Origin of the sequence: Enterobacter quasimori (assembly GCF_018597345.1) — a bacterium.
In the GTDB taxonomy this organism is placed as follows: Bacteria; Pseudomonadota; Gammaproteobacteria; order Enterobacterales; family Enterobacteriaceae; genus Enterobacter; species Enterobacter mori.
Genome location: NZ_JAHEVU010000004.1, coordinates 230,687 through 286,476, shown reverse-complemented (window position 1 = coordinate 286,476; position 55,790 = coordinate 230,687). Strand labels below are relative to the sequence as shown.

Genomic DNA, 55,790 nt, shown 5'->3' with positions numbered 1-55,790 from the left:
ATCGTCCCGCCCACCAGCGTGCCGTTGACGCGGATGAACTGCAGATCTTTACCGATGTTCAGCTCTATCTGGCGGGACATGTCTTTGGCGTCCCAGCTTTTGACCGTGTCGCTGATGTGGCGAGTCAGGAACGCGGCGAAATCCGGTGCGACGCGGTGCGCGGCCTGCTCAAGATGCTCGTTCAGCGAAGCCTGTAGGTTAACGTCGTTAGTCAACGTTTCACCGAACCACTGACCGGCATTAGCGACGCGCTGCTTCATGCGGGAATCCTCGCTCTGCATATCCGCCCTCAGCCACTGGCGCAGATCGGCCCACATCTCGCCCAGATAGCGGTTAAACGCCTCATCGTTTTTCAGGTAGTGCTTGATGTTGTCGGCCTTCGCCGCCATCTCCGGATCGTTTTTCAGGTTGTCGATAAGCTTCAGCGTGGCGCGGTCGAACGCCTGACGGATCTGGTGCGTGCGGTCATGGCTGATATCGTCCAGAAGCGTATTCACCGCGTTCGACACCATCTCCGCGCTTTGATCGCCCAGCCATTCGGTAGGCAGCACCATCGCTTTGCGCGGATGTTCGGTCTTCAGCCAGTGGACGATCTGGTCAGAGATAAACTCCCGCGTGCTCTCCCGCTGAATCAGGGTAATCAGACGATGGATGATGGCGTCCAGCAGCACCTGATGGCGGTTATTTTTGGTCATGCTCTCCAGCATCACGGCGCTGGTTTCGGTGAGATCGACCTTATCGATGGCCTTATGCACCGCCCGTTTGAGCAGGCGCTGAATGCGCCCGTCGTCGGTGAGTTCCAGAAAACCGCTCATCACCTGAATCAGGTGCTGCCCAACCCGCTGCGCGTTATCGGGCTTGCTGAACCAGGCACCAATCATCTTTGCGGGTTCATATCGGCGGATCAACGCGACCAGCGATTGCGTATCGAGAAATTTCTCCTGCACAAACTGGCCGAGATTGTCGCCAATCCGGTCTTTATTGCGCGGGATAATCGCCGTATGACGTGAAATAAACGGAATGGGCACCCGGCGGAACAGCGCAACCACGGCAAACCAGTCTGCCAGCGCGCCGACCATCGCCGCCTCGGCAATGGCCTTCACGCCGCGCACCCAGAAGGTCTGCGGCAGGAACAGGGTGGTGATGAACGCTGCGGCAGCAACCAGCAGCAGCGACAGCGCGAGAAGCTTGGCGCGTTTGAGTTCAGCTATTTTTTCCATGGGTTAAGGATAGAGGGAAGCGGGGGGAAAGTGCAAAAACCGCCACAGCACCCACCCGCCAAACCCCATCAGCACCACACCCGCCGTGCGCTCAATCCACCACAGCGAACGGCTGAGCCTCTGCTGGACCGCGGGCAGCCCCATCAGCGACACCAGCGCCAGATCCCACACCAGCACCACCAGCACCATCCATAGACCGCAGGTCGACTGCTGAAGCAGCGTGACGTCCGGCCCCAGCAGCGCCGTCATCAGCGCCAGATAGAACAGCGCATTCTTTGGATTAAGGAGCGCCGAGCCGAGCCCCAGCAGGATCTGCTTGCGCAGCGAGGGAAAGCGCTGCTGGGTCTCATTCAGCGTCAGCGCCTGAGGCCGGCTGCGCACCAGATGCGAGCCGATCCACAGCAGGTACAGCGCCCCGCAGAGTTCGATAAGCGTAAACAGCCACGTAAACTGGCGCAGCGCGCTCCAGCCGACAATCACCAGAAGAATATAAAGCGCGTTACCCGCGGCGATGCCGACGCACAATCCAGCGCTGCCGCGCAGCCGATAGCGCGCAGCGTAGCCTACCAGCAGGAAGAAATCCGGACCCGGGCTTAGCAGGGCAACAAAATGCGCCAGCGCCAGGGCGAGAAAAGCGGAAGGGAATAACAGTTCCATAGCAACCTCAGTTAACAATCTGAGGTCAGAGTACGGCGCGGCAGAACCTATTTATTGTCTGATATTGATCGGCCCGTGGCGTACTGGCGCGGCGTGGCGGCGGTATAGCTCACGAAGGTCTTATGAAAATGGCTCTGGTCGGCAAAACCGCTCTGGTAGCCAACGTCGGCAATATCATCCCCGGCGCGCAGCCGCGCCTTGGCGTATTCCACGCGGGAGATGTTGAGGAAGCTGCCCGGCGTCAGGCCGGTGTCCTGCTTGAAGGTACGAATCAGCGTCTCCTTGCGCAGCGAGAAGCGTTGGGCAAGCTCGTCGAGGGAAGGCGGGCTGGTGAGATCGGAAAGAAATGCCTGCTGAACCTGCTGGCTGGTTGAGCGAAGCGCGTCTGCGTTATCCGCGCACCGGGGAAGGGCAGAGAGCAACCTCTCCACGGACGCTGGCGACATTGTCTCGACGGCGTCCAGGTAATGGGCAAACAGGTCAGGGCTGTGAATCACCTGTAGCGCGAACGGAAGCTCGGTGTCGATATAGAGCATATGGTAGCTGCGCGGTTGCCCGGCGACGGGGTTGCAGCTGTGCGGCGCACAGGCCGGGATCACGATGAGATCCCCGGGATGTAGGATGTACTCTCTGTCGTGACATACGCAGCAGGTCTGGCCCTCCACAATCGCGCCGATGGAAAGCTGAGGATGACTATGGCGTTTGTACGCCTGGGTGCTCTGCCAGGTGCTGCGCAGCTCAAGGCCTGAGGCGCGGTGAAAAGTCTGACGGACGTGTCGGGTATCGGTCATGGGCGCTCCTTCTGAAGGTTTTTTATACCACGTCAGCGAACCCTCTGGCAGCGCTTCATTAAGAACCTTCCGGATATACCGAACTTTACGCCCACAGCCAGTCATGTTGACTACCCTTAATACCCTAAGCGGTAAAACAAGGAGATTCGACATGGCTTATCAGACAGTAAATCCTGCCACTAACCAGCTCATCAAAGAATACCCCTCACATACCGACGCGGATATCGAAGCGGCGCTCAAGGCGGCCGATGCGCTTTACCATTCAGACTGGGCGAAAGGCGACATCAGCCAGCGTCTGCCGGTGCTGCATAAGCTTGCTGACCTGATCGACGAGCGCGTGGAGGATCTGGCGAAAATCGCCAGCCAGGAGATGGGCAAGCTCATCGAGCAGAGCCGCGGCGAGGTGAAGCTGTGCGCGCAGATCGCCCGCTATTATGCCGACAACGCGAAGCAGTTCCTGGCGCCGGTGAAATATGATTCAGAACTCGGTGAAGCCTGGGTGGAGCACCACCCCATCGGCGTGCTGATGGCCGTCGAGCCGTGGAACTTCCCGTACTACCAGCTGATGCGCGTCCTGGCACCAAACCTGGCGGCGGGCAACCCGGTGATCGCCAAGCATGCCAGCATCGTGCCGCACTGCGCCGAAACCTTTGCGCACCTGGTGCGCGAGGCGGGTGCGCCGGAAGGGGCGTGGACTAACCTGTTTATCTCTTCGGATCAGGTGGCGAAAATCATTGCCGACGATCGCGTGCAGGGTGCCGCATTAACCGGCTCCGAAAAAGCCGGCAGCGTGGTGGCCGCGCAGGCGGCGAAGCACATCAAGAAATCTACGCTCGAACTGGGCGGTAACGACGTGTTCGTGGTGCTGGACGATGCGGACCTTGATAAAGCCGTGAAGATCGGCGTTAACGCGCGGCTCAACAATGCCGGACAGGTGTGCACCGCGGCGAAGCGCTTTATCCTGCACGAGAAGATTGCTGATACGTTCCTGAGCAAATTTACCGAGGCGTTTAAGCAGGTGAAGATTGGCGATCCGCTGGACGAAAGCACCACGCTGGGGCCGCTGTCGTCTAAAGATGCGCTCGAAACGCTGACCAAACAGGTTAACGAGGCGGTGAAGAACGGCGCGACGCTGCACCATGGCGGCAAGCCGGTGCAGCGGGACGGGAGCTTCTTCGAACCGACGATCCTGACGAACATTTCCCGCGATAACCCGGCGTACTTCGAAGAGTTCTTCGGCCCGGTGGCGCAGATGTACGTGGTGAAAAACGACGACGAGGCGGTCGCGCTGGCGAACGACTCCCACTACGGCCTGGGCGGCGCGGTGTTCAGCCAGGATATCGAGCGTGCGAAGAAAATGGCGTCGCGGATTGAGACCGGGATGGTGTATATCAACTGGCTCACCGATACCGCGGCAGAACTGCCGTTTGGCGGCGTGAAGCGGTCCGGCTACGGGCGCGAGCTGTCGGATCTGGGGATCAAAGAGTTTGTGAACCAGAAGCTGGTGGTGGTGCGTAAGTAATTTCAATCATAAAAAAACCTGCCGGATGGCAGGTTTTTTTTGCACTTTGCGGAGCCTTAGAAGCTCACGCCGCCGCCCACGTACGCACCGTCAATCAGGGTGTGGTTTGGACGACCATCTTTGCCGTCAACGCTCACGTGGCGGTAACCCACCTTCAGCGTAACCGGTTTGATTGGGGTCCAGCTTACGCCACCGTTAGCTTCAACATAGTTTTTCACGCTGTTGTTCAGCCCGTCTGGCGCAACGTAACCTTCGCCGAATACCTTGATGCTGTCGGTCAGAGCAACGTTCACGCCGCCGCCGATTGGGAACGCTACGCCGTTATCGCCTTTTTTCGGGCCAACGTAGAGAGCCTTAGCGCCTGCGTTCAACATCACCGGGCCGACTTCAACGTTGTAGCCTGCACCTACGCCACCGGTCGTGGTGCCGTCATCGGTATTTTTCAGCCAGTTGCCTTCGGTATACAGGCCGGAGGTAGATTTACCCATTTCCACATTCAGGTTGGTAAAGTTTTTACCCTGCTCAATGCTGCCGCCCATTGCCAGTGCGGAGCCAGATACCGCGGTCAGTGCGGACAGGATAAGTACGTTAAGCTTTTTCATGAGTGTTCCTCGTTATCAAATTAATCTGAGGGCACCTTAACAACGGATGTTTATGACTGCAAATGTGATATCTATCGCGGTTTTATGCTGTTTTTGTTGGGTATTTAATCTTTATCTGTTGCAAAATTGTTTGTTTAGAAGACCGTCAATGGCAAATAAATTCGTGTTTAGGAACAGTTTAGATTTTTGGCTAAACGACAGCTGAACGAGGCAAAAAAAGCCATTTGAGATGAATTAATTGAGTTTCTAATAATTTCCAAAAGTGTTTCAGCTGTCACAGATAAAGACAGAGGTTTACATTTCTGGTGGTTGCTATACGTAATTTTGTGCAGATCCGTCGTCCTTTCATGTCATTTTTCTGACACGTTTCTTCATTAGGGTGTTGGCTTCACTCACTGGATGCTAACAACATGAAAAGAAAAATCATTCCTGTACTCGTGGGCTGTGCGCTCTCATTCTCTGCCCTGGCGGCACAGCCTACCGCAGAGCGCTATATCGTCAGCTTCCCTGACGGCTCTCATGTGAAATACAGCGGCGCGTTTGCCGATGCGTTCCCGAACGGGCTCCCGGTGGGGATTGGCTCTGGCCTGCTGTTTACGGGCAAGCAGGGCGATGCCCTGACGTTTGCGACCGTGACCGATCGCGGCCCCAACGCCGATGCGCCCAAAATGGGTAAAAACGAAGCCAAAATATTTGTCACGCCAGATTTCGCGCCGCTGCTGATGACCATTCGCGTCCAGAACGGCAAGGCGGAGGCGGTTGATGCCCGCCCGCTGCATGACGATAAAGGCGAGATTAACGGTCTGCCGCTGCAAAGCGGTGTGATTGGCTCCACCAATGAAGTGGCGTTTAGCGACACCTTAAAGACGCTGAAGGGTGACAACCGCGGGCTGGACACGGAAGGCATCACGCCGGACGGCAAAGGCGGCTACTGGCTGTGCGACGAGTATGGCCCGTTCCTGATTAACGTTGACAGTAAAGGCAAAATCCTCGCGATCCACGGCCCGCAGGCGGCGGAAGGGGAGAAATCCATCGCGGGCGGTCTGCCAAACATTATCAAATGGCGCCAGCCCAACCGGGGCTTTGAAGGCCTGACCCGCATGCCGGACGGGCGAATTATCGCCGCCGTGCAAAGTACGCTGGATATCGACGGTAAGAGCAAAAAGCAGGCGCTGTTTACGCGTCTGGTGAGCTTCGACCCGGCGACCGGCAAAACCGCGATGTACGGTTACCCCATCGACAGCGCGGCCTACGACAAAAACAGCGATGCCAAAATCGGCGACATCGTGGCGCTCGATGACCAGCACATTCTGCTGATTGAGCAGGGAAGCGATAAAAACGACGGCATGCGTAACCTGATTTACAAGGTGGATCTCAGCAAGGCGAGCGATCTTTCCGCCTTTGACAAGCCGGGCGAATATCCGGAGTTTGATGATGAGAAAACCCTGGCGCAGCGCGGGATTACGCTTGCAGAAAAAACGCAGGTCGTCGATTTGCGCGCGCTGGGCTGGCAGCAGGAGAAGGCCGAAGGGCTGGCGCTGATCGACAGCAAAACGCTTGCGGTGGCGAACGATAACGACTTTGGCGTGAAGGTGGCGATGCAAAACCCGGTCGAGGGCAAGAAGCTCAAGGATTATCGGGTAAACGCGGAAGGTAAGCTGACGCTGGATGATAAACCGGTGGAAACCACGCTCAGCGTGAAGCCGCTGAAGAAGCCGGAGTCTGACAGCGAGCTGTGGATTGTGACGCTGCCGGAGGCGGTGAAATAATACCAGGGCTTACCCCTCACCCTAGCCCTCTCCCCATAGGGGAGAGGGGATGTTCGGTGCGGTTATTTCTTCAGCCCTGCAAACGCCGCCCGAATCTCCTCTTCCGGCAGCTGGATGCCAATAAACACCATCACGCTGTGCGGCGGTTCATCGCCCCACGGCCTGTCCCAGTCGGCGCTGTACAGGCGCTGTACGCCCTGAAACAGCAGGCGGTTCGGCTCGCCGTCAATCCACAGCATCCCTTTGTAGCGCAGCAGCTTGTCGGCAAACGACAGCAGCAGGTTCTCCATCACGCGCGAAACTGCACCGATGTCCACCGGATAGTCCAGCTCCACCACAATCGACGCCACGTCGTTTTGCTTGTCTCCCATAAAGTGGAAGCGCGGTTTCGCGGTGACGTTCTCTTCCAGCATAAAGCCGTTGGTGTTGAACAGCTGAGACAGGTCGATATCGCCGTGCGTCACCGTGTAAATTGGCGCGCGGGAGTTGATGCGCGTCAGGCGCTCGCGAAGCTTAACGCTTTCGCCCGCTACGTCGGTTTTGGTCAGCAGGATGCGGTCGGCGTAGCCCACCTGAGACTGGGCGATGGTGAACTGGTTCATCTGTTCGTCAGCGTGGACCGCATCAACCAGGGCAATAACGCCGTCCAGCAGGTAGCGCTGGCAAAGGATCTCATGGGAGAAAAAGGTCTGAATAATCGGGCCGGGGTCGGCCATGCCGGTGCACTCGATCACCAGACGGTCAAAGTCGATTTCACCGCGGTCGCGGCTGTCGAGCAGGTCCAGCAGGGCGTCTTCTAATTCGTTAGAGCGGGTACAGCAGATGCAGCCGTTGGTGAGGGTTTTGATCTGGGTGGCGCGATCGCCAATCAGCTGGTCGTCTACGGAGACTTCGCCGAACTCGTTTTCGATGACGGCGATTTTGAAGCCGTGCTGTTCATTCAGGATATGGCGCAGCAGGGTGGTTTTACCGGCGCCGAGAAAACCGGTCAGCAGGGTAACGGCAATCGGTGTCATGGTCTCTCCTTTAGCAGCAGCGGACGCCGCCTTCTCCACTTCCGCCGTAGCGCGCTTCCTGACGCTCGCGGAAGAATTCGGTGTAGGTCATGTACGGCTTATCCGGATGGTTGGTCTTCATATGCTCAACGTAGTTGTCATAGTCCGGAATGCCAATCAGCATTTTCGCCGCCTGACCGAGGTATTTTTTTGCTTCGCCTAAGTTACCAAACATTGTAGGTTCCAGACAGAAAAAGCCCGGTGACGCTACGCTTACCGGGCCTACAGTTTCTGTGTAGGGCGGGTCAGCGTAGCGCCACCCGCCATTTTTTTAATGGTGTGAAGAGGTCTTCACGCCGCCTTCCGGCACCGGCACGTACGGGGTTTCTTTATCCGTACGACCGTCGGCGTTACGCACCTTCAGCCAGGTTTTGATGCCGTAGAAGATAATGCTGTACACCACCACCAGGAACAGAATGCTCAGACCCGCGTTGGTGTAGTTGTTCACCACGATATGGTTCATGTTGGCAATCTGCTGCGCGGTCAGATCCGCGCCGCCTGCGGCAATCTTCTCTTTGTACTGGTTAGCCATGAAGAAGAAGCCTTCCAGCTGCGGGTTAGCGCTGAACAGCTTCAGGCCAAGCGCCCAGGTGGTGCAGAGCAGCAGCCACAGCGCAGGAACCACGGTGACCCAGATGTATTTGGTGCGCTTCATCTTCACGAGGACCACGGTGCCGAGCACCAGCGCCACGGCAGCCAGCATCTGGTTAGAGATACCGAACAGCGGCCACAGGCTCTTCACGCCGCCCAGTGGGTCGACAACGCCCTGATACAGCAGGTAGCCCCACAGGCCGACGCAGCCCGCCGTACCCAGGATGCCCGCTACCAGAGAGTCGGTTTTCTTCAGGAACGGCACGAAGTTACCGAGCAAATCCTGCAGCATGAAGCGGCCTGCACGGGTACCGGCGTCCAGCGCGGTCAGGATGAACAGCGCTTCGAACAGAATACCGAAGTGGTACCAGAAGCCCATGTCCGCCCACGGCAGCACTTTGTGGAACACGTGTGCGATACCGACAGCCAGTGTAGGAGCGCCACCTGCGCGGTTCAGCACGGACGGTTCGCCGATGTCCTTCGCGGTCTGCATGATCTGCTCAGGCGAAATCACGAAGCCCCAGGAGCTGACGGTCGCCGCCGCGTGTGCGCTGGCGTCTTTCAGCTGCGCCATAATCAGCGCCGCGTTGTCGCCGCCCATCTCGTGCAGGTTTGGCATGGTGATGCCGAGGCCCGCAGGCGGGGTGTTCATCGCGAAGTACAGACCCGGTTCGATGATGGACGCGGCAACCAGCGCCATGATCGCCACGAAGGACTCCATCAGCATCGCGCCGTAGCCGATCAGACGCGCGTCTTTCTCGTTCGCCAGCAGCTTAGGCGTAGTACCGGAGGAGATCAGGGCGTGGAAGCCGGAGACCGCACCGCAGGCAATGGTGATGAACAGGAACGGGAACAGGGCGCCTTTCCACAGCGGGCCGGTACCGTCGATGTACTGGGTCACTGCCGGCATTTTCAGATCCGGGTTGATCAGCAGGATGCCGATAGCCAGACCGACGATAACGCCGATTTTAAGGAAGGTCGCCAGGTAGTCGCGCGGAGCCAGAATCAGCCAGACCGGCAGCAGCGCGGAGATAAACGCATAGCCAATCAGCGCGAAGGTAATGGTGGTGTCCTTGAAGGTCAGCGCCGGGCCCCAGTACGGGTCATGCGCAATCACGCCGCCGAAGTAGATGGAGGCCACCAGCAGCACGATACCAATCACCGACACTTCACCCACGCGTCCCGGACGCAGGAATCGCATGTAGATCCCCATGAACAGCGCAATCGGCACGGTTGAGCAGACGGTGAAGACGCCCCACGGGCTTTCGGCCAGCGCTTTCACCACGATCAGGGCCAGCACCGCGAGGATGATGATCATAATCAGGAAGCAGCCGAACAGGGCGATAGTCCCCGGCACGCGGCCCATCTCTTCTTTGACCATCTCACCCAGAGAGGCGCCGTTACGGCGAGAAGAGATAAACAGCACCATAAAGTCCTGCACCGCACCCGCCAGCACCACGCCGGCGAGCAGCCACAGGGTACCCGGCAGGTAGCCCATCTGCGCGGCCAGCACCGGGCCGACCAGCGGGCCTGCGCCGGCGATAGCGGCAAAGTGGTGGCCAAACAGCACGTAGCGGTTGGTTGGCACGTAGTTCAGGCCGTCATTGTTAATGACCGCCGGCGTGGCGCGCGTCGGGTCGAGCTTCATGACCTTCTGCGCGATGTACAAGCTGTAGTAGCGATAAGCCACAAGATAGACGGAAACCGACGCGACCACGATCCACAGGGCGCTTACGTGTTCGCCCCGGCGTAATGCGACAACCGCCAGACAAAAAGCGCCGAGGATCCCGAGTAAGGCCCAGGGCACGTGCTTCAGTAGTTTTTTAGTATCCATAGTAAGACCTGGTTTTTTATGTAAAGAAAAAAGGGTCAGGGTTCGTTGTGAGGAGGTATTGATTAATGCTGGAGCGATCGTGCCAGATCCTCGCGCGTGTAAAGGACGGTAAATGAGTGAGTGGTTGAAAGTGATGGGTGAGCGGTCAAAGGTGAGGGCGAGTGGTTCAGGCTCGCCGCCGGTGGGAGAAAATATGTGATTGCGATCACGCAGTTAGCTATGCCGTGCACTCAGCCAGATAGGTTGTCAGGGTCGTCACCAGCTTTTCCCTCAGCCAGGCAGGTTCTAAAATGTGAATATTTGGCAGCCAGTACAAAAGCAGCGGCAAAATTTGGTTCTCATGTGCTGCCTGACAGCGGAGCGTGACGCCATCGTGATGGTCTTCCAGCAGCTCTTGTTCCGGCAGGAGATCGCGTCGCATAAAGTAATGGGAAATATTATCGTTGATAAATATTTTCACTTCGAAAGTATCTTCAGAAACCCAGGGATCTAGGCTTTTTTCCAGCAGTTCAATCACGCTCTCTTCAGGAATAAATGTCGTGCCCTGAATATCCATCCAGCGAATCTGGCTCAGCGAAAAGGATTTTAACCTGCTATTTTCGGTGGCTTGTAAATACCATATATTTTTTTTGTTAATGAGTTTGTAAGGATTAATCAGACGGGTTTTACCTTTATAAACGATCTGACAAACATTATGGTTTTTAATCGATTTCTCAATTTTCGGTAAATAACGACCAATATCACGGTGTACGGTGTGCTCAGCGTCGTTGCCAAGAATAAGAATATGATTTTCATCAACGCGGTTTTCGAGTTTCTGCCAAAACTCGGTATTACGATCGGGGAAAAAGTTATCAGCATTCAGGAAGTTAGCAAGGGTGTGGTGCAGCCCTTGCGAGCCGGGAGATTGCGCTGAATGAATGAGCCGATATAGCCCATTTCCGGTATGTTCAACAATCGGAGAGAGTGCATTTAAATCGCGGTAGACGGTGCGCTCGGTAATTTTAAATTTATCCATGAGCGCACTGCGGTTTACCACACCGTGTAAATGTAGCTCAACCAGAATATCGACCAGACGTTCAGCCGAGCGGCTCCGCGTCGATTTAGCCATAAGGTCTTCCTGTATATTGGGGCTGGCGCTGAATGATGCGGGTAGCACTGACACGGGGTGTCAGTATTCAGGCGCAGAAAATTTCTCTTATGGTTATATAACGGCGTGCTTTAGCGGAAACCTTAGGGGTTTTTTGTAGAAAGCCGCGCTGACCGAAGAAAGGTCAGCGCGGGAAGGGATTAAACGGCTGCTTCAAGCTCCATCCTCACGGGGTGGAAGCGGCGTTTGAAATAGATCAGGCCGTGGCCCTCTTCACTGAGGATGATGTTTTTAATTTCAACGAGATAAACAAGATGCGTGCCGATGGTTTGCACCTGGCTTATCTCCCCTTCCAGGCTGGCGAGCGCGCCCTTGAGCACCGGCTGCGCCAGCGGGCCTTTCTGCCAGCAGGAGAGGGCAAAGCGCTCCTCCATGGCCATGCCGGTCATCCCGGCGAAATGACGGGCCATGATCTCCTGCTCGTGGTTCAGCACGTTGACGCACAGCCTGCCGTTGCCCTGAAAGACCGGGTTCATGGCGCTGTTGGCGTTGATGCATACCATCACTGACGGCGGCGTGTCCGTGACCGAGCAGACGGCGGTGGCGGTAATGCCGCAGCGGCCCGCCTCGCCCTCGGTGGTGACTACATTAACCGCAGCCGACAGGCTGCTCATCGCGTCGCGAAAACGCAGGCGTTGTTCATCTGAATGCATTGCAACCTCCCGCTGCGCTATTTCAGCAGCTTGTCGAGCATGTTGATATCGGTGTTGTTGTGCAGGTGCGGCACCGTCCAGCCGTGCTGGTCGTATTCGGACATGCAGCGGTCGACCATCGCCATCATCTTGTCCATGTTGCCGGAGCTTTGCGCCTGGCGCAGACACTGCAGGCGGATCTCATCCTGACTGCCGGAGTAGTTGATTTCGTACAGCTCGTGACGACCGCCAAACTCGCTGCCGATGGCATCCCACATCAGTTTCAAAATCTTGATGCGTTCAACGTGATCCATACCGTTGGAGCCGCGTACGTACTTCGCCAGATACTGGTCGATCTGCGGGTTGTTCAGGTCGCGGGCGCTGGAGGGCAGGTAGATCAGCCCGGAGGTGACGTTACGTTCGATGATGTTCTTGATCTTGGCGTAGGCCATCGGGGCCATCACGCGGTAGGTTTGCAGCGCGGCGTGATCCGGCAGGTAAGCGCCGTTGACCCACGGGGTGGCTTCGGAACACATGGAGTCGCTCAGCGCCCAGAACATGTTGCGCCAGGCCACCACTTCGCCGAGATCCGCCTGCACGCCGCGGAACTCCAGGGTGCCGGTGCACTCCAGGGATTTCTTCAGCAGGGCGGTGATAAAGTCGAGCTTCACCGCCAGACGCACGCAGGCCTGCAGCGGGTACATGCGGGCGAAACCGCCCTCCATCGTCCAGCGACGGCAGCGGTCGAAATCGCGGTAGATCAGCACGTTTTCCCATGGGATCAGCACGTGATCCATCACCAGGATGGCATCGTTCTCATCAAAGCGGCTGGAGAGCGGGTAGTCGTACGGGGATCCGGTTGCGCCTGCCACCATCTCGTAAGAGGCGCGGGAGATCAGCTTCACGCCCTCGGCATCCATCGGCGCGACGAACATCAGCGCGAAGTCCGGGTTTTCGCCCATCACCTGCGCGGAGCCGAAGCCGATCATGTTGTAGTGGGTCAGCGCCGAGTTGGTTGCCACTACCTTCGCACCGCTAACGATAATCCCGGCGTCGGTCTCTTTCTCCAGCTTGATGTAGACGTCTTTTACCTCGTCCGCCGGCTTGTGGCGGTCGATCGGCGGGTTAACGATGGCGTGGTTGAAGTACAGGCCGGTTTCCTGAATGCGGGTGTACCAGTTCCGGGCGTTCTGTTCGAACTGGCCGTAGAAGGCCGGGTTGGCGCCCAGCGCGCAGCCGAACGCGGCTTTGTAGTCCGGCGTGCGGCCCATCCAGCCGTAGCTCAGGCGCGACCACTCGGCGATGGCGTCGCGCTGCTGGCGCAGGTCGTCGGCGCTTTTCGCCACGCGGAAGAACTTGTGGGTATAGCCGCCGCTGCCGGTGTCGGTGCCCCAGCAGAGCGTGTCCTGCATGTCCGGCTTGTGCAGCGCGTCGTACATCTGCGCGATGGAGGCCGCCGCATTGCGAAACGCCGGATGGGTGGTGACGTCTTTGACGCGCTCGCCGTAGATATAAATCTCACGACCATCCTGCAGGCTTTTTAAATACTCTTCGCCGGTTAACGGGCGTTTGGCATCAGCGCGGAACTCTTCAGGCTTCATAGGGGACCTCGTATCGGAATCGGTTTGTTAAATTTATGTTTTGTTTTTGTTGTTTAATTGAAGCCTGAGAGGGACGTAACGTGAAGGGACGATTGGGACAACGACGGGTACTTTTCGCGAGAGATCGCAGAGTGTGATTTCCCTCACCCTAACCCTCTCCCAAAGGGAGAGGGGACGGTTACTCCCTCTCCCTTTGGGAGAGGGCCGGGGTGAGGGGAACAGGCGACACCGGTACTTTCTGCGCCCGATACGCGCTCGGCGAGCACCCTACTAAGCGGTTAAAAAATCGGGCGAAATAGGCCGGATCTTTGAACCCCAGCTGCCAGGCAATTTCGCTGACGGTGCTGTCGGAGAAGAGCAGCAGGCGCCTGGCCTCCCGCAGCTGGCGGTCGAAGATCAGGCGTTTTGGCGGACGGTTGGCGAAGCGGCGGCAGATATCGGTCAGGCGAGATTCGGTCAGGTGCAGCTTGCTGGCGTATTCCGGCACCGTCCAGTGCTGGTGGTAGTGGGTGTCGATCAGCTGGGTAAAGCGCTGGAACAGCTTCAGCTCGCCGCGCATGCCGCCTGAGGCGTGGTCGTCGAGCTTCGCGTTGCGCAGCAGCAGGGTAAACACCGCCTGCGCCAGCAGGACCAGGGTATGCTCGCGCCCGGGCAGCTGCTCCGTGGATTCCCGGGCAATCAGCTGCCAGTAGTGCTTCAGCGCCGCCAGCTCGTCCGGCCTGTCGGAAAGCGAAAGGCAGATCCCCGGCAGGCCGAACGCCTCCCGCGTGCCGGGGTAAAGCACCTCCAGCAGCGGCCAGATCAGATCCTCGCGCACCGTCAGCACGTGACCGTCGCTGTCGGATTCGGTGATAAACGCGTGCGGCACCGACGGTGGTGTGAGGACGAACAGCGGGGCCTGCACCGAGTAGCGGTGATCGTCGAGCTGGAGCTCAATCTGCCCGGTATCGAGAAAGTGCATCTGAAAGTACTGGTCGTGACGATGCGCCTGCATGTCGCGGCCAAAAAAGGCCGCCATGCGGGCGAACGACTGGTAGTGCACATCGTCGGTGCCCAGACTTTCGTCGTACTCCTTGCTGATATCAATGTTGGCGATAGGGCTCTGGCACATGAGCGTTCCTCTGTTGATCCCGCTGCGTCATCGGAATGCGCGTCAGCACCAGCGCGCCGACCACCAGCAGCCCGGCCACGAACCACAGCCCGGAGCTGAAGCTGCCGGTCGCGTCGCGCAGGATCCCAATCAGCAATGGGCTGACGGCGGATCCGACGTTGCCGATGGCGTTGATCACCGCCAGCGCCACCGCGCGGGACTGCAGGCTAATCACCCGATCCGGCGTGGTCCAGAATATCGCCATGGCGGTAAAGGATCCGGTTGAGGCCATAATGATGCCAAGCAGCTGGATCAGGCTGTGATCGGTGGCCGAGGCCAGCATCCATCCCGCCGCGGCGAACAGGTACGGCAGGATGGTGTGCTTTTTTCGCTCTTTCAACCTGTCTGAGCGGCGGCTCCACCAGATCATCCCGAGGATGGTGCAGAACTGCGGGATCGCCGCCAGCAGGCCGATGACGATGTTGCTGCTTCCCGTGTTGAAGCTTTGCAGGATCTGCGGCGTCCAGATGTTGATCGCGCTCAGCGTGTTGGTCAGGCAGAAGTAGGCCAGCGTGTAGAGCAGCACCGCCGGGGTCAGCACTTCGCGCAGGGTAGAGCGTGCCGAGGCAGGCTGCGTTACGGCCAGCTCCTGCTCGCGGGCGATCATCGTTTTGAGCGCCTGTTTTTCGTCGTCATCCAGCCAGGTGGCCTGGTCCGGCGTGTCGTTGAGGTAAAACCAGGTCACCACGCCGAGCACCACCGACGGCAGCCCCTCCAGCAGGAACAGCCACTGCCAGCCCTTGAGGTTCCATAGCCCGTCCATCGCCAGAATGTACCCGGAGAGGATCGAGCCGAGCATCATGGTGACCGGCATAGCAATCATAAACAGCGCGTTGGCGCGGGCGCGGTGATAGGCCGGGAACCACCAGGTGAGATAGACCAGAATACCCGGCAGGAAACCGGCTTCGGCAATGCCCACCAGCATGCGCAGGACGTAAAGGGTTTCGGGGCTGGTGGCGAACATGGTGCAGGTAGAGGCAATACCCCATACCACCATGATCCCGGCGATCCAGCGTCGCGCGCCGATCTTCGCCAGCATGATGTTGCTCGGGATGCCGCACAGCACGTAGGTGACGTAAAACAGCGTCGCGGCCAGGCCAAACATGGTTGACGTGAGGCCCAGATCTTTACCCATTGTCAGCCCGGCGAAGCCGATGTTGATGCGATCGAGGAACGAGAAGACAAACAGGATAAAGAGAAAGACGATCAGGCGTCGGAACAGCTTGTGAATGACGCGGTGTTCAACAGCTTTATTATCATGCGTTTGCAGGGTAGAGGTCGTCATGGTGCGCTCCAGATCTTACGTTTAGTAGACGGATTTATTGTTATGAACTGACGTAACCGGTGTTTCGATAAAGCGTGCCGCCAGCGCTTCCGCGCCGCGGGCAAGCAGGGTGGTGTCGACGCCGACGGCGACAAACAGCGCGCCGAGTTCGAGGTAGCGTTTAGCCAGCTGCTCGTTCGCCATCAGGATGCCGGGAGCTTTACCGGCGGCGCGTATCTGCGCGATCGCCTGCTCGATGGCGGCCTGCACCTCCGGGTGCTGCGGATTGCCGGCAAAACCCATGTCGGCGCTCAGATCCGCCGGGCCGATAAACACGCCGTCGACGCCTTCCACGTCCAGGATCTGCGGCAGGTTTTTTAGCGCCTCGCGGGTTTCAATCTGCACCAGCACGCACATGGCGTCGTTGGCCTGCTGCAGATAGTCCGGGATGCGGTTCCAGCGCGACGCCCGCGCCAGGGCGCTGCCCACCCCGCGAATGCCCGCAGGCGGGTAGCGGGTGGCACGTACCGCCAGCCGCGCTTCGTCGGCGTTTTGCACCATCGGCACCAGCAGGGTTTGCGCACCCACGTCCAGCAACTGTTTGATTTGCACCGGGTCGTTCCACGACGGGCGGACCACCGGCTGGCTGGGATAAGGGGCGATAGCCTGCAGCTGGGTTAAGACGGTCTGCACGCTGTTCGGCGCGTGCTCGCCGTCGATCAGCAGCCAGTCGAAGCCTGCTCCGGCCAGCAGCTCGGCGCTGTAGCTGCTGGTCAGCCCCAGCCATAACCCAATTTGCGGACGGCCTGCTTTCAGCGCCGCTTTAAATGCGTTTTGCATCGTGCTCTCCTAGACAAAGCGGCAGCTGATGGAGCCCATGTTGCCGTAATCGACGTGGAAGGTGTCGCCTCTGCTGGCGGGCACCGGGCGGGTAAACGAGCCGCCGAGAATGATTTGGCCAGGCTCAAGCTGCACGTCGTACGGCGCAAGCTTGTTGGCCAGCCACGCCACGCCGTTGGCCGGGTGGTTCAGGACGCCTGCGGCCACGCCGGTCTCTTCGATCACGCCGTTGCGGTAGAGCAGGGCGGAGATCCAGCGCAGGTCTAGCTCGTCGGGCTTAATCGGACGGCCGCCGAGGATCACGCCCGCGTTAGCGGCGTTATCGGAGATGGTGTCGAAGACCTTGCGCGGACGCTGGGTCTCCGGGTCGATGTTGTGGCAGCGGGCGTCGATCAGCTCCAGCGCGGGGATGACGTAATCCGTGGCGTTATAGACGTCGAAGATCGTGCAGTTCGGGCCGCGCAGCGGTTTTGCCAGTACGAAGGCCAGCTCCACTTCGATGCGTGGGACGATGAAGCGATCGACGGGAATGTCGCTGCCGTCATGGAAGAACATGTCGTCCAGCAGCGCACCGTAGTCCGGCTCGCTGATTTGCGAGCTGGCCTGCATCGCTTTGGAGGTCAGGCCGATCTTGTGGCCCTTCAGCACGCGGCCTTCGGCGATCTTCAGGCTCACCCATTCGCGCTGGACGGCGTAGGCGTCTTCAATCGTGATCTCCGGGTAGTCCAGCGAGATCGCGCGGATCTGCTCCCGGGACTGTTCCGCCTGATGCAGACGGTGGGCGATCAGGGTATGGGTATGTTTGTCGAGCATGGCGATATCCTGTTTTATGTTTTTTTCTCCCTCTCCCCGTGGGAGAGGGACGGGGTGAGGGCATCAGGCCGCAGAGGTATCCCCTCACCCTAACCCTCTCCCAAAGGGAGAGGTGACGGTATTACGTAAACAACGCGTGCACGTTGTTTTGCTTGTAATTGAGTGTCGGGTGCAGCTCGTCGAGCTCAAACGACAGCGCCAGATAGCGGCTCGCCATCAGCTCTGCGAAGTGTGTTTTGATCAGCGCAAACAGCATTTCACCGACCTCTTCACGGCTCTCCAGGCTGCGCCCGGTACCAATCTTCAGCGTCATATGCACAAAGGCGTAATCGTGCCTGCCGTCGGCCATCTGCCAGGTGTCCAGCCAGTGGGCGCGGCTGCGGATACCGCCGAGCGGGAAGATGCCCGTGGCGGCGAGCGCCTCGTTCACTTTGGCGAACAGCGCCGGCAGGTCGGCCTGCTCGCGGATGTTTTCGGTACATTCAGCAATAAAGTGCGGCATGGTGGCTCCTTACGCGGGCAGAGGGAAAACGGCGTTGACCTGGCCGGTGCCGGAGCTGGCGAACAGCTCGGTGAGAAACTCCACCTTGCCGTCGTATTTGTCCCAGCCGAGCATGCCCAGCAGCATCACCGTGTCGTGCATGTTGCCCTCGCCGTAGCAGTAGTCGGCGTACTCCGGCAGCATGCTGCAGAATTCTTTGAACTGACCCTCGCGCCACAGCTTCACCACGCGCTCGTCCATCTGGCGGTCGAACTCGCGGGTGTAGCTGTTCATCCCTTCTTCCGCGCGCTGGTCGTCGATAAAGCGGTGCGACAGCGAGCCGCTGGCGAGCACCGCCACGGTGCCGTCGTATTTTTCAATGGCGCTGACGATGGCCTCGCCCAGCCTACGGCTGTCGGCGAAGTCGTGAACCGTGCAGAACGCCGAGATGGAGACCACCTTGAAGTGCTTATCCGCGTTCATGTAGCGCATCGGCACCAGCGTGCCGTACTCGAGCTTCAGGCTCGGAATGTTGTGCGCTTTGGCGCGCACACCAAGCTTCACCGCCTCGTCGGCAATCAGCTGGCCGAGTTCCGGGTTGCCGTCGTAGTCGTAAGTCATGTCGCGGATAAAGTGCGGCAGCTCGTTGCTGGTGTAGACGCCCGAAAAATGGTCCGCACAGTTGATGTGGTAGGCGCTGTTCACCAGCCAGTGGGTGTCGAAGACGATAATGGTATCGACGCCCAGCTCCCGGCAGCGCTTGCTGATCTCTTTGTGTCCGTCGATAGCGCCCTGGCGGCAGCCGTGGTTTTTACCCGGCAGCTCGGAGAGATACATCGACGGCACGTGGGTGATTTTTGCCGCTAACGCTAATTTACCCATTTTCAGATCCCCCACTTTGGAATCGGATGGTCGCCCATGGAGATGCAGACGTTCTTCATCTCCGCGAATACCTCGAAGCTGTACTCGCCCCCCTCGCGGCCGGTGCCGGAGGCCTTCACGCCGCCAAACGGCTGGCGCAGGTCGCGCACGTTCTGGGTGTTGACGAACACCATGCCCGCTTCGATATTGCGCGCCAGGCGCAGCACCTTGCTGACGTCCTGCGTCCAGATGTATGACGCCAGGCCGTACTCTACGTCGTTGGCCAGGCGCAGCCCTTCCGCTTCATCCTTGAACGGCAGCAGGCAGGCCACCGGCCCGAAGATCTCCTCCTGCGCCACGCGCATGCGGTTATCAACATCCGCCAGCACGGTCGGGCGCAGGAAGTTGCCGCCCTTCAGGTGCGCAGGCAGGTCGGTCGGTTTGTCTGGGCCGCCCGCCAGCAGGGTTGCGCCTTCCTCGATGCCGAGGCGGATATAGCCGGAGACTTTTTCCCAGTGCTGCTGGCTAATCAGCGCGCCAATCTGGGTATTTGGATCGGTCGGGTCGCCCACGCGCAGGCGGTTGGCGCGCTCGGCAAAGCGCTTGACGAATTCCGGGTAGATGCTCTGCTGGATAAAGATGCGCGAGCCCGCGGTGCAGCGCTCGCCGTTGATGGAGAAGATGGTGAACAGGGCGGCGTCCAGCGCGCGCTCGATATCCGCGTCTTCAAAAATCAGTACCGGGGATTTGCCGCCCAGCTCCATGGAGTACTTCTTCAGCCCGGCGTTTTTCATGATGTTGCGCCCGGTGGCGGTGCCGCCGGTGAAAGAGACGGCGCGCACGTCGTGATGACGCACCAGCGCGTCGCCTGCCGTCGCGCCGTAGCCCTGCACCACGTTCAGCACGCCCGCCGGAATACCCGCTTCGAGGGCCAGTTCGCCCAGACGGTCGGCGGTCAGCGGAGAGAGTTCAGACATCTTCAGCACCGCGGTATTACCTAAGGCCAGGCAGGGGGCGACCTTCCAGGTGGCGGTCATAAACGGCACGTTCCACGGCGACACCAGCGCGCAGACGCCCACCGGCTGCACCAGGGTGTAGTTGAGCATCTTGTCGTCTACCGGGTAGGTCTTGCCGTTCATCTGCTGGCACACCTCGGCGAAGAACTCGAAGTTGTGCGAGGCGCGCGGAATGAGCACGTTTTTGGTCTGGTGGATCGGCAGGCCGGTGTCGGCGGTTTCCATGGCGGCGATCTCCGGCACGTTCTGGTCGATCAGATCGCCCAGACGACGCATCAGGCGCGCGCGCTCCTTCATCGGCAGGTTGGCCCACTTCGGAAACGCCTCTTTGGCGGCGGCAACGGCCTGATGGATTTCGGCTTCACCGCCGGCGGCCACTTCTGCCAGGACCTCGCCGGAGGCCGGGTTAGTGGTGTGGAAGTAGTCGCTGCCCGCGACGTTTTTACCGTTGATCCAGTGGTTAATCTTTTTCATTTTGCCGTCTCCTCAGTCACAATTCGGTTCACCAGGCGTCCAACGCCTTCCACTTCCACCACCACCTCATCGCCCGGCACTACGTCGGAGAGCCCCTTCGGCGTGCCGGTGGCAATCATGTCGCCCGGCTGCAGGGTCATAAAGTCGCTCAGGTACGCAATCAGGTACGGGATGCTGAAGATCAGATCCGCCGTGGTGCCTTCCTGACGCAGCTCGCCGTTAACGAAGGTGCGCAGGGCGAGGTTGTGCGGGTCGGGAATGGCTTCTTTTGGCACGATGTTGGGGGAAATGGGGGTCAGCCCGTCGCGGCTTTTCACCCGCAGGTTCGGGCGGTAGTAGTTTTCCAGGTAGTCGCGAATGGCGTAGTCGTTGCAGACCGTGTAGCCCGCAACATAGTCCATCGCCTCGTCTTCGCTGACCTTACGCGCGGTTTTACCGATGACCACCACCAGCTCCGCTTCGTAATGCATGTATTCGATATTGTTCGGACGCACCGACGTCTGGTTGTCGCCGTTGAAGGTGTTTGGCGCTTTGATAAAGACCAGCGGCTCGGTGGGCGGCTTGAAGTCCAGCTCGCTGGCGTGATCGGCATAGTTCAGACCGAGGGCAAACAGCGTGGCGTGCGGCGGCGTGCGGTGTGTGTTAGCAACGTCGCGTTCATCCACCATCGGGTTTTCCAGCGGCGGAAAGCCCTCCGCCAGAATACGCACGCGATCGCCCGGGCGGATCTCAACGCGGCTGTGAGGGGTACCGAGCAGGATCGCATCGCCGGGATTGAGGGTGGCGAACTCGCTCAGGGCGCTCAGCAGTTCGGCAGCGTTACGCTGAAGATCGGCGGTGTTCCAGTGGTCCGCTTCGCGGCCGTTGATCTCGGTGATGATGGTCAGGTTGTCTACGTTATCAACGGCGACAAGTTCGCCGAGCGGGCAGAATCCGTCCCGGCATTTGGCCTTGATGGCCGGGCGATAGAAGCTCTCTTCCGGCAGGCTCACCTCGTTGGCGAGCGCGTATCCCGCAATATATTCCGCAGCGTCCTCCACGCGTACCTTGCTGGCGGTTTTACCGATCACCAGCGCCACCGTCGCGCCGCTGAGCACCTTTTCCCCCTGCGGGAACGGAATGGGTTCGCCCGCGCGAATCACGGTGTTATGCGGTTTGATAAACCACACGGCTGTTTTCGGCGGCGTGTTGTAGGGGGCTTTTTCAAATGCCTCACGCCAGGCTTCACGCTGGCTTTGATGGTTGAGGGCGACGGCAAAAACGGTACCTTTCATTCACATACTCCTCAGGCCGGATGTCCTGTTTGGATTTCATTAATATGTTAATGATCTGTTTTTATGCTTTTGCTGCTCATTTCGCAATCAGAAGTGAAAAATTTGTGATATGAATAACAATAAATTTACATATTGATTTTTATCTGTATTAAAATCATATATTTAATAAAATTAACAGGTTTCTGTTAGACTTTTTAATGGAAAACGTGTTGTTTATAAAAACATCTTTTTGTGATTGTTTACTTGTTAATGATGTGAAGGGAAGAGGCTATGCATGATTCATTAACCATCGCGCTGCTGCAGGCGCGGGAAGCGGCGATGTCCTACTTCCGTCCGATCGTGAAGCGCCATAATCTGACCGAGCAGCAGTGGCGCATTGTGCGCGTGCTGGCTGAACATCCGTCGATGGATTTTCACGATCTGGCGTTTCGCACCTGCATTTTGCGCCCGAGCCTGACCGGCATTCTGACTCGGATGGAGCGCGACGGCCTGGTGCTGCGCCTAAAGCCGGTGAACGACCAGCGCAAGCTGTACGTCTCGCTGACCAAAGAGGGCAATGCGCTGTATGAACACGCTCAGGCGCAGGTCGAAGAGGCGTATCAGCAGATTGAGGCGGAGTATACGCCGGAGAAGATGAAGCAGCTGACGGCGCTGCTGGAAGAGTTTATTGCACTCGGCAATAGCCACATCATAGAGCGTGGGGAAGAGGGGTGATTTATCCTTTAAGCGCGGTCAGCAGTCTGCTGAACAGTTCGGGCAACGGAGCGTCATACCAGAGCGCATAGAGATCCGCCGGAATAGTTTCCTCAAGCGGTAAAAATTTGACCCCTGGCCAATGGATCAGGGCGCTGGTTTCTGGCAAAAGGGTGACGCCGTTCCCGGCGCTGACGAGGGCCAGCGCGGTTTGCGGTTCATACACCTGCTGAGCAATAGGCGGCGTGTAGCCATGTTCAACACAAGCCTCATAAATCTGGCGAGCATAATCGCTTTGGCTAAATGCCAGGGAGATAAACGGGCGTTGATTGAGCTCAGTGATCGAGATGCACTGGCGATGGCTGAGGGGATCGTTTTCATGCAGCGCAACCCGCATCGCTTCCCGTGATATAAGCTGGCAACGGATATCAGATTCAATACGGGGGATGACGTTGCGGTTAATCGCAATATCAATCGTACGGGCGCGCAACGCCTCAATTTGCTGCTGCTGCGACAGTTCACTCAGGCTCCAGTGAACGTCGGGGTTTTCCTCCCTGAAGGATTTCAGACGGGTCAGCAATGTTCCCCAGAGCGCGCTCCCCACCACACCGAGGTGAATATGTTGCTTTTCGCTACGACCAATTTGCCGGACGTAGTTGAGGGATTGCTCGGTGGCACTCAGCAGCCTGTCGACTTCGGCTTTCAGCACTTTACCTGCATGCGTTAATACGACTTTGCGACTGGAACGTTCAAAAAGGTCGACCTCCAGCATCTCTTCCAGCTCTTTAATTTGCATGCTCAGCGGTGGCTGAGAGATGTTAAGGCGCACCGCCGCACGGCCAAAGTGCAGTTCATCGGCAAGGACCTGAAAGTAACGCAGCATTCGCATACGTATACGACTGAGAGTCTGGGGATCGTTCATGAAGGGCATTATGCAGGGAGAGGATGTTTTCATTGTGCTCATCCTCTCCCAGACCTGTCAAACGGATGCGACAGCAGTGTGATGTAAACGCTCAGCGTTACTGCGTAGCACTGCGACAATCAGCGTCAGCAGCAGAAGAGCATAGGCGATAGTGGCGGTATTCACTGCACCGTGGAGACCGAAGCGGCTATTCACCAGCGAAGAGACGGTGGCGAAAAGGAGTGTTCCAACGGTTCCGCAGGTCAGCAGCGCGGAGATAAGCGTGGGTGAGCTGCGGCTAACCTGAAGTGAACCGTAGCTCATCAGGCCCGAGAACAGCCCCGAGTTGAAGAAGCCAAAAAAGCCGCAGGCGATCAAAATAAGGGTACTGTTTGAACTGTTGGCAATCAGCGCGATGGATATCATCCCAATGAGGGTGCAAATCATCAGGAATGTACGCAATTTCATCCACTTCACCGTGAACTGATTGAGGAACAGTCCCGTTGCCTTGGTGACCCAGTAAACGGTAGTGAAAAGCGCGGCCTGTTCAGGAAGAAGCCCAAAGCGAGATTGCAGGTATCCCGGCGTCCACATGGTAAAAATAGGTTCTGCGAGCAAAAACAGGAATAGCGCCAGGCAGATAAGCCAGACGGACATCCCCCAGGGCTCTGCACAAGGTTGAGAGGCTTGAGCGGCTGGCGCCGGGGATTCTGCAGCAGGAAAGCGTGCCCGCAGGACCATAACCAACATCAGCGCACCAAGAGCACCCATAATGGCGTACATGGCAATCCAGCTTGCGCCCAGCTTAAAGACCCAGGCCAGGACGAAGGAGAGTGTCGCCCCCGCCAGGCTGAAAAAGAAGTCGGTAAAGATAAGGCTGGAAGAGCGGCTTTTTTCGTCCGGATTAATACGTACCACCAGATAACTGCCGATGGTCATAAAGATGCCGCCGCATGCCCCGATGAGCGCAACGGCCAGACTAAACATGGAGAGGGTTGGGACGAAGAAGAGCAGGCAACTGGTGAGAACTGTCAGAGAGGCCGCTATCGCCAGCGGTTTTTGCAACCCCCATTTTTTCATCAACAGGCCGCCAAACATAATGGGCACAAACATGCCGATATTCATCAGGGTAAAAACCTGACCAATAAAGCTGGGATCTTTATTGAAGGCGGCGCAAAGGGGGCCGAGCACTATACCAAGCGTGGAGACCAGCGCTCCGACAAAATAGTAACTCAACCATGAAACGGCATTTAAACTGCCGCGCGAGTAGTTTTTCTCTGCCATAAATGTTTCTCCGGCAGGATCTGCATCCTGCCTGTGGACCAAAATTAGTGCCAGTTCTTCACAAACTGGCTCATAAGACGAATGAAGTCCTCTGTCACCATCGCGGCGCATTTCAGCGTCTGCTCGTGGGAGAGTTCGACATCACTAAGTCCTTCAGCCATGTTGGTGATGGCGGATACTGCCAGGACCTTCAGCCCACAGTGGCGGGCAACAATCACCTCCGGGACAACAGACATACCCACTACATCCCCGCCGATTTTTTGCATCATGCGGATTTCTGCTGCAGTTTCGAAATTGGGTCCTGGATAAGAGACGAATACGCCTTCGTGCAATGGCAGCTCCAGATTTTTGGCGGTTTCGTGTAATTTTTGACGGAGATCGCTGTCGTAGGCATTTGCCAGACTGAAGAAACGTGGGCCGAAACGGTCATCATTTGGCCCGACCAGAGGGGTGGAGGGCATGGTATTAATGTGATCGTTAAGCGCGACCAGTGAACCGGCGGGAATAGCGGGATTAAGCGAGCCCGCCGCATTCGTGCATAACATAAATTCGCAGCCGAGCAGCTTAAACGTCCGAACCGCGTGCGTCATGATGCCCATCCCGACGCCTTCGTAAAAATGACCGCGGCCTTTCATGCAGATCACGTCCACGCCATGCAGTTTGCCCATGACCACTTCGCCAGCGTGGCCAATAACGGTACTAACCGGAAAACCAGGCAGTTTTTCATAAGAGATCGCGATTTTATCGTCAAGCTTATCCGCGAGCGCACCCAGACCAGAGCCCAGGATCATCGCAATGCGTGGGGTAAAATCGGGTTTTGCAGCGCGCAGCATAGCCGCGGCTTCATAAGGGGTATCATTAACTATGGAACGGGACATAAGCACTCCTGAATAACGTGGTATTGCGTCATTGTCAGCAGGCTTTGATTGCCGTTCCAATATGATAAACGCGCTTATTGATTCAAAATTCGAATTGATGATGCACTGTCGTCAATTATTTCAATAAGTTAGTTTTTCTGGCGTGATGAGCATGGGGAAAAGGGGGGAAATGAACTGTGACAATGTTCACTTGTACTTTTATGCGGGACAAACAGTTAAGGAGGTAATAAACCCTACGCTCACTATGATTTTCGTAAAGTTTTCCTTTTTCTGGCCGAAAATTCTGTATCTGTCTGAGGAAGAGAAAACATGTTAAACCGTATCAAGATTGTCACCAGCTTACTGCTGGTTTTAGCGATATTTGGCCTTTTACAACTCACATCCGGTGGTCTTTTCTTTAATGCCCTGAAGAATGACAAAGAGAATTTCATCGTCCTGCAAACCATTCGTCAGCAACAATCTACCCTCAACGGGAGCTGGGTTGCCCTGCTGCAAACCCGTAACACCCTGAACCGCGCGGGTATCCGCTACATGATGGATCAGAGCAACATCGGCAGCGGCGCGACCGTTTCCGATCTGATGCAGATTGCGTCTGCCTCGCTGAAGCAGGCGGAAAAAAACTGGGCGGATTACGAAGCCCTGCCGCGCGATCCCCGTCAGAGCGACGCCGCTGCGCTGGAAATCAAACGTAATTACGAGATCTATCACGGCGCGCTGGCTGAGCTGATTCAGCTGCTGGGCGCGGGTAAAATCAACGCCTTCTTCGACCAGCCGACCCAGAGCTATCAGGACGGTTTTGAGAAGCAGTACGTGAGCTACCTGCAGCAGAATGACAAGCTGTATGAGACGGCGGTGAAAGACAGCAACAGCTCCTACAGCCAGGCCATCTGGGTGCTGATCGGCGTGCTGATTGCCGTGGTGGTGGTGATTGTCGCCGTCTGGCTGGGCATCAAGCAGGCGCTGATTTCTCCGCTGAATCGCCTGATCGACAGCATTCGCCATATCGCCAGCGGCGACCTGGTGAAGCGCATCGATGTTGAAGGCTCCAATGAGATGGGTGAACTGGCCGACTCGCTGCGCCACATGCAGGGCGAGCTGGTGCGTACCGTTGGCGACGTGCGTAACGGTGCGAATGCCATCTACAGCGGCGCGAGCGAAATCTCGATGGGTAACAACGATCTCTCGTCCCGCACCGAGCAGCAGGCCGCTTCCCTGGAAGAGACCGCGGCCAGCATGGAAGAGCTGACCGCCACCGTGAAGCAGAATGCCGAAAACGCCCGTCAGGCGAGCAACCTTGCGCTGAGCGCCTCTGAAACCGCGCAGAAAGGCGGTAAAGTGGTGGATAACGTGGTGCAAACCATGCGTGATATCGCGGGCAGTTCGCAGAAAATTGCCGATATTATCAGCGTGATCGACGGCATTGCCTTCCAGACCAACATTCTGGCGCTGAACGCGGCGGTAGAAGCGGCGCGTGCCGGTGAGCAGGGCCGTGGCTTTGCCGTTGTTGCAGGCGAAGTCCGTAACCTGGCGCAGCGCAGCGCCCAGGCTGCCCGTGAAATCAAGAGCCTGATTGAAGACTCCGTCAGCCGCGTGGAAGTGGGCTCTACTCTGGTAGAGAGCGCGGGGGAAACCATGGGTGAAATCGTGAATGCGGTAACCCGCGTGACGGACATCATGGGTGAAATTGCGTCTGCGTCTGACGAGCAGAGCCGCGGTATCGACCAGGTCGGCCTGGCGGTCGCGGAGATGGATCGCGTGACCCAGCAGAACGCCTCGCTGGTTGAGGAGTCTGCCGCAGCCGCAGCCGCGCTGGAAGAGCAGGCGAGCCGCCTGACGCAGGCCGTGGCGGTGTTCCGCATTCAGCAGGAGCAGATGAAAGCGCGCGAGTTTGCCTCCGCGAAAACCGTTGTGACCCCGGTTATGTCGCGTAAAGCCGCGACGGTCGATTCAGGCGATAACTGGGAAACGTTCTAACTCTGCGCGTTGTGCCGGGTGGCGGCTGCGCCTTACCCGGCCTACGGTTCAGGGTTGTGTAGGCCCGGTAAGCGCAGCGCCACCGGGCGATATTACAGAGGCAGGCGCATGGCGCAGCGCGTTTCGTACGCGAAACCGTGCGCGGCCTCTTCTTCCCTTTTCTGACGCAGTTCAGGCGTAAGTGCCGTTACGCGTTCAAACCCCAGCCGCGCATAGAATGGCGCATTCCACGGCACGTCCCGGAACGTCGTTAACGTCAGCGACGCCAGCCCCTTTTTGCGGGCATGCTCAGCCGCACAGGCGATGAGCTGCCGACCTATACCTTTTCCCTGCCAGTCCAGATCAACTGAAAGTTCCACAATAAACAGCGACGAAGCGTGCGCTTCTGCAAGGAGAAAACCCACGGGACGACCCGCTGCCAGCGCCAGCCAGCTCAGGCCCTGTTCGGCATAGTCACGATGCTGTTCAACGGAAATGACGTCGCCGTCAGCAAGCCAGGCCAGTTCAGGCAAGGCTCGAAAACGCTGGCCTGCCGCGCGCTCAATGGCGGGCAGGCAGGCAACGTCATGCGCAGTGGTGGGGCGGAAGATGATTTTCATGGCGGCAAGTATAGCCTGATCCGTTTATTCCGAGCAGATCAGCAGCGGCGAGTAGAAATTGCCGATCACCATTGCCTCTTCCGGCGTGCGTTCGATGGTCAGTAGCCTTTTCTGTCCCGGTGTTAAGCCCGCAACGTATTTTTCGAAGACTCCATCGGGTAATTCATCGTGGCTAAATCGCTCGACGTTGATAATGGCGATTTCAAAAAGCGTGTCGTGCATGTGCCGCCAGTTAAACGTTTCCTGACGGGAGACTTCCCAGCCCTGCCGGATATTTCGCACATTCCCGTTGAGCGTGAAGTAACCCGTGCCGTCGGGATGAAAGCGCATCAGGATCTCGCCGTCGAACGTGAAGCTGTTGTCGTCACGCTGCTGTGTGAAGGTCAGGTTACCTTCGCACACGACGGGCATGGATGGCGTATGGCGGTACCAGAGTACGGTGATGATGATTAACAGCAGGTTGAAGGCGATAACCAGCCCTATTTTTTTACGCGTCATGATTCACCATTCGTAGGCATAAAGCGTGCGGCAGGCGCTGGCGGTGTTCTCTTTCGACAGGGAGCATTGCGAAAGCACCATCCTTCCTTCATGGCCGTAGAAAAGCGTGTTCTGAATGTGCAGATAAAAGAGGGAGTTTTTCAGGCACGGTAGGTTGCCGTCGCGCTGTATCGCTTGTGCCAGCGCTATTGCCTTGTTGCGAAACACATCTGCCAGCGGTGAGAAGGTGTAGACCGGACATTCACCAAAATGTGTCAGAAGATGCATTTCTGCATGCTGCTGATTTTGCTTGATAGCGACTATCCAGATGCACAGCGCCAGCACCACAAGCGTCAGCCCGCTACTGAGCAGCCATTGAGGCTGAAAATGATACGGCCTACTGGCTGAGGCTGGGCAATCAGATTTTTCAGCCAGGGAATGGACCGTGATGTCCGCGCTCAGCATAAAGCCCATTTTGGGCACGGTGACAATAAACAACATCTCGGGCACGAGGCTTGCCAGCAGTTTCCGCAGGATACTGATGTACTGATTAAGTGAATTGTTGGAGCCCTGCAGGCCGCGCTCATCCCACACGTCATGCAGGAACGCCTCGCGTTCGATGACGTTACCGTGATGGAGCACCAGCATTTTCATAATGCTGTTGGCGGTTGCCGTCATCACCTGAGGTTCGACATCTGGCGTATCAACAAGTGAAACGGAACCGTCTTCGTCGTTATAGACGAGGGTATCAGCGAGCAGGTATTTCATAGAGTATTGTCAAAGGAGCAGTTGGAAAAATACAAACGGTGAATAGTACGCGTGCTATTCATCTAAGAAGCTCGGTATTCTAACTGCTTTGTTACCGATAACATTGATCCAGTCGGGCATTCTCGCTGTTTAATAAATGAGCATCGTCAGAGGTAAAGCGAGTGCTGTTCCAGCAGGCAGATTTTTCGGTGAAACTCCGCCAGGTTCTGGCAGCGGAATTTGGTCATCGCGTTACGCTTGTGGGTATAGATGGTTTTGGGGGATTTATTCAGCAGTTGCGCAATGCGAACCAGGCTGATCCCTTTACTGAGCAGGGTACACACCCGCAGTTCAGAGCGGGTGAGGTTAGCATCAGGACGGTAGCGCTGGGTGAAATCGGCGTTTCTCAAATGCTGGCTGAGCTGAATAATCGAGATGTTTCCAGCCAGCACCCTGACGCGCCCGGCAGGCAGATAGACGTTGATGTCGTTCACGCGGCATTCGTCCGTAAATATCAGCCAGCCGTTATCGGTGGTCCCTTTCATGATTTGCTCGCGCATGCGCAAGATGGTTTCCGGGCTGACGCTGTTGATCCAGAAAATATCAGGACGCGGCGTCATCATCATCGAAATAAGCGTTTTCAGGCCAAGCCACAGGAAATAGTTATCGCTCAGAACGATGACGTGAAAGTCGACGTGGGTGCTGCGTGAGAGAGTCATGTCAGGTGTCGCCCGTTAACGTGAGGGAGCCAGAGGGTCCTCATGAAAATTAAAGTAGGGCAATACTCTACATCCTGAGCCTAAACTAATATGTATATAGATTAGATTGCATTAAATATAGTGATTTTCTCTGTTTTATAATAGGCATATAGCTTTTTATAATTTTGAAATTGCCCGGCGGAACGCCGGGCAGAGAGGATATTAACTGTCGCGACTGATAATTTTAATTTCCACCATCCCGATCCCAAGCTGTCTCGGGGAGTGGCCGAGGATATTGCCTTCGTTAGTGGACTGCGGGTCTGGCGGAACGATGACGAGCGTGCTGCTGCGCGACGGATTGTCGAAATGCAGCGTGGTGGTGCTTACGTCATTGCCAAGCGTCAGGATCTGTTCTTTATCACCCACGCGCACCGGGATAGGGCGGTTAGCATTTGGCCCGAATGCTCTGGCCGTGATCACCAGATCGAATTTTTCCGGCAGCGGATGGGCATACTCAATTTTCACTTCGTCACCCAGTTGGGCGTTGGACCAGCGACCCCATGATTCCGGGCGGGAGATGCCGCTGAACTGTTTGACCTCTTCCGGCGCGCCGGCCACGTTAAAGATAAAACTGTCCGCTTTATAGCGAATGTCGTTATCGACAATCTTCAGCATGTCGACGTTACGCTGATAGCGCGCGGTATCGATAACCGTATCGTTAAAGGCCGTTTTGCCTTTCCACTGTTTTTTATCAACATGCTGGACGGACTGCTCTCCGCCGAGCTGTCCCTGAGCGACGCACCAGTCGGTAGACAGGGCCAGCGGCTGCGACCAGAGCTGGCCCATCTTGTAACACGCGTCGATCCAGACAAAATTGTCGCGGGGGGCGAACTCAGCCAGCTGATAACGCAGCGGAGCGGAGTATTCACTTTCCGGCAGCGGTTCGACGCGGTTGTCCGACACGCGCAGCAGCAGCGGCAGGCGGAAGTGGCTGCCGGAGAAGGCAATCATTTTTTTATCCTGGTCGATGGTGAAGTCTTTCATCTCTTTCGGGAAGTTCCACAGGCGGATGATATCCGGCTTCCACGCCAGGATTTTCTCCTTCATGTTGAGAAACACTTCTGACAGAGATTGCCCGGACAGCGTGCTGCGGCCCAGGCCAATAAAGTTATCGCCGCCCAGAATGTCCAGCACCGTGGCGCCGTTATCCATCGAGTTACGCCTGGTGGCGATGACCTCCTGCTGGGGCTGGTCGCCGCGCAGGATGAAGAACAGGTTGCTGCGGTCCTGCTTGTTAAGCTCATCCCAGGCGCTGTTTTTCATCGCCAGATGGTCAGACGACACCACAATCACCGTGTTTTTGAAGTAAGGCGAGGCTTTGATTTTGTCGATCAGCGCGGCGATATGTTCCTGGCTGCAGGTGACGGCGCTGAAGGACGTATTACTCTTGCCATTGATGTCATAATTTTTGCGTTTACAGGTGCGAGAGACAAATCCATCCGGATGATGGGTATCCACGGTCAGGGCAAAAAGCGAGAAGCGTTTGCCCGCGCGGGAGAGTTCCTCGAATTTTTGCCAGGTCTCGTCCAGCACCGTATCGTCGTAGAAGCCCCAGTCGTTACGGTAACTCGGGTCCGCGACGAGGGTTTTTAACTCTTCCGAGCCGTAGAGGTGGTCAAAGCCGTGCGATTTGAGGAACACGTCTTTGCCAGCAAAACGCAGGTTTGCGCCCTGCATAAAGTAGTTTTCGTAGCCGGAATTTTTCAGGATATCGCCAAGACAGACATTTTGCGGGAAGAAGCTCGACATGGACGCCGAGGCGTTGCCCTCAAAAGGCGCGAACAGCGGGATACCGCACTGCGACGCGACCATACCGGCGATGGTGTAATCGGTGCCGGGTAACTGCATGGTGTGGCTGAAATCGAGACCTTCGTTTTTCAGGGGCCCCAGATCCGGGGTCAGGTTCGGGAAGGCATCGTTATCAAAATAGGTGCGCTCCAGGCTCTCGCCATAGATATAGACCAGATTGAGCTTCGGATTGTCGATCTTCTTCGCGGGCTCTTTGTAATACGCCACGAAATCGGGGTCACCCTCGCGCGACTGGGATTTCACCAGTTCGGTGATTTGGTGGAATGCCGGGCTGGCGTCAACAGAGGCCAACGCCAGGCACAGAGCCAGCAGGCTGTAGCCATGATGGTGCGGGTGATGACGACGGCGGCGCAGCACCCAGGCAAGGGAGCCAAAAATAGCAACCAGCGCAAATACTACGCCCAGACCTGGAAGTATGTACTTACCAACCCCTGCGCCCGTCAGGCTATTCGTCAGGGTGTAGAGTACCGCATCATTAATACCGTCACCGGTAAAGTAATCGCTGGCGTATAACGTAATGTTCAAAACAATAAAAATGCCGAGCACCACCAGCGTGGCAATAAACCACCAGGTATTTCGGCCCGCTTTCCAGGCGTAAACGCCAACGGAAGCCAGGAAAAGGATAAGGGACATTAACTCTGACAACAGCATATCCTCATGACGCCAGACGCTTTGCTGGCTAACTGATTATTTTTTGGTAATACAATGTAATGGCGATGTCGTTTAGCTGCAATTTTAGTGTCACGAAAGTGTGCTGTTGTTAGGATTTGGTTTAGAAAATCGTTTTTTTGAAGGCGGTCGCATCCTGGCATGCGGACGCTGAGACGGTGGTAAGGCAGGAAAACAGTCGTTTAACGCCGCGCCGTAAGACTAACGTAACAAACGCGGCATGTTGTGGCAGAAAATGGGGTCAATCAGGAGATGAAATTAACGCCTTGTTTCAGCACCAGATCGCAGGCTTTGGTTTTCACCTGTTTTGCCAGAGAGGAGTTACCGATAGTGCTCAGGTTCAGCTGCTGACCGTTTTGCGCATTCAGCAGGCCCTGAATACCGTCCATATAGTTGGTATCCGCTTTCTGCTCCTGTGTGTCCAGACCCAGCTTGCCCAGCACCTGGTTTTTCACGTTTTGCGCATCGGTGACGGAAGCCAGCTTCTGCTTCGCACAATATTCCAGGATACCCGCCGCGTTGTTCATCGTACCCGCGCTCAGGCTCTGGGAGCTGTTACCCAGCAGGCTGGTGAGGGAAGAGGCAGACAGCCCGCCCTGCGTGCTGCCGCTCTCTTTGGTCAGCTCGTTGGCTGCGCTGGAAAGTGACTCCTGCCATGACGCTGCCTGCGCCGCGCCGGTTGCCAGCAGTGCGCCGAAAAGTGTGCTGATAAGTAACTGTTTTTTCATAATGGCTTTCTCAAAAAGGTCCGTTTAGGGCCGGAAGTGGTTCCAGTATATACCCCCGCGCCGCGCGCGATTCCTGGAACTGTCTTAATACTCTTTGCCGGTGACGCGGCTGCGATAACTTTCCCAGTCAAAGATGACGTACAGACTGTTACCGAGCTTCATGCGATCCATTACGCGTTCTCCCAGCAGACGGGTCATTTCGTCGATATTGTGGTTTGTCAGCATTCCGGTTGGTCGCTTGGAGGAAGAGCGGCGGTCAACGATCTGGTTGATGATGACTTTTTCATAGCGGGATTCCGTCTGAACGCCAATCTCGTCGATGACCAGCAGGTCAACGTTGCTCAGGTCATTAAGCAGCTGTTCTTCGCTGGTTTCGCGGTTGCTGAACGTCTCTTTCATGGCAGACATGATATCGGCCACGGTGATGATCAATACGGATTTACCCCGCAGCAGCAGCTCGTTGCAGATGGCCGCTGCAAGGTGGTTTTTCCCGGTGCCGGGCTTGCCGCTGAAAATGAAGCTGGCGATGTTGCCATCAAACTCGTCGACGTACTGACGTGCCTGATTCAGCGCATTCATTTGTCCCTGCGACTCGACGTTGTAGTTATCAAACGAGCAGTTCTGATGAAGCGGGCGGATACCCGAGCGGTTAAAGGTGCGCTGCATTTTCATCGCGCGGTTCTCACGGGCGAGCGCCGCCGCACGTATTTCACCTTGCTCTTTTTGCCACGCCAGCAGCTCTTCACCCGTTGTGAAGGCTGGCTTCACGTTGGCTGGCATCATTTTTTGCAGACGTTTCATCAGGTCGCCGACGTTCTTCATTTCGCACCTCGGAATCCGTTAGGGATCTGTTTGTCCGGTTCAGAAAACGCGTTGATATCGCGCTTGGGCTGGCCATTGTTGCTGGCGCGGTTGATTTGAATACTGCGCGCGAGCTTTTGCTGCCACTGCACATGGTGAAACACTTTTCCTTCCGCCTGCCAGTATGCGGTAAACGCGGCCAGCTCTTCGGGCGTGACCGGCTGTGAGAGCGCAATTCCCCACAGTGCCGCCTGTCGCTGAAAATCGGCATCCGGTTGCCAGCCCGCGTACATGGGGAATTTCCCCATCGGGATAGCAACGGGCGCGTTTCCCGGTTCGTCGAAGAACTGGTTATCCAGGGTGACATCACTGGCCGGGCGCGACAGCCGCGCTTCGATATCCAACAGCTGCGCCAGACGTTCCGGTGTGATTGCGTAAAACGCCGGCGCGTTGTCGGCAAAAACCGCAACCGTGCCGCCTTCGGCGTGGGTTAACACACCGCGTGGGTCGCGCATAAAGGCATCAATACCAGCAATGCTGGTGGTCAGAATTCTGGAGGACATAACGCTTACTCTACTGATTACTACGGGCGTGATATGGGCTTATGGTAGCACAGAGAGGGGAAAGGAAAGGAGGGGATTTCCCCGGTGGCGCTGCGCTTACCGGGGCTACAGCCGTAGGCCTGATAAGCGCAGCGCCATCAGGCAGTTATCACGCGATGATGTTCAGCGTGACGTCGATGTTGCCGCGCGTGGCGTTAGAGTATGGGCAAACGATGTGCGCCGCATCCACCAGTTTTTTCGCTTCCGCAGGATCCATACCTTCAACATGGATGTTCAGCTTCGCTTCGATACCAAAACCGGTAGGCAGCGGGCCAATGCCGACTTCACCTTCAATAAAGGCGTCTTTTGGCAGGGCGAATTTGTCGCGTGCCGCGACGAATTTCATTGCGCCCAGGAAGCAGGCGGAGTAGCCAGCAGCGAACAGCTGTTCCGGGTTGGTCACTTCGCCACCCATGCCGCCCATCTCTTTTGGCACACCCAGCTTGACGTCCAGGACGCCGTCGGAAGAGGTCGCGCGGCCGTCACGGCCTCCGGTGGCTTTGGCTTTGGCAGTGTAGACAACTTTTTCTAAAGACATGGCAGGTTCCTCATCTTACATTTATGTGTGCTATTAAATAGCGTGCGATATATATGGGTTAAGAAAGACGCGTAAAGTATAGCCTTACGCGTGATGTAACTGTTGTCGCAAAAGCTCAAGCTGCTGCTTAAGCGCCAGCATCGTGTCGGTATCGCATTGCGCTGCGCACCCAACCGCGTGAGGGATCCCCACGGCCTGCTGCTGGAGTGCACGCCCTGCATCGCTTAGGGTGACCGCAACCTGGCGTTCGTCTTTACGGGAACGGTGGCGGTTGATCAGCCCGGCGCTTTCCAGACGCTTTAACAGCGGCGTCAGCGTGGCTGAGTCAAGAAACAGCCGTTCGCCAATGTCCGACACCGTCACGTCATCCTGCTCCCACAGCACCAGCATGACCAGGTACTGCGGGTAGGTCAGGTTCAGCGGTGCCAGCAGTTGCCGGTACAGCTTGTTAAGCGCCAGGTTTGCCGAGTAGAGGGCAAAGCAGAGCTGGTTATCCAGCAGCAGCGCCGCGGTGGTGTCGTTCGTTTTTGCGTTCATGAGATGAATATAGATAGCGCACGATATAATTGCAAGCTATTTTATGGGCACGTATAGCGAAGTGCCACCTGAACCGCCATTTTCCGATAGTGCTGACGCTGCGCGGCTTCGTCTGCTCCCTCTTCGAACAACAGCGTAAAGGTGTAGCTGTTGGCGACGTAGTGGAAGCTGAAGCTGCTGATCAGACGGTGAAGATCGCGCGCGTCTACCGTCTGATTGAATAGCTGCTTCTCTTTCCCACGCTGCAGAATGGCTTCCAGCAGTTCCAGCGCGCTGCGGTTAACCTGGCGCAGGTAGCTGGACTGCTGCATGAAGCGGCCGCGCTGCATGTTCTCCATACAGATGATGCGAATGTAGTCCGGGTGGTCGGCGTGGTAGTCAAAGGTCGCTTCAACAAGATGAACCAGCGCTTCTACCGGCGGCATACCGGCAAGGCTGAGCCGTTTCTCACTGGCGCGGATCTGGGTGTAAACGTACTCCAGGGCCAGAAGATACAGGTTTTCTTTATTCTTAAAGTGATACACCACCATCCGTTTGGTCGTGCCGGCTTTCTCGGCGATTTGCTCCATGCGGGCACCGTTTAGCCCATATTCGGCAAACAGCGCAATGGCGCTCTGGAAAATGTTTTCCTTCAGGCTGGATCCTTCATTGTGTTCCGGGTTTTCGCTGCCAGGGTTAGCCACATCCTTTCCTTATCGTCACCAAACAGAATGCAGGGATTATTACCATGGCAGCGTGATAACACAAATCTCAAACGCGCGGGCGCTTGCGGTAAAGCCAAAGGCCGGGGATCGACAGCCCGATGGAGAGCGCCCCGACAATGGAGGACGCCTTCAGGAAGTTGCTCAGCAGGAGGATCATTTGCGGCTCGGTGTAACCAAAATGGCTGATCTTTACCGCTGAAATCATCGCGGTATAGGCGGAGATGCCCGGGAACATCGGAATAACGGCCGCCACGGTAAAGACCTTGGGATGCGCCAGATACCAGCGCGACCACTGAATGCCAATGCTGCCGACCAGCATCGAGGCCATAAACGTTGACCATTCGATGTTGAAACCTGCCGTCATCATGACCATACGTGAACCGTGACCAATGGCACCCAGCAGCGCACACCAGGGCAACGCCCGCTGCGGCACGTTGAACACCATCGCAAAGCCGACGGCGGGAATGGCCGCCAGAAGCATGTCCTGCACCAGCGCAAGGAGAAATTCGATTATGCCCATCCGCGTAGCCCCCACAGCGTCATCGCCATGACCACGCCGATGCAGGTGGCGAGCGTCAGAAGACTGGCAATTGCCCAGCGCGCCAGGCCGGTATTGATGTGCCCTTTAAACATGTCAGCCACGGCGTTAATCAGCGGAAAGCCCGGGACCAGCAGAAGCACGCTGGCGGCCATGGCAATCGTCGGGGTGTTTGCAAACTGCGGCAGGCGCAGCAGCAGGCCAGAAACCGTGGTGGCAACAAAAGCGGTAACGCAGAAGTTAATTTGCGGGTGCAGTTGCCGATGGGTCAACAGCTGGCGGACATACATGGCAATACTGCTGGCGAAAAAGGTGATGATGGCACCGTCCCATCCGCCCTGGTTGAGTTTGCAAAAACAGGCGCACGACAGCCCAACCATTACCACCACCAGCCAGCGCGGATAGCGTAACGGTTTAATTTGCGCGAACCGTTTCTCAATTTCTCTCAGATCCAGCAGCTTATGTTCAGCAAGAATGACGATGTGCTGCACTTCCGTCACGACGTGCATATTGATACCGCGATCGTGATTTTTCCGGGTGGACGTCAGGCACTGCCCGTCTTTTATCGTGGTCAGTACAATCGCATTCGACGAAATGGAACTTTCGACGCTGTCCATGCCGAGCGCCACGCCAAGACGCGTTGAGAGTTCCTCGACAAGGGCGCTTTCTGCCCCGTGCTGTAAGAGAAAAAGCCCGCATTGAATACATATCCGCGTCGTTGCGCGTTGCGTTGACCGATCTTGCATGTATTGCCCTGAAGAGAGGATGGATAGCTTGCCTGTTGGCCCGTAATGCTTACTTTTAGCACAAAGTGCGGTGTCACTTGCTCTGGGTCAGATCAAGATTTGTGCAAAAAGCCTCATGAGCGACAGTGAAGGAGAGCGATTAATAATATTTATTTTATGAATATTTTGATATTAAAAATATATCTCACATATATTAAGTATTTCTAATTTTATATTTTTGTTCTTTTCAGGTAACTGTAATTAAATTTGGTTGTTATTTATGAGATATTAACCCTGTTTTGGGCATTTCTTAATTTTGTAAAGATTCTCTTAAAATTTGCATTATTTATGCTGTGTGCACTCAGGGATGAAATAATTTTATCTCAATGCGTTTTATCGCTATTTAGAAAATGAAGAATGGACTCGGAGGTTCTATGTTGCCATTGAAAGGTAAACACGGAGTTGTGATTAGTAAGATACCGGTTATGCAATCCGGGCTTGGTGGGGTGATGGTACGCCATTTCCCCGAGTATGAGCTGACCTTTTGCCGCTCAATTCAGGAGCTAACGCTGCTGCAGCTCCGCCGCGCCAGTGTGGTTGTTGCTGATATTTCAGGTGATTATCGGAATCCTCGCGGTACGCTCGAGCAATATTACGGGCTGCTGAATCAGTATCGGGATATCCACTGGATCTTTTTAGTTTCCCGTCCCCTCTACCCTCTGGCGGTAGAATTACTCATGCGTCCTGAAAGCACCCTGCTGTCAGATATGGAACCGATCGACGGGGTTATTAATGCTATTCGTGCCGGAAGTGAACGCGCAGAACGAATTAGCCAGACGTTGCTAATGCCGGACACCCCAGAGCCTGAAGAAGAGTCCGAGAGTTTTATTGCGCTCACTCACTCTGAGCGCAAAGTACTGCGGCTGCTGGGGAAAGGCTGGTGTATTAACCAAATTGCGACGTTATTGAAGAAGAGTAACAAAACGATCAGTGCACAGAAGAACAGTGCGATGCGCAGGCTGTCCCTGCGAAGCAATGCCGATATGTATGCCTGGATCAGCAGTACACAGGGGATGCGAGAACTGAGTTTAATGTCGGCCTATGGAGAGTTTGAGGAATGGAAGAGACCGCAGCAACAAGACATATCGCCGTCATCGAAAATTGCGTAATGAGTGCCGTTGGGCTGCAGCATATTTTTGCTTTGCCTGCATTCAGCAGCTATCAGGTCCACCTGTTTAGTCGATTCGACAGTTTTAAAGAGGCACTTTCCCAGACCGCTTTTTATTCGGTTATTTATTCACTATCCGATGCGCGTGAGGAGCGTCGTAACTGTCTTACAAGCCTGCGGGACCTGATGTTCTCACACGGCAATATCCAGCGTATTGTCCTGGCGTCAGATGATGTAGAAGCGAGGCTGATTTGCCATCTTTCTCCGGCACGTCTGCACGGGATAATCAGTAAATCGGTATCGCTTGAGCAGTTGATCGAAGGCATGGTGACCTTTCTTAACGAAACGCATCGTGTAAACGACAACATGTACAATCACTGGTATGTGAATCAGAACCGCATGTTGAGCCCCACCGAACGGGCAATTTTGCGTTATATGTCGTCGGGCTATTCCATCCCTGAAATCGCGACACAGCTTGAGCGCAATATTAAGACCATCAGGGCGCACAAGTTCAATGCGATGGTAAAGCTCGGGGTCAATTCTGATGTGGGATTACTGGATGCAGCAGATATCCTCGCTCATCTTCCCGCCCGGGAGCCGCGTCGCTCGGCGTTGAGTGTACCTTCATTCTCTTAGCCGGTCGCCATGCGCCAGAGTACTTCTGGCGCAACAATCAAATGCAGACATCTACCCATTTTGCCGCAGTCAGTTCTGCCATTCTGTCCGGGGAAATACGCACGGCGCTGTGAATTGCACCGGCAGCAGGCAGTACTTCAGCGTACTGTTTCAGTGAAACGTCGCAGAAAACGGAAAGGGGATTCTCCAGTCCGAAAGGGCAGACCCCGCCCACGGGATGACCCGTAATGGTGACCACTTCGTCACTGCTCAGCATGCGCGCTTTTGCGCCGAAAGCATCTTTAAGTTTTTTGTTATCCAGCCGCGCGTCACCTTTCGCAACCACGAGAATGACTTCGTTTTTTACCTTTAATGATAGCGTCTTGGCGATTTGACCCGGTTCAACGTTATGCGCTGCAGCAGCCAGGGCCACGGTCGCGGTGCTTTGGCTAAGCTCGATGATTTCGACATCGGGTGCGTTGTCGGCAAAAAACTGCTGTACAGACTGCAAACTCATTGTTTCCTCCTGACAAATATCCTGCGTAATCTGTCATAAGCCTTTAGGTTCTGTAAATATCTCTTCAGTAACAATTATCCTGTTGGGCCGATTTATGGATCGCCTTCACATTCACAGAAACCGGTTACAGTAACCGGTTGCAGAGCGTGAATCAGAGATTAATACTGACAATGTAACGTCCCCTGTATCCAATAATAAGAGCTAATTATGAAACCATTTCTTCTGAGCAGTACCGCTGGTACGCAAGCCGGCAAGGTTGTGAAGCTGATTTATGGAACAACGTGTGGCGCGAATCCGCCCGTAATGAACGTCTGACAGGAGAGCTGCTATGTCTGCCAACCATGCTGCGTTTAATCTGATATTCCGTTTCGTTGAAAATTACGTCAGCCCGATTGCCGGGCGAATCTCTTCCCAGCGCCATGTTATGGCCATTCGTGATGGATTTATCTCTGCGATGCCGTTCATGATTGTGGGTTCATTCCTGCTGGTGTTTGCGTATCCACCGTTCTCACCTGATACGACCTGGGGCTTTGCTCGCGCCTGGCTGGACATGGCGAAGCAATTTGAAGGGCAAATCCTCACTCCGTTTGATATGACGATGGGCATTATGTCCATTTATATCTGTGCGGCCATCGCCTACAACCTGGGCAAACATTATGTGAAATCTCATCAGCTTGACCCGTTCATGTGCGCCATGCTGTCGCTGATGGCGTTTCTGCTGGTTGCTGCGCCGAAAACCAAAGGCACCCTGCCTGTCGATAGCCTTGGCGGAACGGGGATCTTTACCGCCATTCTGGTGGCGGTTTACTGCGTTGAAATGATGCGTTTCCTGAAAGCGCACAACATCGGCATTCGCCTGCCGGACCAGGTGCCACCGATGATCAAAAACTCCTTTGATCTGCTAATCCCGGTGCTGGTGGTTGTACTGACGCTGTACCCGCTGAGCCTGCTGATTCAGTCTCAGTTTGGTATGCTGATCCCACAGGCTATTATGTCGATCTTCAAACCGCTGGTGTCCGCTGCTGACTCGCTGCCTGCTATCCTGCTGGCGGTACTGATTGGTCACTTGCTGTGGTTTGCCGGTATCCACGGGGCTGCCATTGTCTCCGGGATGCTGCAGATGTTCTGGCTGACCAACCTGGGCGCTAACCAGACCGCGCTGGCGGCAAGCCAACCTCTGCCACACATTTTTATGGAAGCATTCTGGACGTTCTTTATCGTAATTGGTGGCTCTGGCGCAACGATGGGGCTGGTGATTTGCTATCTGCGTAGCCGCTCTGCACACCTGCGTTCAATTGGACGTCTGAGCGTGGTGCCCAGCTTCTTCAATATCAACGAACCTGTCATCTTTGGTACGCCGATTGTCATGAACCCGGTGTTCTTTATTCCGTTCCTGCTTGCACCGATGGTAAACGCCGTGCTGGCCTGGGCGGCGATGACGTTTGATCTGATTGGTCGTGTTATCTCAGTGGTTCCCTGGACAGCACCTGCTCCGATTGGCGCGGCATGGGCGCTGGGCTGGGACTTCCGCGCGGCTATTCTCGTCGTTGTGCTGGCCTGCGTATCGGCCATTATCTACTACCCGTTCTTTAAAGTGTACGAGAAGCAGCTGCTGGAGCAGGAAGCGGAAGAAGCGCAGCGTAATGCGGAAGAGGAAAATCAGCAGGTGGCTTAGGTAAAAGCAAAACGGCAACCCAGGTTGCCGTTTCTAGTGTTTGTTCCCTCTCCCTGTGGGAGAGGGACAGGGTGAGAGCATCAGGCCGGGCCAATGTCTGTAGGCCAGGTAAGCGAAGCGATACCGGGCAATTAACGGCACTACTTCAGCGTGCAATCTCCGCACTGCTGAACATCTGGCAGGCGATTGCGCTGACAGCAGGTCCGACGCACCAGAAGGCCGTCACGCGGGACGACGGTACGGAACAACGGGTTATCCCGCCCATCAGAAAGCTGTTTTGCAAAGAAACAGGACTGGCGCAGGGCATCCACTTTCTCATCGCCCAGCAGCGGTTTCATCTCTGTCAAATACCAGTGGATCAGATAACCGGTATTACTCCAGATAAGCTTTCCATTAATTTCTCCCGTCTGTTCAAGCACGTCAATTACCGGCATCAATGCCTGAGTGATGAGCTGTTCCATGCGCTCCTGAGCCGAGCGTTGCCCGGCACGCATATCTTCGTGAACGTCAATCCAAAAGCAGGCCGCACGCCCGGTTTCATGGAACTCAACGTGGAAATGTTCCGGGGAGAGATCCAGCATCGCGTCCTGGGTTAACAAGGCCACCATGATCGGCGGGACCATCAATCCGATATACCATTGCGCCCAAAGAGAGAGCAGGGGTTTATTTTCCCGCGCCAGGGTCGGTTGATTGCGATAGATATGGTCAGAATACGCCGCCAGCAGCGACTGGCGTTCTGCAGGACGCTGCCATTCGGCAAGCGTCATGGTGTTATGCGGGTGAGGCTCATCCAGCTTGATAAAATCCAGCAGATGGGCGCGGGTATCGGCAATCCTGTCCCGAATAGCATCCGCAAGCGTAGCGTTCCCTGTGGAGAGAGGGGCTCGCCAGAGAAGTGAGTCAACGGCTTGTGCGGTACGTGTCGCCATAAGGATAGGAATCTAAATGATAATGATTGTCAATCCTAACTATAGATAAAAACGATCGCAAGCCTTTTGTCCTGAATGTGGGATGTCGGGATTAAGCTGTCTGCAACTCGTCGCTGAGGAGGATGTTATTACGCCCCATGTGCTTCGCTTCGTAGAGGGCTTTATCCGCTTTCGCCAGTGCACCTTCCGGGTCATCGTCATCATAGATGGCAATACCGATGCTGATGGTGACGTTCGTTGCCACGCTTTCGTTGAACATATGCGGGATTTTTAAATCGTAGACCTTCTGGCGGATGCGCTCGGCCGTCTGGCGGGCATGATCGAGCGAGATGCTCGTCAGCAATACCATAAACTCCTCACCGCCAAAGCGCGCGACGATATCACGTGAGCGTACGGCATCACGGATCGCCGCTGAGACGCGGATCAGCGCCTGGTCGCCCATCATGTGGCCGTAATGGTCGTTGTATGCTTTAAAATGGTCGATATCCAGCAGCAGAACGAAGTGTTCACCGTTATCGACTCTCGGCAGGTTCTCCAGTCGGCTTTGCAGGCCGCGACGGTTATACAGGCCGGTGAGCGGATCCATCATGCTGAGATCGGAAAGCGTCTCGCGTTCTTCCAGGAGTTGGGAAAGAAGCGTCTGAGCAAAGCGATCGTTACGTTTTTGCAGGATGCTGTGTATGCCAATCGCCGCCACCGGGAGGGCAAAAGAGTAGATCATTCTCAGCCAGCTTTCATGACTGCCTAACCACAGGCAGGCAATAAAGGCGGGTAATGAATGAAGGGTAAATGCCTTGATATTACTGGCAAATGCCAGGGAGCCAATAAAAAGTACCGTCAAAAGTGCCATGACTAAATAGGTCGCTCGATCGTGCGTAATTAACGAAAATTTCGAGACAATTTGCCAGGCCCACAAAATACCGAAGATCGCTGAAACGACGGGAATATTGATTTTCCGGCTTCTCTCTTTCCAGTGCCAGGCGAACAACCCCGTGCTGAGAATAAAAATAGCCACCAGAGGGAACGAGAACAGGCGTAAAGAATAGAGCGGGTTTGTTACCGAGAACACCGCTGAGGCTGCGTTCAGAAAGAGAAATAAACGTAAAGATAATTGATATTTGCTGTTGACCAAAGACCGCCAGGATTGTGATGTCATAGTAATGCTTTTTTTATTAATATTTAATTAAAACAAATGAATAGGTGTCGTTAGAAAATAGTAAAAGCAAAAAAGATGAATAGTAATTATCAGAAAATCTTTATAGGGATTTAACAGATGAGCAATTTATCACCTTAGACATTTCCTGTCATTATGGGAAAGGTAAAGGTCGATGGATTTTGATGATGAATGCTGACAAATGATAATTGTTATCATATGATATTGGTTATCATTATTGCTGCGAAAGGGCAAACCATGTTGAGCAAAGCGCTGGGAAGTGGTTGGGGAGTGTTGCTGCCTGGGGCAATGATTGGCGGTCTGCTGTTCGCCGATCTCTCCATCGATATCTGGAAAGCCATGATTGTTTCCGGGCTGTTAGTCACGTCAGGGATGATCTGGCATAAGCAATTACGGCACTTTGTGCTGCTGCCTTCATGCGTTGCGCTGGTCAGTGGAATACTGGTAATTCTGATGAGTTTGAAATAACGGGAAAACAAGAGGGACTGCAGAGGAACGTAAGATAATTGGTGCGAGGGGGGGGACTCGAACCCCCACATCCGTAAGGACACTAACACCTGAAGCTAGCGCGTCTACCAATTCCGCCACCTTCGCACAGTCATCTTACTTTTTTTGATATCGCCTCGTTGGTGCGAGGGGGGGGACTCGAACCCCCACATCCGTAAGGACACTAACACCTGAAGCTAGCGCGTCTACCAATTCCGCCACCTTCGCCCAGTGCGAGCAATATCAACGTGATTTATGGTGCGAGGGGGGGGACTCGAACCCCCACATCCGTAAGGACACTAACACCTGAAGCTAGCGCGTCTACCAATTCCGCCACCTTCGCATACCATCGATACTGTAAAAGTATCGTAACCACGGAGGCGCATTCTAGATGTTTTCAGCTTTACGTCAACTGAAAAGTGCGCACCTTTTATTGATTGCTGCAAAAATGGCCGGAACTGAGACGCCTGCTTGCCGGATGGCGCTTGCGCTTATCCGGCCTGCATTGCATGGCGAACTATTTCTTCGCCTGACGCGTCATGACGGTGCGGTAGACCTTAAAGCGGCCGGTCTGGGCGATCACTTCGTGGAAGCCAAAGGTTTCGTCCAGCACTTTCGGGTACGCCAGGAAGGCGTTCGCAACGATACGCAGCTCGCCGCCGCTGTTGAGGTGACGGACCGCACCACGGATCAGCGTTTGTGCCGCTTCCAGGCTGGTCTCCATCCCGTCGTGGAACGGCGGGTTAGAGATGATCATGTCGAATCGACCGGTAATGTCAGAGAAGACGTTGCTGGCAATCACCTCGCCTTCAATGCCGTTTGCGGCAAGCGTTGCGCGGCTGGCTTCAACCGCCGGGGCGCTGACGTCACACAGGGTTAAGCGCACCTTTGGCGAATGGCTGGCGAGCACGGTAGAGAGCACGCCCGCGCCGCAGCCCACGTCCAGCACTTTGCCTTTGGTGTGCGGCGTCAGGGTGGAAAGCAGCAGCTTGCTGCCCGTATCCAGCGCGTCACGGCTGAACACGCCCGGCAGCGTTTTGATGGTCAGGCCGTCAAGCTGGTACTCGTCCCAGTATGCCTGCGCATCAAACGTTGTCTGTTTTTCCAGACGGCCATGGTACAGACCACAGCGGCGAGCGCTGTCGACTTTGTTCAGCGGCGCGTAGCCTTCCAGCAGCTGTTCAGCGCTACGCACGCCGCTGCGGTTCTCTCCTACCACGAAAATATCGCAGCCGACCGGCAGCAGGGAGAGCAGGTTCATCAGCTGGAACTGGGCTTCCGGTTTATTCTTCGGCCAGTAGTAAATCAGCGTATCGCAGTCGGCGATATCGCTCTGCTCCGCCACCAGGCTAAAGCGCGCGCGCTCGCCCATCTGACGGCTCAGCACCTGCCAGTGGTGGTAATATTGCGTATGAGCACGGCTTTCAGCACAGTCGAAACGCGCGGGCAGGTCATCCTGCATATCTCCGGCAAACAGAATACGGCTTTCTTCGAAATCATCACTGTGGCGCAGCAAGACTTCACTTGCCGGGGTAAATGCAGACATGAATTGTTCCTCAATAAACTCAGGCGGGGATTATAGTAGGTAGATGGCGCACTTTCGACACATTTGCTATATTTGCGCGCCTGAGAGACAGGAGTTTTCCCTATGACATCCCGACGAGACTGGCAGTTGCAGCAGCTGGGCATCACCCAGTGGGCCTTGCGTCGCCCGACGGCGTTGCAGGGCGAAATCGCCATTTCCATCCCTGCGCACGTTCGGCTGGTGATGGTGGCGGAAGAACTGCCTGCACTGAATGAACCCCTTATCGGTGATGTCCTTCGCAGCCTGAAGCTGACGGCCGACCAGGTTTTACCGCTGACGCCAGAGCGTGTCGCGATGCTGCCTCCTGATAGCCGCTGTAATAGCTGGCGTATCGGAGAGACAAACGAGATCCCCCTCCAGGGGAGCCAGATCTGCTCGCCAGCGCTGGACGAACTGAAAGCCAACCCAAAAGCGCGAAGCGCGCTATGGCAACAAATCTGCGACTATGAACACGATTTCTTCCCTCACGACGTCTGACCTGACCACAGCGTTCGCGATTGAAACACGCGCCCACGCCTTTCCGTGGAGCGAAAAAACCTTCGCCAGCAATCAGGGTGAACGGTATCTGAACTACCGCCTGGACGTTGACGGCACCCTGGCCGCGTTCGCGATTACCCAGGTTGTTCTTGATGAGGCGACGCTGTTTAATATCGCGGTTGATCCTGCGTTCCAGCGCCGTGGGCTGGGAAGAGAACTGCTCGAGCACCTCATCCGTGAGCTCGAAACCCGTGACGTTTTCACCCTGTGGCTGGAGGTGCGCGCGTCGAATGTCGCCGCCATCGCGCTCTATGAAAGCTTAGGCTTTAACGAGGCGACAATCCGCCGTAACTACTACCCCACCGCAGAGGGACGTGAAGACGCCATCATAATGGCCCTGCCGATTGGATAATAAAAAATAAGGTTGTAACGATGAAATGGGACTGGATTTTCTTTGATGCCGACGAAACGCTGTTTACGTTCGATTCGTTCGGCGGCCTGCAGCGGATGTTTCTCGACTATAGCGTGACCTTCACCGCTGAAGATTTTCAGGACTATCAGGCGGTGAACAAGCCGCTGTGGGTGGATTACCAGAACGGTGCCATCACTGCGTTACAGCTTCAGCACCAGCGCTTTGACGTCTGGGCGGAACGCTTGAAGGTCAGTCCGGGGACGCTGAACGAGGCGTTTCTGAACGCGATGGCGGATATCTGCGCGCCGCTGCCGGGCGCGGTTTCCCTGCTGAATGCGTTGAAAGGCAAGGCGAAACTGGGGATCATCACCAACGGCTTTACCGCCCTGCAGCAGATCCGCCTCGAGCGCACCGGCCTGCGCGATTATTTCGACGCGCTGGTGATCTCCGAAGAGGTGGGCGTGCCGAAGCCGGACCCGCGTATTTTTGACTACGCGCTGACGCAGGCCGGCAATCCTGACCGCGATCGCGTTCTGATGGTGGGGGATACCGCAGAGTCTGATATTCTTGGCGGCATCAACTCCGGCCTGTCGACGGTCTGGTTGAATGCGCATGGTCGCGTGCAGCCGGAAGGCATCGAGCCGACCTGGACCGTCACGTCATTGAACGAACTGGAGCAGCTCCTGTGTAAACAATGATTGCCTGCCCCCTATTGATGGGTAAAATAGCCGCAATTTTGTATTCCATGATGCGTGGCGTGCTGCCGCGCTTATAAAAGAAGATTTAATTATGACGTTGTCTCCTTATCTGCAAGAGGTGGCCAAGCGCCGCACTTTTGCCATTATCTCGCACCCGGACGCCGGTAAAACGACCATCACCGAGAAGGTGTTGCTGTTCGGACAGGCGATCCAGACTGCGGGTACCGTAAAAGGCCGTGGCTCCAGCCAGCACGCAAAATCTGACTGGATGGAGATGGAAAAGCAGCGTGGTATTTCGATTACCACCTCCGTGATGCAGTTCCCGTATCACGATTGCCTGGTGAACCTGCTGGACACCCCGGGTCACGAAGACTTCTCCGAAGATACCTACCGTACCCTGACGGCGGTTGACTGCTGTTTGATGGTGATCGACGCCGCGAAAGGGGTAGAAGATCGTACCCGTAAGCTGATGGAAGTCACCCGTCTGCGCGATACGCCGATCCTCACCTTCATGAACAAACTCGACCGTGACATCCGCGATCCGATGGAGCTGATGGATGAAGTGGAAAACGAGCTGAAGATCGCCTGTGCGCCCATTACCTGGCCGATTGGCTGCGGTAAGCTGTTCAAAGGCGTTTACCACCTCTATAAAGACGAAACCTACCTGTATCAGACCGGTAAAGGCCACACCATTCAGGAAGTGCGTATTGTTAAAGGTCTGGACAACCCGGATCTGGACGCGGCGGTTGGCGAAGAGCTGGCCGCGCAGCTGCGCGACGAGCTGGAGCTGGTGAAGGGCGCGTCGCACGAGTTCGACAAAGAGCTGTTCCTGAGCGGTGAAATCACCCCGGTCTTCTTCGGTACCGCACTGGGTAACTTCGGCGTTGACCACATGCTGGACGGTCTGGTGGAGTGGGCGCCGCGTCCGATGCCGCGTAAAACCGACACGCGTGAAGTGGAAGCGCAGGAAGAGAAGTTCACCGGCTTCGTGTTTAAAATTCAGGCCAACATGGATCCGAAACACCGCGACCGTGTGGCCTTTATGCGCGTAGTGTCCGGTAAGTATGAAAAGGGCATGAAGCTGCGCCAGGTGCGCATCGGGAAAGACGTTGTCATCTCCGACGCGCTGACCTTTATGGCGGGCGATCGTTCACACGTTGAAGAAGCCTATCCGGGCGATATCATTGGTCTGCATAACCACGGCACCATCCAGATCGGTGATACCTTCACTCAGGGTGAAATGATGAAATTCACCGGTATTCCGAACTTCGCACCGGAGCTGTTCCGCCGTATTCGCCTGCGCGACCCGCTGAAGCAGAAACAGCTGCTGAAAGGCCTGGTTCAGCTCTCCGAAGAGGGTGCCGTGCAGGTGTTCCGTCCAATCGCCAACAACGATCTGATCGTGGGCGCGGTCGGCGTGCTGCAGTTCGACGTGGTGGTTGCGCGTCTTAAGAGCGAATACAACGTGGAAGCGATTTACGAGTCGGTGAACGTCGCTACCGCGCGCTGGGTTGAGTGTGCTGACGTGAAGAAATTCGAAGAATTTAAGCGTAAGAATGAGATCCAGCTGGCGCTGGATGGCGGCGATAACCTGACCTATATCGCCCCAACCATGGTAAACCTGAACCTGACGCAGGAACGTTATCCTGACGTTCAGTTCCGCAAAACCCGCGAGCACTAATCCCCCCTCAGAGCACGGCTGCTGCCGTGCTCTTCTTTAATTCCTGTCTTATTAATCCCTTGCGGAATGTTCTTAATTCACGGCAATTTCACGCCTTTTGCGCATTTTCTATCCGATTCTGAAAGCGACACTGTGAGAGTGATCTATATTTAACTCAGTGTTTAGCACCGGGCGTGGATGAATAAACTGTTCAATGCATGACTTTAGGTTCTCCATTTCACCCGCGTGCTTATTCGCGAAATATAAAACTAGTAATAAAGGAAGTTTGTCGCTCGAATGACGGGCAAAACACAGGAATACATCGATGAATATGACAAGACTTAAGATTTCTAAAACTCTGCTGGCGGTGACTCTGGGTAGCGTTCTGGTTAGCGGTTCTGCCCTGGCGGAAAGCAGCACCATGGATAAAGCACAGTCCACTGCCAACACCGCAGGGGAAAAAATCGATAGCTCTATGAATAAAGTCGGTAATTTCATGGATGACAGCTCAATCACAGCAAAAGTGAAAGCCGCACTGGTGGATGATGAAGCCATCAAGAGCACCGATATTTCGGTTAAGACCGACAAGAAAGTCGTCACCCTGAGCGGGTTCGTGGAAAGCCAGGCCCAGGCCGAAAAGGCTGTTAGCGTGGCCAAGGGAGTCGAAGGTGTCGCATCGGTTAGCGATAAGCTGCACGTTCGCGACGCTAAAGACACCTCCGTGAAGGGTTATGCCGGGGATGCGGCAACCACCAGTGAAATCAAAGCTAAACTGTTAGCAGATGACATCGTGCCATCCCGTAAGGTGAAAGTGGAAACCACTGATGGTGTGGTGCAGCTTTCCGGCACGGTTGATTCTCAGGCACAAATTGAACGTGCCGAATCTATTGCGAAAGCGATTGATGGTGTGAAAAGCGTTAAAAACGATCTGAAAGCGAAGTAAATCTTCACCATTCGCCCGTCTGGCTGAGACCTGCGGGCGAAATAAGAACGACTCTGGAAAAACGCCGGTGAGTGACCTGAGTGCTCACGTTTAGCGGCCGACATTAACTATGGTAAAGGAGAGGCTTATGTTTCGTTGGGGCATTATATTTCTGGTTATCGCGTTAATTGCCGCCGCTTTGGGCTTTGGTGGATTGGCGGGTACTGCGGCATGGGCAGCTAAAATTGTCTTCGTTGTGGGTATTATTCTGTTCCTGGTCAGCCTGTTTACGGGTCGACGCCGTCCTTAGCAAAACGCAATATTTCATAAACAAACTAAAGCCAGTCCTCGTGACTGGCTTTTTCTCGTTTGAGAACCTGATGGGATGGCGTTACTGTGTCTGAACACAATAATGAAAACAGGAAGGCAGAGGTGGGGCAGCGAATTCCCGTTACGCTCGGCAATATTGCGCCGCTGACGTTAAAACCGTTCCGCACGGGTCAACTTGCACTGGTTTGTGAAGGTGGTGGCCAGCGCGGCATTTTCACAGCGGGCGTGCTGGACGAATTTATGCGCGCGCAGTTCAACCCGTTTGACCTCTACTTCGGTACCTCTGCCGGGGCACAGAACCTCTCCGCTTATGTCTGCAATCAGCCCGGCTACGCGCGCAAAGTGATTATGCGCTACACCACGGCAAAAGAATTTTTTAATCCGGTGCGCTTCGTACGCGGCGGGAACCTGATCGATCTCGACTGGCTGTTGGATTCCACATCCAGTCAGATGCCGCTGGCGATGGACACCGCCGCCCGTCTGTTTGATGCCGGAAAAGAGTTCTGGATGTGCGCCAGCCGGGGCGATGATTATTCGCCGGGTTACTTTTCGCCGCAGAAAGAGAACTGGCTGGATATTATCCGCGCCTCCAGCGCGATTCCCGGTTTTTATCGAACCGGTGCGCTGCTGGATGGCATCAGCTATCTGGACGGTGGGATCAGTGACGCGGTGCCGGTACAGGAGGCCGCCCGACGCGGGGCGAAAACCATCGTGGTGATCCGAACCGTACCGTCGCAAATGTATTACACGCCGCAGTGGTTCAAACGCATGGAGCGCTGGCTGGGCGACAGCAGCCTGCAGCCGCTGGTGAACATCGCGAAGCAGCATGAAACCACCTACGGCGCGATGCAGCGCTTCATTGAAAAACCGCCGGGAAAATTGCGTATCTTCGAAATTTATCCGCCTAAGCCGCTGCTAAGCATGGCGCTTGGCAGCCGTATTCCTGCGCTGCGCATGGATTACAAAACGGGACGACTGTGCGGACGTTACTTCCTGGCGACGGTGGGGAAAATGCTGGCGGAACAGCCGCCTCTGCATCGGCATAAACGCATTATCACCCCGCCTGCGATTGTTGCCAACGACCCGCTGACCATGCCGCTGGTGGATATTCCCCAGGCGAACGATGTTCCACTGGATAACGAGGATCTGGCGTGACGCACCGCTTTGTCGATACCCATTGTCACTTTGATTTTCCACCCTTCACCGGCGACGAGGTGCCGAGCATCGATCGCGCCGCACGGGCGGGCGTCGACGCGATTATTGTGCCCGCGATTGAAGCGGCGTATTTCGAGCGCGTTCTCGAACTCGCCCGCCGTCACGACGCGCTGTATGCCGCGCTGGGTCTCCATCCTATCGTCATAGAACATCACCTGGACGAACATCTCGACAGCCTGGACGCCGTTTTGCAAACGGCTGAGAAGAAGCTGGTTGCCATCGGTGAGATCGGCCTCGATCTTTATCGCGAGAACCCGCAGTTTGAGCGCCAGCAGACGATCCTCGACGCGCAGCTCAGGCTGGCGAAGCGTCACGATCTGCCGGTGATCCTCCATTCGAGACGCACGCACGATAAGCTGGCGATGCACCTGAAACGCATCGATCTGCCGCGCAGGGGCGTCGTGCACGGTTTCTCCGGAAGCCTGCAGCAGGCGCAGCGTTTTATCGAGCTGGGCTACAAAATTGGTGTGGGTGGCACCATTACCTATCCGCGCGCCAGTAAAACCCGTGACGTGATGGCACAGCTGCCGCTGTCGGCGCTGCTGCTGGAAACGGATGCCCCCGATATGCCGCTAAACGGTTTTCAGGGGCAGCCTAATCGTCCTGAACAGGCGGCACGCGTGTTTACTACGCTCTGTGAACTGCGTCCGGAGCCAGCGGCGGTGATTGCCGATGCGCTGCTTGAGAACACGCGTACGCTATTTGGCATCACCCTATAGATAGAGCGACGGGCGGATCACGGCGATCCGCTTTTCTTCCAGCGCCACAGCCAGCGGTTCCACGTCCTCCGGCGTCGCGCTACGCCATGACGCCGCCTCACCATAAACGCCGTGGGCGCGAAATGCATTGATTCGCACAGGAATGTTTCCAAGCCCGTGAATGAATGTCGTCAGCGGTTTGAGATGTTCCAGATAATCACAATGCTCTGGGATGACCAATAAGCGGAGTTCCGTCAAACGGTGGCGATCCGCCAGCCAGCGAATGCTCTGCTTAATCTGCGGGTTTTCGCGCCCGGTCAGGAAGCGGTGATGCTCGTTCCCCCACGCCTTGAGATCCAGCATCGCGCCATCCAGTACCGGCAGCAGCTTTTGCCAGCCGGTTTCGCTTAACAGACCGTTGCTGTCGACCAGACAGGTCAGGTGGCGCAGGGCGGGATCGGCTTTGATCGCGGTGAACAGGGCAATCAAAAACGGCAATTGCGTGGTGGCTTCACCGCCGCTCACGGTGATCCCTTCGATAAAAGGGGCGGATTTGCGAACCCGGGAGAGGATCTCCTCCACGCTGAAGCGGTGCGCCATGGGCGTTGCCTGCTGCTGGCAGAGGTGAAGGCAGGTATCACACTGCTGGCAGTCGCTCTCCTGCCACCATACGCGCCCGGCCTGCATGGTCAGCGCGTCGTGCGGGCAGTGGGGCACGCAGTCGCCGCAGTCGTTGCAGCGGCCGATCGTCCACGGGTTGTGGCAGGTTTTGCAGCGCAGATTACAGCCCTGCAGGAACAGCGCCAGGCGACTGCCCGGCCCGTCTACGCAGGAAAAAGGGATGACCTGACTAACTAAAGCGCATCTGCTGTTCATGGCTTATCACGCGCGGCTGACGTTCCAGAATGCGGGTATTGCGTGCGGCTTCTTCCCCCAGCCACGTGGTGTTGGTGCGCGATCCCGCTTCCCGGTATTTCTCCAGATCCGATATTCGCACCATATAGCCAGTGACGCGCACCAGATCGTTACCCGCCACGTTAGCAGTGAATTCACGCATACCGGCCCTGAACGCGCCGAGGCAAAGTTGAACCACCGCCTGAGGATTGCGTTTGACCGTCTCCTCCAGGGTGAGAATATCGCTGATCCCGGCGTGATAGTGTTTGTGATGCGGCGCAACGGCTAGCAGATGGCTGATGGGATCCGGCTCGTCGCCGTAGGGCAGACGCGCGCCCGGCGTGGTGCCGGAATCAGAACTGATCCCCGACTGCGCATGCAGCATCGCGCGACGCTTCCAGCCGTGTTTAACCGGCGTGTTTTCAACGAATGCCGCGAGCTGCTCGCTGATGCGATACCCCAGCGCGTTAGCCTGTTCGTCTTTACCGTAACGGCCCTCGATGCCTTCCTTCTCGCAGAGCACGTTCACCGCTTCCGCCAGACCGTACATGCCAAACATCGGCACAAACCGATCGGCAGCAATCAGCCCCTCCTTCACCAGGAAGCTATTCTCAAAGAAGCCAGATTGCGCATACAGGAAATTGCAGCGCGCATCGATGATGGCGATTTGCTGCTGGCAGTAGTGCGGGAGCGTGCGGGTAAAGAAGTCTTCGGCAGAAGCGCTGTATTCGGCAATGGCCTTAAGGTTAAGGCGTACAAGGGTACTGCCACCGCCTGCAAGCGGCAGAGAGTTGTAACAACTCACCACACCATAGCGACCTTTTGTGAAAATTTTATCATTCACCGGACCATTGGAAACATGCGGTTTACTGCATTCACATATGTTTTTCGCCACCTCAAGCAGCAAATCGTCCGGGGTGATATCGGGATCGTAGATAAAGGTCAGATTCGGCGCGACCTGTTTCAGCTCTGCGTCAGCGCGCAGAATGGCACGGGTGACGGGCGTATCCGCCGGGCCGATATTGGCGTGCATAAAGGCATCTGGCAGGGTTCTGTCGAGATAGCGCCAGAAACGTTTTATTCGGCTATCGATCTCTTCTTGTGTTAGAATTCTAACATATGGATTCAGAATTGCATCCAGCTGGCCCAGATAGACGGGCATGGATGTGACGGACGGAACATGGTGATACAGGATGGTTAACAGCGAGAGGGCGTCATCCAGGTCTTTCGCCCCTTCCAGCTCCAGCCATTCTGAACCGTTAGCCAGGAATTTTTCATAATCCGGCAGAACGTAGCGCGGTTTGTAAGGCGCATGGCCTTCGAACATGTCGCAGATAAAACCCTCGTCCAGCGCGGCGCGTGCCGCCTGCGGCAGGGCGGGATAGGGCAGATCGTTTTCCGCTTCCAGCGCCAGAAAATGACGTTTTTGCTCAGGCGTTAACACCGGGCTTGTCACAATGTGCTGGCAACGTTGTTGCAGGGCGTCGAGGCTGGAGTGGGGCATGTGCGCTTCCTTTAGTATTCTGCGGATGATGAACAGATTGTAGAAAGCCAGCCTGTTGGGGCTTTTGATCCGACAGGGGGTATCGCTGCTTTAGCCAGCAATTAGCGCAATAAAGTTTGAAGAAGATCTCATTACAGTAATGCAAATTTGTACGTAGTTTTCATTAACTGTGATGAATGTCGAAGTGTGGATGCGGGTGAATGTTAGAATACTCACAGACCCGCAAGGTAAAATTTATACGGCACTGCCGTTGGAGAATGTTATGACCGATTTAACTGCAAGCAGCCTGCGCGCGTTGAAACTGATGGACCTGACCACCCTGAACGATGACGACACCAATGAAAAAGTCATCGCCCTGTGCCATCAGGCGAAAACGCCGGTGGGTAACACCGCAGCCGTCTGTATCTACCCGCGCTTTATCCCGATTGCCCGTAAAACGCTGAAAGAGCAGGGCACCCCGGACGTGCGCATTGCCACCGTCACTAACTTCCCGCACGGCAACGACGATATCGAGATTGCGCTGGCAGAAACCCGCGCGGCGATTGCTTACGGTGCAGACGAAGTAGACGTGGTGTTCCCGTACCGCGCGCTGATCGCCGGCAACGAGCAGGTCGGTTTTGATCTGGTGAAGGCCTGTAAAGACGCGTGCGCGGCGGCAAACGTGCTGCTTAAAGTGATCATCGAAACCGGCGAGCTGAAAGAAGAGGCGCTGATTCGCAAAGCGTCTGAAATCTCCATCAAAGCCGGTGCGGATTTCATCAAAACCTCTACCGGTAAAGTGCCGGTTAACGCCACCCCGGAAAGCGCGCGCATCATGATGGAAGTGATCCGCGACATGGGCGTGTCCAAAACCGTTGGTTTCAAACCTGCGGGCGGCGTGCGTACCGCCGAGGACGCGCAGCAGTTCCTGGCGATTGCCGACGAGCTCTTCGGCGCAGACTGGGCCGATTCCCGTCACTACCGCTTCGGTGCGTCCAGCCTGCTGGCCAGCCTGCTGAAAGCGCTGGGTCACGGCGACGGTAAGAGCGCAAGCAGCTACTAAGTTTGAATTGGCGGGTGGCGCTACGCTTACCCGGCCTACCGGATCGTAGGGCGGGTAAGCGTAGCGCCACCCGCCACAATTCCCCGATTCCGCATGGAGGTTACCGTGTTTCTCGCACAAGAAATTATTCGTAAAAAACGTGATGGTCATGCATTAAGCGACGAAGAGATCCGCTTCTTTATCAACGGCATTCGTGATAACACCGTCTCTGAAGGGCAGATTGCGGCTCTGGC

The 55,790-nt window shown here is 55.9% G+C and carries 58 protein-coding genes and 3 tRNA genes (2 of these 61 running past the window's edge); 18 read left to right on the top strand and 43 right to left on the bottom strand.

Translation table 11 applies throughout. The annotated features are described in order from the left end of the window. The 3 genes in view from KK102_RS16980 to KK102_RS16970 are tightly spaced (at most 47 nt apart) and all read right to left on the bottom strand, a layout consistent with a single transcriptional unit that may run on beyond the window. Positions 1–1,220, bottom strand: the 5' portion of a protein-coding gene (locus KK102_RS16980) for a DUF445 domain-containing protein (protein WP_216358066.1). The gene continues 52 nt to the left of window position 1, outside the view; the window shows 1,220 of its 1,272 coding nt (coding positions 1–1,220); it begins with the start codon at positions 1,218–1,220; its stop codon lies beyond the left edge, outside the window. 3 nt (positions 1,221–1,223) lie between these two features. After that, entirely contained in the window at positions 1,224–1,877 is a 654-nt protein-coding gene (locus KK102_RS16975; RefSeq protein ID WP_216358065.1) for a LysE family translocator, read from the bottom strand. 47 nt (positions 1,878–1,924) lie between these two features. Then, the gene (locus tag KK102_RS16970) at positions 1,925–2,668 is read right to left on the bottom strand and encodes a helix-turn-helix domain-containing protein (RefSeq protein ID WP_216358064.1); all 744 of its coding nucleotides are present in this window, start codon (positions 2,666–2,668) and stop codon (positions 1,925–1,927) included. Between the two features lie 151 nt (positions 2,669–2,819). Between KK102_RS16970 and KK102_RS16965 the strand changes: the two genes are divergently transcribed. Then, positions 2,820–4,190 carry an NAD-dependent succinate-semialdehyde dehydrogenase gene (locus KK102_RS16965; protein ID WP_126545198.1) on the top strand — a complete coding sequence of 457 codons (1,371 nt, stop codon included), beginning with the start codon at positions 2,820–2,822 and terminating at the stop codon, positions 4,188–4,190. A 56-nt stretch (positions 4,191–4,246) separates the two neighbouring features. Here the strand turns inward: KK102_RS16965 and KK102_RS16960 are convergent, their stop codons facing one another. After that, a complete protein-coding gene (locus tag KK102_RS16960) occupies positions 4,247–4,792 on the bottom strand; it encodes a YfaZ family outer membrane protein (RefSeq protein ID WP_089598031.1) in 546 nt (181 codons plus the stop codon). Between the two features lie 410 nt (positions 4,793–5,202). Between KK102_RS16960 and KK102_RS16955 the strand changes: the two genes are divergently transcribed. Then, a complete protein-coding gene (locus KK102_RS16955; RefSeq protein WP_216358063.1) occupies positions 5,203–6,561 on the top strand; it encodes an esterase-like activity of phytase family protein in 1,359 nt (452 codons plus the stop codon). A 62-nt stretch (positions 6,562–6,623) separates the two neighbouring features. Here KK102_RS16955 and yjiA read toward each other — a convergent pair whose 3' ends face one another. The 14 genes from yjiA to hpaG all read right to left on the bottom strand — a co-directional run bounded on the left by yjiA (position 6,624) and on the right by hpaG (position 21,594). Further along, the gene (yjiA, locus tag KK102_RS16950; protein WP_216358062.1) at positions 6,624–7,577 is read right to left on the bottom strand and encodes a GTPase; all 954 of its coding nucleotides are present in this window, start codon (positions 7,575–7,577) and stop codon (positions 6,624–6,626) included. Between the two features lie 10 nt (positions 7,578–7,587). Then, entirely contained in the window at positions 7,588–7,791 is a 204-nt protein-coding gene (locus tag KK102_RS16945; protein ID WP_003856610.1) for a YbdD/YjiX family protein, read from the bottom strand. Positions 7,792–7,887: 96 nt separating this feature from the next. Further along, positions 7,888–10,041, bottom strand: a complete 2,154-nt coding sequence (locus KK102_RS16940; RefSeq protein WP_216358061.1) for a carbon starvation CstA family protein — start codon at positions 10,039–10,041, stop codon at positions 7,888–7,890. Positions 10,042–10,258: 217 nt separating this feature from the next. Beyond that, entirely contained in the window at positions 10,259–11,149 is an 891-nt protein-coding gene (locus KK102_RS16935; RefSeq protein WP_108417170.1) for a helix-turn-helix transcriptional regulator, read from the bottom strand. A 179-nt stretch (positions 11,150–11,328) separates the two neighbouring features. Further along, a complete protein-coding gene (locus tag KK102_RS16930; RefSeq protein WP_216358060.1) occupies positions 11,329–11,841 on the bottom strand; it encodes a 4-hydroxyphenylacetate 3-monooxygenase reductase subunit in 513 nt (170 codons plus the stop codon). 17 nt (positions 11,842–11,858) lie between these two features. Next, positions 11,859–13,421: a 4-hydroxyphenylacetate 3-monooxygenase, oxygenase component gene (gene hpaB, locus KK102_RS16925; protein ID WP_126545194.1), complete on the bottom strand. Its 1,563-nt coding sequence runs from the start codon at positions 13,419–13,421 to the stop codon at positions 11,859–11,861. A 178-nt stretch (positions 13,422–13,599) separates the two neighbouring features. Continuing rightward, a complete protein-coding gene (gene hpaA, locus KK102_RS16920) occupies positions 13,600–14,532 on the bottom strand; it encodes a 4-hydroxyphenylacetate catabolism regulatory protein HpaA (protein ID WP_216358059.1) in 933 nt (310 codons plus the stop codon). After that, a complete protein-coding gene (gene hpaX, locus KK102_RS16915; RefSeq protein ID WP_216358058.1) occupies positions 14,504–15,856 on the bottom strand; it encodes a 4-hydroxyphenylacetate permease in 1,353 nt (450 codons plus the stop codon). Before hpaX ends, hpaA begins: the two co-directional genes overlap by 29 nt. A gap of 21 nt (positions 15,857–15,877) precedes the next feature. Continuing rightward, on the bottom strand, positions 15,878–16,675 hold the full coding sequence (gene hpaI / locus KK102_RS16910) for a 4-hydroxy-2-oxoheptanedioate aldolase (RefSeq protein ID WP_216358057.1): 798 nt from the start codon (positions 16,673–16,675) through the stop codon (positions 15,878–15,880). 9 nt (positions 16,676–16,684) lie between these two features. Then, a complete protein-coding gene (hpaH, locus tag KK102_RS16905; RefSeq protein WP_216358056.1) occupies positions 16,685–17,488 on the bottom strand; it encodes a 2-oxo-hept-4-ene-1,7-dioate hydratase in 804 nt (267 codons plus the stop codon). A 121-nt stretch (positions 17,489–17,609) separates the two neighbouring features. Then, entirely contained in the window at positions 17,610–17,990 is a 381-nt protein-coding gene (locus KK102_RS16900; protein WP_216358055.1) for a 5-carboxymethyl-2-hydroxymuconate Delta-isomerase, read from the bottom strand. 9 nt (positions 17,991–17,999) lie between these two features. Further along, positions 18,000–18,851: a 3,4-dihydroxyphenylacetate 2,3-dioxygenase gene (hpaD, locus tag KK102_RS16895; RefSeq protein ID WP_014830538.1), complete on the bottom strand. Its 852-nt coding sequence runs from the start codon at positions 18,849–18,851 to the stop codon at positions 18,000–18,002. A 2-nt stretch (positions 18,852–18,853) separates the two neighbouring features. Continuing rightward, positions 18,854–20,320: a 5-carboxymethyl-2-hydroxymuconate semialdehyde dehydrogenase gene (gene hpaE / locus KK102_RS16890; protein ID WP_065102008.1), complete on the bottom strand. Its 1,467-nt coding sequence runs from the start codon at positions 20,318–20,320 to the stop codon at positions 18,854–18,856. Then, on the bottom strand, positions 20,317–21,594 hold the full coding sequence (gene hpaG / locus KK102_RS16885) for a 4-hydroxyphenylacetate degradation bifunctional isomerase/decarboxylase (protein ID WP_216358054.1): 1,278 nt from the start codon (positions 21,592–21,594) through the stop codon (positions 20,317–20,319). The genes hpaE and hpaG overlap by 4 nt, the downstream gene beginning before the upstream one ends. A gap of 270 nt (positions 21,595–21,864) precedes the next feature. Between hpaG and hpaR the strand changes: the two genes are divergently transcribed. Further along, positions 21,865–22,308: a homoprotocatechuate degradation operon regulator HpaR gene (gene hpaR, locus KK102_RS16880; protein WP_216358053.1), complete on the top strand. Its 444-nt coding sequence runs from the start codon at positions 21,865–21,867 to the stop codon at positions 22,306–22,308. 1 nt (position 22,309) lies between these two features. On the opposite strand, the gene KK102_RS16875 is transcribed toward hpaR, so the two are convergent. From KK102_RS16875 to xapA, 3 genes are read right to left on the bottom strand one after another with little or no spacing between them, the layout of a single operon-like run. Beyond that, a complete protein-coding gene (locus KK102_RS16875; RefSeq protein WP_216358154.1) occupies positions 22,310–23,209 on the bottom strand; it encodes a LysR family transcriptional regulator in 900 nt (299 codons plus the stop codon). A 57-nt stretch (positions 23,210–23,266) separates the two neighbouring features. Continuing rightward, on the bottom strand, positions 23,267–24,472 hold the full coding sequence (gene tsgA / locus KK102_RS16870; RefSeq protein ID WP_126545187.1) for an MFS transporter TsgA: 1,206 nt from the start codon (positions 24,470–24,472) through the stop codon (positions 23,267–23,269). Between the two features lie 44 nt (positions 24,473–24,516). Next, complete coding sequence (xapA, locus tag KK102_RS16865) at positions 24,517–25,350, bottom strand: xanthosine phosphorylase (protein WP_126545186.1); 834 nt, start codon at positions 25,348–25,350, stop codon at positions 24,517–24,519. Positions 25,351–25,659: 309 nt separating this feature from the next. Here xapA and tsr point away from each other — a divergent pair, with 309 nt between their 5' ends. Then, positions 25,660–27,324: a methyl-accepting chemotaxis protein gene (gene tsr, locus KK102_RS16860; RefSeq protein ID WP_216358052.1), complete on the top strand. Its 1,665-nt coding sequence runs from the start codon at positions 25,660–25,662 to the stop codon at positions 27,322–27,324. A gap of 92 nt (positions 27,325–27,416) precedes the next feature. Here tsr and KK102_RS16855 read toward each other — a convergent pair whose 3' ends face one another. From KK102_RS16855 to KK102_RS16795, 13 genes are all read right to left on the bottom strand, one after another. Then, positions 27,417–27,923: a GNAT family N-acetyltransferase gene (locus tag KK102_RS16855; RefSeq protein ID WP_126545184.1), complete on the bottom strand. Its 507-nt coding sequence runs from the start codon at positions 27,921–27,923 to the stop codon at positions 27,417–27,419. 24 nt (positions 27,924–27,947) lie between these two features. Beyond that, positions 27,948–28,421 carry a hypothetical protein gene (locus KK102_RS16850; protein ID WP_216358051.1) on the bottom strand — a complete coding sequence of 158 codons (474 nt, stop codon included), beginning with the start codon at positions 28,419–28,421 and terminating at the stop codon, positions 27,948–27,950. 3 nt (positions 28,422–28,424) lie between these two features. Then, positions 28,425–29,168: a winged helix-turn-helix domain-containing protein gene (locus KK102_RS16845; RefSeq protein ID WP_216358050.1), complete on the bottom strand. Its 744-nt coding sequence runs from the start codon at positions 29,166–29,168 to the stop codon at positions 28,425–28,427. 146 nt (positions 29,169–29,314) lie between these two features. After that, positions 29,315–29,866, bottom strand: a complete 552-nt coding sequence (locus tag KK102_RS16840) for a helix-turn-helix transcriptional regulator (protein ID WP_216358049.1) — start codon at positions 29,864–29,866, stop codon at positions 29,315–29,317. A 201-nt stretch (positions 29,867–30,067) separates the two neighbouring features. Next, positions 30,068–32,359, bottom strand: a complete 2,292-nt coding sequence (opgB, locus tag KK102_RS16835) for a phosphatidylglycerol--membrane-oligosaccharide glycerophosphotransferase (RefSeq protein WP_216358048.1) — start codon at positions 32,357–32,359, stop codon at positions 30,068–30,070. 269 nt (positions 32,360–32,628) lie between these two features. Next, on the bottom strand, positions 32,629–33,111 hold the full coding sequence (locus KK102_RS16830; RefSeq protein WP_126545180.1) for a YjjA family protein: 483 nt from the start codon (positions 33,109–33,111) through the stop codon (positions 32,629–32,631). Between the two features lie 84 nt (positions 33,112–33,195). Further along, the gene (gene dnaC, locus KK102_RS16825; RefSeq protein WP_211448104.1) at positions 33,196–33,933 is read right to left on the bottom strand and encodes a replicative helicase loader DnaC; all 738 of its coding nucleotides are present in this window, start codon (positions 33,931–33,933) and stop codon (positions 33,196–33,198) included. Beyond that, positions 33,930–34,475: a primosomal protein DnaT gene (gene dnaT / locus KK102_RS16820; RefSeq protein WP_216358047.1), complete on the bottom strand. Its 546-nt coding sequence runs from the start codon at positions 34,473–34,475 to the stop codon at positions 33,930–33,932. The genes dnaC and dnaT overlap by 4 nt, the downstream gene beginning before the upstream one ends. A gap of 148 nt (positions 34,476–34,623) precedes the next feature. Continuing rightward, positions 34,624–35,052 (bottom strand): organic hydroperoxide resistance protein, encoded by a 429-nt coding sequence (locus KK102_RS16815; RefSeq protein WP_126545177.1) that lies wholly within the window; start codon positions 35,050–35,052, stop codon positions 34,624–34,626. Positions 35,053–35,136: 84 nt separating this feature from the next. Next, on the bottom strand, positions 35,137–35,589 hold the full coding sequence (locus KK102_RS16810) for a MarR family winged helix-turn-helix transcriptional regulator (RefSeq protein WP_042713994.1): 453 nt from the start codon (positions 35,587–35,589) through the stop codon (positions 35,137–35,139). A gap of 41 nt (positions 35,590–35,630) precedes the next feature. Next, positions 35,631–36,272 carry a TetR family transcriptional regulator gene (locus KK102_RS16805; RefSeq protein WP_042713992.1) on the bottom strand — a complete coding sequence of 214 codons (642 nt, stop codon included), beginning with the start codon at positions 36,270–36,272 and terminating at the stop codon, positions 35,631–35,633. Between the two features lie 67 nt (positions 36,273–36,339). Next, entirely contained in the window at positions 36,340–36,813 is a 474-nt protein-coding gene (locus tag KK102_RS16800; protein WP_126545175.1) for a threonine/serine exporter, read from the bottom strand. Continuing rightward, complete coding sequence (locus tag KK102_RS16795; protein WP_126545174.1) at positions 36,804–37,577, bottom strand: threonine/serine exporter family protein; 774 nt, start codon at positions 37,575–37,577, stop codon at positions 36,804–36,806. Before KK102_RS16795 ends, KK102_RS16800 begins: the two co-directional genes overlap by 10 nt. 413 nt (positions 37,578–37,990) lie before the next feature. Here KK102_RS16795 and KK102_RS16790 point away from each other — a divergent pair, with 413 nt between their 5' ends. Together KK102_RS16790 and bglJ are read left to right on the top strand one after the other, a co-directional pair. Further along, entirely contained in the window at positions 37,991–38,725 is a 735-nt protein-coding gene (locus KK102_RS16790) for a helix-turn-helix transcriptional regulator (RefSeq protein WP_126545173.1), read from the top strand. Further along, the gene (bglJ, locus tag KK102_RS16785) at positions 38,725–39,360 is read left to right on the top strand and encodes a DNA-binding transcriptional activator BglJ (RefSeq protein ID WP_216358153.1); all 636 of its coding nucleotides are present in this window, start codon (positions 38,725–38,727) and stop codon (positions 39,358–39,360) included. Before KK102_RS16790 ends, bglJ begins: the two co-directional genes overlap by 1 nt. A gap of 37 nt (positions 39,361–39,397) precedes the next feature. On the opposite strand, the gene KK102_RS16780 is transcribed toward bglJ, so the two are convergent. Beyond that, on the bottom strand, positions 39,398–39,856 hold the full coding sequence (locus KK102_RS16780; RefSeq protein WP_216358046.1) for a YbaK/EbsC family protein: 459 nt from the start codon (positions 39,854–39,856) through the stop codon (positions 39,398–39,400). A 328-nt stretch (positions 39,857–40,184) separates the two neighbouring features. On the opposite strand from KK102_RS16780, the gene KK102_RS16775 reads away from it, so the two are divergent. Further along, the gene (locus KK102_RS16775) at positions 40,185–41,531 is read left to right on the top strand and encodes a PTS sugar transporter subunit IIC (RefSeq protein ID WP_108417151.1); all 1,347 of its coding nucleotides are present in this window, start codon (positions 40,185–40,187) and stop codon (positions 41,529–41,531) included. 140 nt (positions 41,532–41,671) lie between these two features. Here KK102_RS16775 and fhuF read toward each other — a convergent pair whose 3' ends face one another. Then, the gene (gene fhuF / locus KK102_RS16770; RefSeq protein WP_126545171.1) at positions 41,672–42,460 is read right to left on the bottom strand and encodes a siderophore-iron reductase FhuF; all 789 of its coding nucleotides are present in this window, start codon (positions 42,458–42,460) and stop codon (positions 41,672–41,674) included. 91 nt (positions 42,461–42,551) lie between these two features. Further along, positions 42,552–43,616 (bottom strand): GGDEF domain-containing protein, encoded by a 1,065-nt coding sequence (locus KK102_RS16765; protein ID WP_126545170.1) that lies wholly within the window; start codon positions 43,614–43,616, stop codon positions 42,552–42,554. Between the two features lie 216 nt (positions 43,617–43,832). Here KK102_RS16765 and KK102_RS16760 point away from each other — a divergent pair, with 216 nt between their 5' ends. Then, positions 43,833–44,102, top strand: a complete 270-nt coding sequence (locus KK102_RS16760) for a DUF1435 domain-containing protein (protein WP_216358045.1) — start codon at positions 43,833–43,835, stop codon at positions 44,100–44,102. 39 nt (positions 44,103–44,141) lie between these two features. Here KK102_RS16760 and KK102_RS16755 read toward each other — a convergent pair. From KK102_RS16755 to rsmC, 4 genes are all read right to left on the bottom strand, one after another. Next, positions 44,142–44,228: transfer RNA gene (locus KK102_RS16755), tRNA-Leu, on the bottom strand. A gap of 33 nt (positions 44,229–44,261) precedes the next feature. After that, positions 44,262–44,348 (bottom strand) — tRNA-Leu (locus KK102_RS16750). A 28-nt stretch (positions 44,349–44,376) separates the two neighbouring features. Further along, positions 44,377–44,463: transfer RNA gene (locus tag KK102_RS16745), tRNA-Leu, on the bottom strand. A gap of 174 nt (positions 44,464–44,637) precedes the next feature. Continuing rightward, the gene (rsmC, locus tag KK102_RS16740; RefSeq protein ID WP_039265277.1) at positions 44,638–45,666 is read right to left on the bottom strand and encodes a 16S rRNA (guanine(1207)-N(2))-methyltransferase RsmC; all 1,029 of its coding nucleotides are present in this window, start codon (positions 45,664–45,666) and stop codon (positions 44,638–44,640) included. Positions 45,667–45,768: 102 nt separating this feature from the next. Between rsmC and KK102_RS16735 the strand changes: the two genes are divergently transcribed. From KK102_RS16735 to KK102_RS16700, 8 genes are all read left to right on the top strand, one after another. Next, positions 45,769–46,182 carry a DNA polymerase III subunit psi gene (locus KK102_RS16735; protein ID WP_126545168.1) on the top strand — a complete coding sequence of 138 codons (414 nt, stop codon included), beginning with the start codon at positions 45,769–45,771 and terminating at the stop codon, positions 46,180–46,182. Continuing rightward, complete coding sequence (gene rimI, locus KK102_RS16730) at positions 46,151–46,594, top strand: ribosomal protein S18-alanine N-acetyltransferase (RefSeq protein ID WP_042716490.1); 444 nt, start codon at positions 46,151–46,153, stop codon at positions 46,592–46,594. The genes KK102_RS16735 and rimI overlap by 32 nt, the downstream gene beginning before the upstream one ends. A gap of 20 nt (positions 46,595–46,614) precedes the next feature. Beyond that, on the top strand, positions 46,615–47,292 hold the full coding sequence (gene yjjG, locus KK102_RS16725; RefSeq protein ID WP_126545167.1) for a pyrimidine 5'-nucleotidase: 678 nt from the start codon (positions 46,615–46,617) through the stop codon (positions 47,290–47,292). Between the two features lie 91 nt (positions 47,293–47,383). Then, complete coding sequence (gene prfC, locus KK102_RS16720) at positions 47,384–48,973, top strand: peptide chain release factor 3 (RefSeq protein ID WP_126545166.1); 1,590 nt, start codon at positions 47,384–47,386, stop codon at positions 48,971–48,973. Positions 48,974–49,277: 304 nt separating this feature from the next. Further along, positions 49,278–49,895, top strand: coding sequence for a molecular chaperone OsmY (osmY, locus tag KK102_RS16715; protein WP_126545165.1), 618 nt, complete (start codon positions 49,278–49,280; stop codon positions 49,893–49,895). Positions 49,896–50,022: 127 nt separating this feature from the next. After that, complete coding sequence (locus KK102_RS16710) at positions 50,023–50,184, top strand: DUF1328 domain-containing protein (RefSeq protein ID WP_003856556.1); 162 nt, start codon at positions 50,023–50,025, stop codon at positions 50,182–50,184. A 122-nt stretch (positions 50,185–50,306) separates the two neighbouring features. Continuing rightward, on the top strand, positions 50,307–51,359 hold the full coding sequence (locus KK102_RS16705) for a patatin-like phospholipase family protein (protein ID WP_108417145.1): 1,053 nt from the start codon (positions 50,307–50,309) through the stop codon (positions 51,357–51,359). After that, the gene (locus KK102_RS16700; RefSeq protein WP_126545164.1) at positions 51,356–52,138 is read left to right on the top strand and encodes a TatD family hydrolase; all 783 of its coding nucleotides are present in this window, start codon (positions 51,356–51,358) and stop codon (positions 52,136–52,138) included. Before KK102_RS16705 ends, KK102_RS16700 begins: the two co-directional genes overlap by 4 nt. On the opposite strand, the gene KK102_RS16695 is transcribed toward KK102_RS16700, so the two are convergent. Together KK102_RS16695 and KK102_RS16690 are read right to left on the bottom strand one after the other, a co-directional pair. Next, positions 52,133–52,993: a YjjW family glycine radical enzyme activase gene (locus KK102_RS16695; protein WP_216358044.1), complete on the bottom strand. Its 861-nt coding sequence runs from the start codon at positions 52,991–52,993 to the stop codon at positions 52,133–52,135. The two genes, KK102_RS16700 and KK102_RS16695, sit on opposite strands and share 6 nt — an antisense overlap. Beyond that, positions 52,968–54,515 (bottom strand): YjjI family glycine radical enzyme, encoded by a 1,548-nt coding sequence (locus KK102_RS16690; RefSeq protein WP_216358043.1) that lies wholly within the window; start codon positions 54,513–54,515, stop codon positions 52,968–52,970. The genes KK102_RS16695 and KK102_RS16690 overlap by 26 nt, the downstream gene beginning before the upstream one ends. A gap of 262 nt (positions 54,516–54,777) precedes the next feature. Between KK102_RS16690 and deoC the strand changes: the two genes are divergently transcribed. Continuing rightward, positions 54,778–55,557: a deoxyribose-phosphate aldolase gene (gene deoC / locus KK102_RS16685; RefSeq protein ID WP_003856543.1), complete on the top strand. Its 780-nt coding sequence runs from the start codon at positions 54,778–54,780 to the stop codon at positions 55,555–55,557. Positions 55,558–55,662: 105 nt separating this feature from the next. Then, positions 55,663–55,790: the 5' portion of a thymidine phosphorylase gene (deoA, locus tag KK102_RS16680; RefSeq protein ID WP_126545161.1), read on the top strand. It continues 1,195 nt past the right edge of the window; only the first 128 of its 1,323 coding nucleotides appear in the window; its start codon is at positions 55,663–55,665; its stop codon lies off the right edge, out of view.

Bases quoted from the DNA above. Each gene is read 5' to 3' on its own strand.
- hpaE (WP_065102008.1), bottom strand. From the start codon at position 20,320: ATGAAAAAGATTAACCACTGGATCAACGGTAAAAACGTCGCGGGCAGC.
- deoC (WP_003856543.1), top strand. From the start codon at position 54,778: ATGACCGATTTAACTGCAAGCAGCCTGCGCGCGTTGAAACTGATGGAC.
- KK102_RS16975 (WP_216358065.1), bottom strand. From the start codon at position 1,877: ATGGAACTGTTATTCCCTTCCGCTTTTCTCGCCCTGGCGCTGGCGCAT.
- KK102_RS16790 (WP_126545173.1), top strand. From the start codon at position 37,991: ATGTTGCCATTGAAAGGTAAACACGGAGTTGTGATTAGTAAGATACCG.
- hpaI (WP_216358057.1), bottom strand. From the start codon at position 16,675: ATGCAAAACGCATTTAAAGCGGCGCTGAAAGCAGGCCGTCCGCAAATT.
- KK102_RS16960 (WP_089598031.1), bottom strand. From the start codon at position 4,792: ATGAAAAAGCTTAACGTACTTATCCTGTCCGCACTGACCGCGGTATCT.
- KK102_RS16900 (WP_216358055.1), bottom strand. From the start codon at position 17,990: ATGCCGCACTTTATTGCTGAATGTACCGAAAACATCCGCGAGCAGGCC.
- dnaC (WP_211448104.1), bottom strand. From the start codon at position 33,933: ATGAAGAACGTCGGCGACCTGATGAAACGTCTGCAAAAAATGATGCCA.
- KK102_RS16690 (WP_216358043.1), bottom strand. From the start codon at position 54,515: ATGCCCCACTCCAGCCTCGACGCCCTGCAACAACGTTGCCAGCACATT.
- KK102_RS16845 (WP_216358050.1), bottom strand. From the start codon at position 29,168: ATGAAATACCTGCTCGCTGATACCCTCGTCTATAACGACGAAGACGGT.
- KK102_RS16815 (WP_126545177.1), bottom strand. From the start codon at position 35,052: ATGTCTTTAGAAAAAGTTGTCTACACTGCCAAAGCCAAAGCCACCGGA.
- KK102_RS16780 (WP_216358046.1), bottom strand. From the start codon at position 39,856: ATGAGTTTGCAGTCTGTACAGCAGTTTTTTGCCGACAACGCACCCGAT.
- bglJ (WP_216358153.1), top strand. From the start codon at position 38,725: ATGAGTGCCGTTGGGCTGCAGCATATTTTTGCTTTGCCTGCATTCAGC.
- tsgA (WP_126545187.1), bottom strand. From the start codon at position 24,472: ATGGCAGAGAAAAACTACTCGCGCGGCAGTTTAAATGCCGTTTCATGG.
- KK102_RS16930 (WP_216358060.1), bottom strand. From the start codon at position 11,841: ATGCATTCAGATGAACAACGCCTGCGTTTTCGCGACGCGATGAGCAGC.
- KK102_RS16810 (WP_042713994.1), bottom strand. From the start codon at position 35,589: ATGAACGCAAAAACGAACGACACCACCGCGGCGCTGCTGCTGGATAAC.
- KK102_RS16875 (WP_216358154.1), bottom strand. From the start codon at position 23,209: ATGAACGATCCCCAGACTCTCAGTCGTATACGTATGCGAATGCTGCGT.
- tsr (WP_216358052.1), top strand. From the start codon at position 25,660: ATGTTAAACCGTATCAAGATTGTCACCAGCTTACTGCTGGTTTTAGCG.
- KK102_RS16775 (WP_108417151.1), top strand. From the start codon at position 40,185: ATGTCTGCCAACCATGCTGCGTTTAATCTGATATTCCGTTTCGTTGAA.
- hpaG (WP_216358054.1), bottom strand. From the start codon at position 21,594: ATGAAAGGTACCGTTTTTGCCGTCGCCCTCAACCATCAAAGCCAGCGT.
- xapA (WP_126545186.1), bottom strand. From the start codon at position 25,350: ATGTCCCGTTCCATAGTTAATGATACCCCTTATGAAGCCGCGGCTATG.
- KK102_RS16955 (WP_216358063.1), top strand. From the start codon at position 5,203: ATGAAAAGAAAAATCATTCCTGTACTCGTGGGCTGTGCGCTCTCATTC.
- prfC (WP_126545166.1), top strand. From the start codon at position 47,384: ATGACGTTGTCTCCTTATCTGCAAGAGGTGGCCAAGCGCCGCACTTTT.
- hpaR (WP_216358053.1), top strand. From the start codon at position 21,865: ATGCATGATTCATTAACCATCGCGCTGCTGCAGGCGCGGGAAGCGGCG.
- KK102_RS16970 (WP_216358064.1), bottom strand. From the start codon at position 2,668: ATGACCGATACCCGACACGTCCGTCAGACTTTTCACCGCGCCTCAGGC.
- KK102_RS16945 (WP_003856610.1), bottom strand. From the start codon at position 7,791: ATGTTTGGTAACTTAGGCGAAGCAAAAAAATACCTCGGTCAGGCGGCG.
- fhuF (WP_126545171.1), bottom strand. From the start codon at position 42,460: ATGGCGACACGTACCGCACAAGCCGTTGACTCACTTCTCTGGCGAGCC.
- KK102_RS16935 (WP_108417170.1), bottom strand. From the start codon at position 11,149: ATGGCTAAATCGACGCGGAGCCGCTCGGCTGAACGTCTGGTCGATATT.
- yjiA (WP_216358062.1), bottom strand. From the start codon at position 7,577: ATGACACCGATTGCCGTTACCCTGCTGACCGGTTTTCTCGGCGCCGGT.
- KK102_RS16965 (WP_126545198.1), top strand. From the start codon at position 2,820: ATGGCTTATCAGACAGTAAATCCTGCCACTAACCAGCTCATCAAAGAA.
- KK102_RS16940 (WP_216358061.1), bottom strand. From the start codon at position 10,041: ATGGATACTAAAAAACTACTGAAGCACGTGCCCTGGGCCTTACTCGGG.
- KK102_RS16760 (WP_216358045.1), top strand. From the start codon at position 43,833: ATGATATTGGTTATCATTATTGCTGCGAAAGGGCAAACCATGTTGAGC.
- KK102_RS16735 (WP_126545168.1), top strand. From the start codon at position 45,769: ATGACATCCCGACGAGACTGGCAGTTGCAGCAGCTGGGCATCACCCAG.
- KK102_RS16855 (WP_126545184.1), bottom strand. From the start codon at position 27,923: ATGAAAATCATCTTCCGCCCCACCACTGCGCATGACGTTGCCTGCCTG.
- rsmC (WP_039265277.1), bottom strand. From the start codon at position 45,666: ATGTCTGCATTTACCCCGGCAAGTGAAGTCTTGCTGCGCCACAGTGAT.
- rimI (WP_042716490.1), top strand. From the start codon at position 46,151: ATGAACACGATTTCTTCCCTCACGACGTCTGACCTGACCACAGCGTTC.
- yjjG (WP_126545167.1), top strand. From the start codon at position 46,615: ATGAAATGGGACTGGATTTTCTTTGATGCCGACGAAACGCTGTTTACG.
- hpaD (WP_014830538.1), bottom strand. From the start codon at position 18,851: ATGGGTAAATTAGCGTTAGCGGCAAAAATCACCCACGTGCCGTCGATG.
- KK102_RS16710 (WP_003856556.1), top strand. From the start codon at position 50,023: ATGTTTCGTTGGGGCATTATATTTCTGGTTATCGCGTTAATTGCCGCC.
- KK102_RS16850 (WP_216358051.1), bottom strand. From the start codon at position 28,421: ATGACGCGTAAAAAAATAGGGCTGGTTATCGCCTTCAACCTGCTGTTA.
- hpaX (WP_216358058.1), bottom strand. From the start codon at position 15,856: ATGACGACCTCTACCCTGCAAACGCATGATAATAAAGCTGTTGAACAC.
- KK102_RS16830 (WP_126545180.1), bottom strand. From the start codon at position 33,111: ATGAAAAAACAGTTACTTATCAGCACACTTTTCGGCGCACTGCTGGCA.
- hpaB (WP_126545194.1), bottom strand. From the start codon at position 13,421: ATGAAGCCTGAAGAGTTCCGCGCTGATGCCAAACGCCCGTTAACCGGC.
- KK102_RS16695 (WP_216358044.1), bottom strand. From the start codon at position 52,993: ATGAACAGCAGATGCGCTTTAGTTAGTCAGGTCATCCCTTTTTCCTGC.
- hpaA (WP_216358059.1), bottom strand. From the start codon at position 14,532: ATGTGCCAGAGCCCTATCGCCAACATTGATATCAGCAAGGAGTACGAC.
- KK102_RS16800 (WP_126545175.1), bottom strand. From the start codon at position 36,813: ATGGGCATAATCGAATTTCTCCTTGCGCTGGTGCAGGACATGCTTCTG.
- KK102_RS16795 (WP_126545174.1), bottom strand. From the start codon at position 37,577: ATGCAAGATCGGTCAACGCAACGCGCAACGACGCGGATATGTATTCAA.
- dnaT (WP_216358047.1), bottom strand. From the start codon at position 34,475: ATGTCCTCCAGAATTCTGACCACCAGCATTGCTGGTATTGATGCCTTT.
- osmY (WP_126545165.1), top strand. From the start codon at position 49,278: ATGAATATGACAAGACTTAAGATTTCTAAAACTCTGCTGGCGGTGACT.
- KK102_RS16840 (WP_216358049.1), bottom strand. From the start codon at position 29,866: ATGACTCTCTCACGCAGCACCCACGTCGACTTTCACGTCATCGTTCTG.
- hpaH (WP_216358056.1), bottom strand. From the start codon at position 17,488: ATGCTCGACAAACATACCCATACCCTGATCGCCCACCGTCTGCATCAG.
- KK102_RS16765 (WP_126545170.1), bottom strand. From the start codon at position 43,616: ATGACATCACAATCCTGGCGGTCTTTGGTCAACAGCAAATATCAATTA.